The sequence below is a fragment of the Vallitalea maricola genome (genome assembly GCF_036985595.1).
GTDB lineage: Bacteria > Bacillota > Clostridia > Lachnospirales > Vallitaleaceae > Vallitalea > Vallitalea maricola.
Genome location: NZ_BTPU01000030.1, coordinates 1 through 41276, shown reverse-complemented (window position 1 = coordinate 41276; position 41276 = coordinate 1). Strand labels below are relative to the sequence as shown.

Genomic DNA, 41276 nt, shown 5'->3' with positions numbered 1-41276 from the left:
CAGCGTAAACTATAGTGTTAAAGGCAGTTGTAATGTTTTGAGATGTAGTTAATAGAACTATGTATAGTGTGTTTTTATGCATGAAAATGTTATTATATGAACTGTAAAGCCACAAAATAGATGAATTGCTATAAGGTGGCTATCTTATCAAAGATTGAAAAAGATATTTTACCGACAGTAATTTTAATAGTAATTGATCTAATATTTTTTATAGATTATTATCATTTTTATATTACACCAAGCAACTTCAACAATTTAATACAATCTTTGTAACTAGCTAAGTATAAGCATATAAGAATAAAAAATTTCATCCCAGTTCCGTTCTGTACAAACAAACCCCAAAATATTTCCGAAAATTTATAGAATCTCATAAAATAATATGCTAAACTCAAATTAAATCAATTGATAATAATTAATTGAGTAATACTTAATAAAAAGAATAGTAGGTGATTGCTGTGCAAGATTTGTTAAAAGCTGAATCTGAACTAATCTGTGAGGCAAAATTAAATTGTAAGCTTGCAGAAGGCTGTATATGGGATGAAAAGAATAAAATTGTTTATTTCGTAGATATCGAGTTCCATTTTATGTACATATTTGACCCTGTACATAAAACAATATCAAAAATACCTACAGAAAGCTATATTAGTGATGTTGTACTTGATGCAGATAATAATCCAATCTGCGCTGTCAAGGACACAATCTATAACCTAGACCTAAAAAATACTAAATTCACACAACTAATAAAAATAGACTCTATGGAAGGGCTAAGATTCAATGATGGTAAATGTGATAAATACGGTAATCTATGGATTGGCACAATGAAAATAGAGCAAGATGGAGATGCTCTCTGTGCAGGTGCTTTGTACTGTATAAATGAAAACATAGTTGTTGCCAAATACGATGATTTCACTATTCCTAACGGATTGGCATGGAATAAAGACGGCTCAATATTTTATCATATTGACACAGTTACTAAAAAAATCGACGCCTATGATGTAGTAGATAAAATAAATCTAGAGAACAAAAGAACTGTATTCACCTTTAAAGCTGAAAAAGGAGCACCTGACGGCATGTGCATTGATGCCAAAGGTAGACTTTGGGTAGCCATGTGGGGGGGATACTCCGTAAACTGTGTTGATCCTAAGACTAGCAAAATAATATTTACTATCCAAATCCCAGATAAAAATGTAACATGTTGTGCATTTGGTGGAGAGGAGCTTGACACGCTATATATTACTACAGCAAGAAGCGAAGAAGGCGATGGTGGAAATCTATATTCAATAAAGCTTAATACAAAAGGAGTTGAATCATACAGATATGGTAAATAAACAGTAGCTTTGATACTGGACCAACAAGAGGAATAGGAAAAGCAGATAGATTTAAGTTATGGGAATGAGTCTGCATTTACAAAGAATATAAAAATGTATTATAGGTTCATACAGTCCTACAATACATTTTTTATATTTTATGCCCCAGCTATCCTAGGCATCCACATAGGTTCTTTTCCCAGTTCAGCCCATATATACTTCATCATCAGATTTATTTTTAACTCTGTATAATCAGGATTATCCCATAGATTATTAATTTCTTCAGGGTCTTTTTCAAGGTCAAATAATTCACCGTAAGTCTGATTATAATAAACTGTCAATTTGTAACGTTCATTCACATAGGTCTTGAGATGGATAGTAGTTGGTTCGTGATGATGTTCGCATATGATATGATCTCTTGCAGAATCTTTTTTGCCAAGCCATACATCTTTTTGGTCTTTACCAGTCATTATTCTAGGTATCTCTATATCAGTAAAACTTAATAAGGTTGGTGCGATATCAACTAAGCTCTGCAAAGCATCATTAGACTTGTTAGCAGGGATTTTATGAGGATACCTGACAATATAAGGAACTTTTATCATATCTTCATACAGAAAAGGTCCTTTAGCACTTAACCCATGATGTCCAATAAAATGTCCGTGATCAGTGGTAAATAGAACAATAGTATTATCAGCTATGCCTAATTCATCTAACTTATCTAGGATTTTACCAATATACTTATCCATCATTGTTACCATACCATAATAAACAGAGAGATATTTCCTCAATATCTTTTCATCTTTCTCATGTGTACGCATTCCGTGAATGCTATAACCAGTTTCTTTATAGATGGAAAAATCAGCGTCATCATCCTGTGTCATAGAGAAGTGAGGAGGATTATTATCATGCTCACCCATTGTTATAGTTGGTAAGGTCAATTTCTCAGGGTCATACATAGAATAATATGGCTCAGGAACGATATAATCAGGATGTGGGTCAAAAAAGCTTGTCCATAGCAAAAATGGTTCGTCAGTATTACTATACTCTTCCATTAGTGTATTGGTTCTCTCTGAAATCCATGCATCATAATGATATTTTTCAGGTATATCCCATTTTCCTTCTGCTCTCCGGTCTAGTACACCTGTAGGTTTCCTAAAATAGTCTCTCCAATTATTAAGTCCTTTTTCTTCTAACCATAGAGCATAATGCTGTCCAATATGTCCTTCATCAGTATGGTTTCTTGCAAGTTCACAATGACTAAAACCATACCAAGTATCATAATTGGTGTTAAAGTCTCTCCAAAAATCTAAATCCTGTAATATAGGATAAGCTTCTATAGAAGGAAATTCTTCAGTAGAAGCTAAGGGTTGAAAATGCGCTTTTCCCACTAGGGCAGTTTTATATCCATCTGAATTAAAATCTTCCAAGAATGTATGTACATCGTCAGGCAACTTGGTTCCCAATGTCCATGCTCCATGCTGGCTGGGATACATACCTGTTATTATGGAAGCGCGAGTAGGGGTACATGTAGGATTAGGACAATATGCCCTTTTGAAAGTTGTACCTTCTTTGACCAGACGATCAAGATTAGGTGTTTTAATCTCAGGATTGAAGGCACCGATAGTATTAAAATGCTGTTGGTCACTTGTTATCAATAAAATATTAGTCTTTTTCATAAAAAACCTCCAATAAAAATTCCTTTGTCTATATTATAATTAATTGGTTATAAACATGAATGGAATAATCAGAAGTAGATTTGTAAAAATCAGACATTGATGATATAGTTATATACAAATATATAAGTTATTCAAGGATTTTTAAGGCAGGGGAATATGATGAAAACAGATAATATAATGATTGATGAGTTAAACCCTTATGTTAGGAAAGTAGGAAAACAAGGGTTTGGAGAATGGAAGAACAATTATAGAAAAATATACGATTATGAATGGATGTACTGTATTAAAGGTGAAGCCTATTACGAAACAAAAGAGAAAACACACAAATTAAAAAGAGGAACCCTACTATTGATAAAACCTAATGTTCCTCATAAGTTCTGGGTTGATAGAGAAACTAAAGGAGAAAACATATGGATACATTTTGATTTTAAATATAGAAAAGATGTTTATGAGCTGGATACATATGTGAAGAATAACCAATCCTCATATTTTCAAGAGGAGTTGCCACAGAAAAATTATCTTAGACAAGAGTATACTATAAATAACACTTTTATATTACCAGAGATTATTCAAATAAAGAATAAGGATTATATTGAAGCCAGGTACATGGACATATTAGATGCATTTGTCAAACATAATGCCACGTGGCAGTTAATATCAAAAGCCAATCTTTTATTAATAATCAAAGATGTACTTAATCAAATTGAAGATGATAATTACTTTAAATCATTTAATACAGTTGATCTGCCAAAACGTATAAAGAATTATATAGATGAGTATTATTTCAGGAAAATAACTAGAAAGGAAATATCAAAATACCTAGGTTATAATGAAGATTACTTAGGGAAAACATTCAAAAATAAATATGGATATTCAATATCAAGCTATAGTAATTTCATTAAGATAGAAAAAGCAAAAGAAATGCTTGATAAGACAGATTTACTTATAACTAATATATCTGAGTTGTTAGGCTTCAACGATGTATATTATTTTTGTAAAACAATGAAAAAGATAACAGGGTATTCACCTGCTGGTTGGAGAAAAAGAAATAAATAAAATATTATACTGATAATGCTTAATTATGGCATTAAATTAATTTTTATGCTATAATTCACACAAGAATTAAAAGGAACTTGAAAGGAATGGAATTAATGGGGAAGAAACTAGTACTCGCAGAAAAACCATCAGTAGCAAGAGATATAGCTAAGGTATTGAAATGCACATCTCGAAAAGATGGATATATAGAAGGCGCCGAATATGTAATAACTTGGGCTGTTGGTCATTTGATAACTTTAGCAGAACCTGATGATTACGATGAAAAATATAAGAAGTGGAGATATAATCTGCTGCCAATAATTCCAGAAGAAATACAATTAAAACCTTACCCTAATACAGAAAAACAACTGAAAATTATTGAAAGATTATTGAATAGAAATGATGTAGATTCTATAATATGTGCAACAGATAGTGGACGAGAAGGAGAACTTATATTCAGGTATATATACAATTATGTTGGATGCAATAAGCCTTTTTCAAGACTATGGATATCCAGTATGACAGATGTAGCTATCAACGAAGGCTTTAATAAGTTAAAAGATGGAAGTGAATACGATAACTTGTATTACAGTGCAAAATGCCGTTCAGAAGCAGATTGGCTTGTAGGGATAAATGCAACAAGAGCCTATACTACAAGCAATGACGTATTATTAAGCATTGGACGTGTTCAGACTCCGACCCTAGCATTGATTGTTAATAGAAAAGATGAGATAGATAATTTTGTACCAAAAGACTATATAGAAGTATATGCAGTGTTTGTTGATGATTTTAGAGCTATTTGGTTCAATGAAAAACCATCAGATACTAAAATATTCGATAAGAAGAAAGCAGAAGAAATAGCAGAAAAAATTGTTGATAAAGATGGTGTAGTAGAAAAAGTAACCAAAAAGCTTAAGAAAATGCCCCCACCATTACTATATGACCTGACAGAATTGCAAAGAGATGGTAATAAGAAATACGGATACACTGCAAAAAAAGTACTCAGTCTAGCGCAGAATCTATATGAAAAGAGAAAGCTGATTACATATCCAAGAACAGACAGCAGATATCTAAGTGATGATATGAAGAAAAAAGTAAAGAGCACCATGAGAAAAATCAATGTACCTCCTTATAACAAAGCTATTGAACCATTACTAAAAAAAAGTGAATTAAAATTCAACAAAAGAATAATTAATAATAGTAAGGTAACTGACCACCATGCTATTATACCGACTGATGTTGTACCTAGAATTAATAATCTTACCAAGGACGAGCTTAATATCTATAATTTAGTTGTCAAAAGGTTTATATCTGTTTTTTATGATTACTATAAGTATGAAACAACGGAAATAATATTTGATATTGAAGGAGAGAAATTCGTATCATCTGGTAAAGTCATAGTTGATAAAGGCTGGAAAGCACTATATACAGCTACCAAAGATGATAAAGAACAGATTATGCCTAAGCTTAAAAAGGGTGATACCAAAAAAGTTGTGGATGTGGAGAAGTTAAACAAACAAACTGCACCACCAAAACCATATACTGAAAGTTCTCTGCTAAGTGCTATGGAAAATGCAGGGAGATTTACTGAAGATGAGGCTCTAAAAGAACAATTAAAAGAATCCGGGTTCGGAACACCTGCAACGAGAGCGGGGATAATCGAGAGATTGATTCAAGTTGAATACATAAAGAGAAAAGGAAAAACATTGATTCCTACTAAAAAAGGATGTCAGCTTATCAAGATTATTCCAGAAGAATTAAAATCTCCAGAAACAACAGGAAAATGGGAAAAAGGATTAACCAGTATCAACAAAGGTAAAATGGAATCCTACCGTTTTATGGAAAGTATCAAAAGGTTTGTAGTATATCTTGTTAATTCAGCAAGTAAGAGCAAAGGAAAAGTAGCTTTTGAGCGAAAGCCTATTCCAGAGGATAAGAAAAAGAAAGTGAAAGGTTTAGGAACCTGTCCTTCATGTCAAAAGGGTAAAGTCCTTGAAAATAGTAAAGCTTTTTATTGTAGTGATTGGAGAAATAATTGTAAATATAAGATATGGAAAAATACTTTGGAGAGATACGGTACAAAAACTATTGAAAAAGAAATTGTTGAACAATTATTAGAAAAAGGTAAGATAGAAGACTACAAAGTCACTCTCCCTCAAACAGGTGAGAAATGTATAGCTACTCTAGTAGCTAATAATAATACAGGAATAGAACTTAAAAATATTAAGAGAATCGAAAAAGAAAGTAAAGAATAGGATGATGATATGCAGTTAAGAGACTATTTAAAGAACAGTATTCTAGTTACCGATGGTGCAATGGGTACTTATTATTCCAAGAAAACATTAAAAGATACTACAGTTTCAGAATTAGCTAATATCAATGATAAGAAGATTATTGAGACTATTCATAAGGAATATATTGAAGCAGGAGCAAAACTCATTAGAACTAATACTTTTTCAGCTAATACAGTTAGTCTGAAATGCAGCAGGATAGAGCTTAAAAAAATTCTTACAGAAGGTTATAATATAGCTGTAGATTGTGCAGAAGGCAAAGATGTTTTCGTAGGAGCATCAATTGGTCCTATCCCAGAAAAAATAGATTCAGAAAAAGATAATATCCTAGATGAGTATTATTATATAATTAATACATTGTTAGATCTTGGAGCTGACATTTTTGTATTTGAAACTTTTGCTAGTACCAATTATATAAAAATACTAGCTGACTACATTTTATCTAAAAATGATAAAGCAGAAATTATAGCCCAGTTCAAAGTAAATGCTTTTGGATACTCAAAAGAAGGCATAAGTTCTAGAAGACTCATTGAAGAAGCTAGAAGAATAAAAGGACTGGTTGCTTATGGGTTCAATTGTGGAATTGGTGTAGGTCACTTATATAAAATCATAAGGAACTTGGACATAGAAGATGATAATATTGTAGCCATACCTAACGCAGGATATCCAGATAAGATATATGAGAGAACAGTGTACAGAGATAATGCAAGGTATTTTGGTGAAACAATGGTTGATATCAAAAAGCTTGGTGTTAAGGTAATTGGTGGTTGTTGTGGAACTACTCCTAGTCATATAGAAGAAATAATAGAAAATTTAGACGGTAACTATGAACCTTCATCCATATATCATAGAAATAAAACGCAGAAGAAGAAAGGTATTACTTATACTCCTAATAAATTTTTTAATAAGCTTATGAATAATGAATTTGTTTTTGCTGTAGAATTGGATCCTCCGTATAATGGTAATGTTCAGAAGATAATGGAAGGTGCCAATATATTAAAAGCAGAAGGTGTGGATATTATCACTATAGCAGATTCACCTTTATCAAGACCTAGAGCAGATTCCATAATAATAGCTAATAAGATAGCGAAAGAAGTGGGAATTGATGTTATGCCCCATATTTGTTGCAGAGATAAGAATGTCATAGCACTAAAATCTATTATCTTGGGAGCTCATATAGAGAAAATAAGAAATATATTATTAGTCACTGGCGACCCTATTCCAAGTGAGGAAAGAATTGAAACAGCTAGTGTTTTTAATGTTAACTCTATTAAATTAATGGAATTGGTTAAAGAGTTGAATGTTGATTTTGATTCTGAAGATGCTATGATATACGGTGGAGCTCTTAATCCTAATCTAACTTATGTAGATAAGATTATTAAGAGAATCAAAAGAAAACAAGAAGCAGGAGCGAAATATCTATTGACTCAGCCTATTTATAATGATCAGGCTATCAATAATCTAAAAATAATTAAAGAAAACACAGATATCAAGATACTAGGGGGGATAATGCCCTTAGTAAGCTATAAAAATGCAAGGTTCCTCAATAATGAAATAGCAGGTATAGATATTCCTGAGAATATCTGTAGTATGTTTACAAAAGATATGACTAGAGAAGAAGCTGAAAATGTAGGTATAGAAGTTGCAGTGGAAATTGCTACGAAAATTAAAGATATTGTGGATGGTATATACATGATGACGCCGTTCAATAGAGTGGAAATGGTTAGTAAGATAATAAAATCCATAAGACAAATTAATTAATCAACGTGAATATACTAGCTAGGTTAGACTATATAAAATTGACTTATATATAAGTTTTGAAAGGTTTGATTTCTTTATGACGAAAAATGAATTTAAAGAGTATCTGCAAAAAAACATATTAATTCTTGACGGTGCTACAGGAACAGAGTTACAGAAAAGAGGTATGCCTAGAGGGGTATGCCCAGAAAAATGGGTTATTGATAACAAAGATGTTATCATGGATATTCAAAGAGGATATAAAGAGGTTGGTTCAAAAGCAGTTTATGCTTGTACTTTTGGTTGTAATTCTATAAAACTAGCTGAATTTGGGCTAGAAGATCAGCTGGTCGAGATGAATAAAGAATTAGTTAGGATTTCAAGAGAAGCTGTTGGAGATGATGTGTGGGTTATAGGAGATTTATCACCAACAGGAGCACAGATATATCCTCTTAGCAATTATCATTTTGAAGACATTGTTAATGCTTATAAACCTCAAGTAAAGGCTTTGGTGGAAGCTGGTGTTGATTTATTTGTCATTGAGACCATGATGAACATTAATGAGGCAAGAGCTGCACTAATAGCTGTAAAAGAGACTTGTGACCTACCTGTTATGGTCAGCATGACTTATGAAAAAAGTGGTTATACACTTAATGGTACTGACCCGGTAACAGCATTAATAACTCTTCAGAATCTTGGTGCTGATGCAGTAGGTTGTAATTGTTCAACAGGACCTAATGATATGATAGATATCGTAAAAGCTATGAAACCATATGCCAAAGTACCGTTGATAGTTAAACCTAACGCTGGATTGCCAAAATACGAAAACGGTGAAACCATATTTGATATGGATGAAGATGAATTCTCCCACTATGGAGCATTGTTAGTAGAAGCAGGAGCTAATATTATTGGTGGATGCTGTGGTACAACAAAGAAATTTATCAGTAAGTTAAAGGATAAAGTTAAAGATATTGATATCAGGATGTGGACGGATAGACAAGGAAGCATTCTAACATCTGAGCGTAAATCTGTAACTATAGGTGGAAATAATCCGACCATTATTGTTGGGGAAAGAATTAATCCAACAGGGAAGAAGAAACTACAAGAACACCTAAGAAATAAAAATATGGATTATGTGGTTTCCCTTGCTCATGAGCAGATTGAAAAAGGAGCTCAGGTACTTGATGTAAATGTAGGTATGAACGGCATAGATGAAGTTGATATCATGAAAAAAGCAATAGAACAATTATCAACATTTGTAAAAGTGCCCCTATGTATTGATTCTTCCAATATTGATGCAATAGAAGCAGGGCTTAGGATTTACCCAGGTAGAGCTTTGGTGAATTCCATATCATTAGAACAGCATAAGATTGATAAACTATTGCCTATAGCCAAAAAATATGGTGCTATGTTTATCTTATTACCACTTAGTGATAAAGGATTATCTAAAAGTATTAATGAAAAACACGAAATAATTAATACAGTATATTCACATGCAAAAGAATTAGGATATCAAAAAGAAGATATTATCGTTGATGGATTAGTGACAACAATAGCTTCCAATAGTAAAGCGGCTGCGTTAACTTTAGAGACAATTGAATGGTGTTCCAGGGAATTTGGTACAGGAACAATTGTGGGATTGTCAAACATTTCTTTTGGTTTACCTGAAAGAAAGCTCATTAATACAGCTTTTCTAGCTATGGGTATAGGAAAAGGACTTACAATGGCTATAGCGAATCCTTCAGATGAATTATTAATGAATATTATGAGGGCATCTGATGTTTTAGCAATAAGAGATAAGGACAGCCTAACATATATTGAATCATTCAGTAAACAAGAGAAAAAAGCTATGAGTAAAGAAATAGTCAGTGTAGATACTAATGAGAAAGTAGATGTTAAACAAGCCATATTCGACATGGTTGTTAATGGAGAAAAAGAGACGATACTAGATAATATAAAAAAATCTATAGATAATGGTGATTTACCAAAAGTAATTATTAAAGAATATCTTATTCCAGCTATTACAAAAGTGGGAGAATTATTTGAAGAAAAGACTTATTTCTTGCCTCAATTAATCATGAGTGCAGAAACAATGAAAGTTGCTATGGACTATTTGGATCCTTTGCTTGAAAAAGATAGAAATAAGGAAGTTAAACAAAAGAAAAAAGTTGTAATCGCTACAGTTAAAGGTGATATTCATGATATTGGAAAGAATTTGGTAGCCTTAATGTTGAAAAATCACGGATTTGAAGTTATTGATCTAGGTAAAGATGTGGCAAAAGAAGTAATCGTAGAAAAAGCAAAAGAAGTTGATGCTGATATTATAGCTTTATCAGCTCTAATGACAACAACTATGTTAGAAATGGAAAATGTTATTAGACTAGTAAAAGAAGAAGGACTAAGATCAAAAGTGATAATTGGTGGAGCAGTAATAACTAATGACTATGCCAAGGAAATAGGAGCAGACGGTTATAGCGAAGATGCTAATATGGCTGTAAAACTGGCACATCAATTGACTGATAAATAATAAAATAATAACTTTAATAAAAATCATCTTTTCCAAGTGTTTTATAAACAGGGAGAAGATGATTTTATTTATATAAAAATTTATTGGACAGGTATTAGTTAATTAATTGCTAGTCAAATTATCTTATACTAAAATATAATTTGTACAATATTAAAAATATTATAAATTGATTTTATTGTAATTAATTATAATATTATAATAAACAAATAAAAAGGTTTAATTAATATAGGTGAAAAGTCATTAAATAGAAAATAAAGTAAAAAAATATCAATAAAATTATAACTATATTATATTAAATTGGTATTTGCAATGCTGTTGTCTAAAAAGTTGACATATTATTAATAATATGCTAAATTATAAGAAAATATTATTGAATATAATGTATATTATTATATATATCTTAATAGAATCAAATTCATTAGTACAAGCTCTTTTTTTAATTTTCTTAACAAAAGCAAAAGTTATGTGATTGCTTAAATAACAATATTCTTTATGTTTTAAATATTAATTTTCCAAATATCATATACCAATATATCTACATCATGACTAAATCACTATTATTAAAGTAAAAGAAGGATACAATTATCATATTATAATATATATAATATGGCTTTGACGAGAAACCATATGTATATGAGAAAGGTGGAATATATGTGAATAGAGAAAAAATTCAAAAGGAAATCAAAGAAATGTTAGTTGAGAGATTAATGCTTAGAATGAAACCCCAAGACATTGATAATGATGTACCTCTTTTTACTAACCCCAATAGGGAAAGTGAGTTGGAGGATATAGGACTAGACTCGGTTGATGCTTTAGAAATTATGGTAGGTATCCAGCAATTATACGAGATCAAATTAAGTCCTGAGAATAGTTCTACTGCATTTTACTCAGTTAATACATTAGTTGATTATATTATACAAAATAAAACTGAAAACTGGAGTGAATAGTATAATGATAAAAGTTGTTGTAACAGGGGTTGGAGCTGTATCATCAAATGCATGGAACGCCAATGAATTATACATAAACAGTATAGAGGGAAAGACAGGTATTAAAAATACAAATGTATTAAAAGATATAGGTATACCTTCATTATATGCTGGGGAGATTACTTGTAATTGTAAAGGGATAGATAAATATATATATATGTGTGATTTAGCTATTAAAGAAATTTTTAATGATTCAGGGTTATCAAAAGAATATATAAATTCTCTAGATTCACGTTCAGTTTTTTCATTGGGGACTTCTATATTGATTTCCTTGCCTATAGAAAAACAAATGAGAAAACAATTACAAAATACAAAAGATAACCTTGATAAAAGTAGTATAGATTATAATTATAGTAAATACATATACTATTTGAACGAGCAAATAGGGAATTGTGGAGATGTTTATGTCATTAATACTGCTTGTGCATCAGGGACTATGGCTGTAGGTAATGCTTTTGAATTAATAAAATCAGGTAATGTAGATGTCGCCATTGCAGGTGGTGTAGATGTTTTTAGTGATACAAGCATAAGTGGTTTTAATTCAATGCAGAATATGTCAAGCAATCCTACCAAGCCTTTTGATGAAAACAGAGAAGGATTGAATATAGGGGAAGCAGCAGCTTTTTTCGTGCTGGAAAGTGAAGAACATGCATTAGCTAGAGGTGCTAAGATATATGCCGAAGTATTTGGTTATGATTCAAAAAACGATGCTTATCATATTACTGCACCAGATCCAAAAGGAGCAGGAGCATATGAATGTATGAAAAATGTAATATCAGAGTATACATTTGAAGATGGAGATATATTATATATAAATGCTCATGGTACGGGAACATCAGCTAATGATCCTATGGAAATAAGTGCTATAGAAAGGGTAGTAGAAGGGGAATCGGGAATAGAAAAAGTCTGGATGTCCTCCTCTAAGTCAATGTTAGGACATTGCTTAGGTGCAGCTGGAGCCATAGAGCTTGCAATCTGCGTATTATGTCAGAAATATGGACAAATGCCATTATCTATTTCTGTAGATAAACCTTTGCCAATGAATCATATAGAATTGGTAACAACTAAAGAACAATCAATATCATTTGACCTGTGTATTTCCAATTCATTCGCATTTGCTGGCAATTGTGCTTCAATAGGTATTTGTAAGTACATATAAGGAGGTAACGTATGGATATCTTATCAAATATAAAACACCGTTATCCTTTTATTATGGTAGATGGTATTATTGAATCTAAATATATGGAATATGTAGTAGGTTTTAAAAATGTTTCATATAACGAACCTTGGACACAAGGGCATTATCCTGAAAAAATAGTTTTCCCTGGTGTTTTGATTATTGAAGCGATGGGACAAGTAAGTTCATTTATGTTTATGAAAGATGAAAGTGATGAAAAACCAACAAATGAGAATGGTTTAGGGTACCTTGTAACAGTAAAACAAATGAAGTTCATAAGAAGTGTCTTTCCAGGTGACAAGTTAATGATTAGAGTAGAATTATTAAGTAAAGTGAATAATTATATTACTGTACAAGGATATTGTTTTGTTGAAGATGAAAAAGTGGCTGAAGGCAAATTGTCATATATTGTCAAGGAGGATAATAATGAATAGTTCTATCTATATAACGGGTGTAGATGTTATAACACCAATGACAAATAATTTTGATGAATTTCGAGATCAATTATACGATACATGCAGTGAAAATCTATATAAGCAACAAATTGATTTATACGAGTTAGAAACCCCTTTTTATAGAAAAACCCGTAGGATGAATAGAACATCAGTAGCAGCATTTATTTCTTCTACTCAAGCATATTATAACAGGGGACTAGATCATATTAAGTACAATCCTTATGATATAGGAACAATATATTCAACGTTTTATGCCAGTGTAGATAGTACAATAAATGTTTTAGATACAGTATACACGAAAGGAATCAATAATGTTAGCCCTATTATTTTTGCTGCAACCGTCGGGAACTCGTGTATAGCAGGAGTCACAATGGAGTATAAGCTAAAAGGAACAAGCATGCATCTACAGTCTTCAAATGCACTAAGATATTCTTATAATTCTTTAATAAATGGTAATGTAGAATTAATATTTTGTGGAGGATATGATTGTTATATTAACAACATATTAAAGTATTATAATAATTTACCTTATGTTAATAATAGTGGATTGGGAGATTGTTCTCCTTATTCTACAAAGCCCAAGGGAATTTACTTAAAAGAATCTTTGGTTACATTGATTCTAGAAAAGTCAGATTCAAAATATATGACAGATGAATCCATCCAATGTGAATTATGTGGTATAGGTGCTCACAGAAAAACAACAAAAAATAATGATGGATTATATACTTTTGAAAATAAAGAATTTGAAGAGGCAATGATTTTAGCTCTTAAGAATGCTGATGTATCTGCTGAGGAAATTGATTGTATTGTCGGTGCAGCAGGAGAACATCCAACAATAGATTATGCTGAAGCCATAGCTATTAAGAACTGCTTCGAAAAGAAACCGCCAGTAGTTTCCATAAAAGGTATTTTTGGGGATACTCTAGGATGTAATCTCAACTTAAATATTGTTGCTGCCATATGTATTCTACAGAAACAAGAAATACCAAAGGTTTTTAATTGTGGAGAAGCTATTGATTTAATCAATATAAATAGGCAAAACACTAAAGGTACATATAAGTACGTTTTAGTTAATGGATACTCGGAATATGGAAGTGTCATGAGTACTGTATTAAAATATTATGAAAAACATTGAGAGTGAAGGGGTTAATCATGAGTGGTAAATTTAATAATCAAGTTATAGTGGTTACAGGAGGTAATAGAGGTATTGGAAAAGCTATCGTAAGAGCTTTTGCAAAAGAAGGCGGAAAAGTCTTTTTCATATTCTCCAAAAATATGGATGCAGCAGAAACCTTAGTGGAACAGGTACGAGATGAAGGCTTTTTTTGTGAGATGTTAAAATGTAATATAGGCAACGAAAAAGAATGTGAACATGCTGTCTCAAGTATAATTAAACAAACAGGGAAAATAGATGTTCTTATAAATAATGCAGGAATCACTAAAGATGGAATCATGTTGATGCAAAGTTCTGATGATTGGAAGAGCGTTATTGATATCAATTTTTTTGGAACATATAATATTACTCGTCAAGTAATTCTTAACATGATTAAGAATAGATATGGAAATATAATTAATATAAGCTCTGTTGCTGGATTGTACGGTGTAGCTGGACAAACTAATTATTGTTCTTCTAAGGCTGCTATTATTGGATTCACTAAAGCTTTATCTAGAGAAATTGGTGGTAAAAAAATTAGAGTTAATGCTATAGCTCCTGGATACATTGAGACTGATATGACTGATTCTATACCTAATAAAGATATAATTATCAGTAATATACCACAGAAACGTTATGGAAAACCTGAAGAAGTGGCATCAGTAGTACTGTTTTTAGCATCTGAAGAAGCCTCTTATATTAATGGTACAACCATTGTGGTGGATGGTGCTTATACTGCTTAAAACTATATCTTAAGAAAGATGGTGGACATATGAAATTAATTAGTAATGCAGATATATTACCACAAAAAACATCAAAATTAATGTTGCATTGTAAAATAGTAACTATATACCATTATTTATTGTTAAATAATATTGAAATTGATTATTGGCTGCTTTATCTACTAGGTGTTAGAGATTTACTTCAATTTGGAGTACAAAAATATAATGAAACCTATCTATGGTTTCTATATCCTTATAATATTTATAGCGAAAAAGAATTAATGAATGTATTTAATATAGAATTAGTTAAATCAAATATGGATGAAATAAATAGAATTAAAGAATGTATTGACAATGATGAAATATTAGCAATTTATTATGATGGTAACATTTATGTGAACCATAGTGAAAATGTGACTGGAAAAAAACTTGATAAAGATTATTATAATAAAAGCGTCGCTAATTCTTTTATTAATAATTCTTCTTTTGGTTTGATTATTGGGTATGATGATAGAAAACAATGTTTTATTCTTAATATAATTGATATAGATGGAACAAATATTTGTATTGGTTATAACAAGTTTTTTGAAAATAATTTATTTCTAGAAATGTATTTTATGAAATTAGATCAATCGTATGAGGCTACGGATTTTGATTATCTAGGTCTTCAAAGATTACATAATGAGAGTGAGAAGTATCTAATAAAGCATGACAGCTATCTTATAGATGAAGAAAAACAAGTATGTGAGATAAAAGGATGCAGTTCATTATTAGCCCTTAAGCAGGAATTGTTACAATCTATAGAGTTATTTAAGAAATATGAAAATAACCAGATTATAACAAAGCGATTTAGTAAAAGATTAGATATAATGAGGCTTTTTTTGTTAAAAGGATCTAATACTGGATTTAGAAAAGAGTTGTCATTTTCACTAGATTACTTAGGAAAAGTATATGATAAGAATAGTCTGAAACAAGACGCTGCTAAAATTGCTGGCGTAGGAAAGTACTGGAGAGAATTCACTAGGTACTTATACAATGTAAATAGTAAGAATTATAACCAAAATCCTGTTAAATACATTAAGGGTTTAATCAAAATAATTGATGAATTATATATTAATGAAGGACAGGTGTTTTTATCAATAAAAAGTAATACTGAAAGTATCTTAAATTAATTTGTTTGAATGGAGTAAGTTTAACATAAAAAAGGAGGATAAACATGAAAAAATTTGATATTACTAAAACAGAGGATTTTAAAGAAAATTTTGAAGTAGTTGAGTTTAATGACTTAAATGACCTTGAAGAGGTAATTTGTGCAGGTATTGGTGGCACAATATGTGGTTGTGACGAGGCAGCAGCGCCTAGATAATTAATGACTGACTAAAGTATTTATTATAACTCGTTCTTAATTGGTTAATTAATTATTAATAGCTAGATATGTACATAAAAATATTACAATACTAATGATATGAAATATGAATTATTATAGTTAAACTTATTCCTTCAAAATATATTAGAAAGGGGCGAGCATTATTAATAACGTTAAATTAGTTGAGGTTAATGAAGAAAAGAGTGTATTATATCTTCCATCCTATAATAGTATTATAGAAGTTGGAAGACAAATGATATCTAATATAGATTCGCTAAATGAAGAAGATATTGTAAATGATTTGGGGCTTAATTTAGAAAAAATTGAAATGTGCAATAATAGTGTTAAAGGTAAAAGACTTGGAGGATTAATATTTAATGTAATAGAAAGGTGTAATCTGGCATGTAGTTACTGTATGGTTTCCAAAGGAACCTATGATAGTAATAATGCTAAAGAACAGATGACAGAAGATGATTGTATCAAAACATTTTTAACTATGTTGGATAATTATGAAGATGGTGTATCTCTAATATGTTTCTTTGGCGGAGAACCAATGTTGAATTATAAAACTATAGAAGCCACTATAAAAAGAGTGGATGAAATATGTGAAGATAGAAAAATAATTCCTCCCAAATATTCTATTATTACAAATGGAACGATTATGAATGAACAAATTATTGATTTTTTAAATGAACATAATATTTCAATTTCTATTAGCATTGATGGATTAAAAGAACTTCATGATACTGCCAGGGTCTTTATTAATGGAAAAGGTAGTTTTGACAAGATTAAAGAAAACCTTGTTTTACTAAAAGAATATGGAAGACAATTCCCTCTATATGCAGAATGTACTATACATAAAAAACATCTCCAAAATAAAGGACATTTGAGAGAATGGGGATATCATTATACAGAAGAATTATACAACCTTGGCTTTGATACTGTGTATATTTTTCCAGTGGATAGTAAGGATCCGGAATATTCAGTAGAAGATGAAAAAGATTTGGAAGATTTGGCTGAGTTTTATAAAGGTATTTATGATTACTATATAGAATTGTTACTTGATGATGAAATGAGTGCTATGCCACCTGCGCATTTCTTGGGTGTATTTATTAATTTGATAACTAAAAGATATAATAAATTCTGTCGTGCAGGTTATGGAACAGTATTCACCAATCCTGAAGGTGAATTTTATCCATGTCATCTTTTCTATCAAAGAAGACATCATCAAATAGGTAATATCAATAATGGATTAGACCTTAGTAAGGATAAGATGGAATACTTGATTAGAGAAAATAATCGTAATCATATTACAGAATGTAAAAAATGTGTTAATAATAAACTATGTTTCTTATGGTGTGCTGGGTCAAGTCTTATAAGTAATGGCTCAATCAACAGTGTTATCAAATCAAGATGTTTTATTGTAGACTTTACAATTGATTATGTTATAAAAAAATTAATGGAGTTAAGACGAAATAAATCAGAAATGGAAGTATTCAAAAAAAATATAAGGATTTGTTCGGCTTATTTCAAACGTGGAAAACAAGATATTTCATGCAAGTAAATACATTATTATACTAGTGTGAAGAGAGGTGATTATATGAGTGAAGGTACATTTAAATATACTAGTGATATATTTTTTTTAGAAGATAAATTACCTTTCAATAAAACTAGATATCTTATAGGTAGCCAACAGAAAAAAAGTTATATATCAGTTAATAAAAACCAATATTATATTCTAGAAAAAATATATGAGCTGACAAATGCAAAAAATTATACCTTTTCGGAGATTGATGACTATCTTATGAATAGTTTACATAAAAAAATTAATGTCCTTAGTTTACATGAGAATCTTAGTAAAAAAGGTTTGATGGAGAATAGTGTTAACTTATCTGCTAACAATGAGATAGATATGATAAGTACTTCTATTTTCGACTTTGTAATAGATGAAATTCCACCTAGAATAGTCAAGATAGTTAAAGCTTTGTCGAAATTATCTATAATCTTTAAGTTGTTAAGTGTAGCGTCTTTGGTGGTTATATTATTTAATATCGATACATTATTGCAGATGAAAGGTAATATATTTCTATATGATAACTCCTCTATAAAAGGTTTTTTAATTAGTATGTTGGTCAGCATAATAATTATCACAATACATGAATTAGCTCATGTTTTTGCTGCAATAAATGTAGGATTGAGAGACTTGCAATTTTACATGGTTCTATATGCTAAGTTTATTCCAATGTATTATACAACTTACTCTAAGCTTATGCAGCTTAAATATAAAAATAAAATTAGGGTTTTATCAGCTGGATTAAAAACAAATATATTTCTTTTGCTTTTTTCGCTGGCGTCTATATGTTTGATAGATATGAGTCAAATATGCTTTGATATTATGGTAAAATTCAGTGTAGTTAATGCATATTTCATATTTCTTAATTGTAGCCCGTTTATATCAAATGATGGATATTTTATATTAATAAATACATTTGGAATAGACTCACTTAGACTTAATTTGTGGAGAACAATAATTAGTGTTTTTAAGAGACAGAAGGTTACAAAGATAAAAAATAAATTTGTATTGACTTATATGGTAATCAGTACTGCGTTTTTGATTGGAAGTTTCTTTTCTATGTTCTTATGGATTAAAGAAGTAGTAATCGAGATTATAAAGTGGGTTCAAACATTTATCTGAATTATTGGTTGGTTAGTCAGGAAAAATTTTAATTATTTTATTCTGACTTGTTTTTTGGAAAAATATAATAATGATAATGTTTTATTTATAAATATACATTAAAAAGTATAAAATTACCATGACTCTTTTAAAAATAAATACAAAAAAACATCATTAAACGCTTGACACGGATACTTTATCTTGGTATAATACTATCAATCGAAAATGAATTGTCTGATAAATGCAGTGATAGAGACGTATGATTTGCATATGTAGTTGTAGAGAGCTGATGGTTGGTGAGAATCAGTACTACTGCAAGAATATACATCACTCTTGAGCAGGACCATTGAAATTAGAGTAGGTGGTTACCGGGGAGCCCCGTTATAGGCTAGGGTTTGTTAGAACCTGTTTTGAGTGGTCTTTTAGTATAGAGACAATTAGGGTGGTATCGCGTGGTTTCCTCGTCCCTACAGTTTATTCTGTAGGGGCGTTTTTATATATAAAATTAATTATGTTACTAATGAGAATGAAATGTACAAGAGTAAAACTTTCATTAGAAATGTGGTAGTTTAATTTAATTATTTAGTACATTGATTTATTAAAATGGTAAAATTCATAAATCTGGAAGGAGGAATAATTATGAATAGACATGTATTATCAGTTTTAGTTACAAACCATTCTGGGGTGTTGAGTCGAGTCGCAGGGCTATTTAGTAGAAGAGGGTATAATATTGACAGTCTATCTGTTGGAGTAACTGAAAATCCAGAATTTTCTAGAATGACTATTGTAGCTAGAGGTAATGATTTAATTATTGACCAGATAACAAAACAACTAAATAAATTAGTTGATGTTATACATATAATAGAACTCAAACCAGAAGAATCTGTGTACAGAGAGTTAGCTCTTATTAAAATATCCGCAAAAGACGGAAACAGAGCAGCTATCATTGAAATAGCTGGTATCTTTAGAGCTAACATAATAGATGTTTCAAGTGAAACCCTGACGGTTGAGATTACAGGAGACCAAAACAAGGTAAATGCTTTTCTTGACTTAGTTGAACCTTATGGAGTTAAAGAAATTGTTAGAACAGGACTTACAGCACTTGAAAGAGGCAGCAAAGAAATAAAACAATATATTGATTAGCTAAGGTAAAGGCTAAAATATCATTTATCATAGTGAAAAATGTCCGATACGTACATTGTATTATATATAGATGAATTTATTTTAACCCATCCCTAACTTAAATAAAGAAAAAATAGGAGGAAATAAAAATGGCAAAAATGTTTTATGAAAAGGATTGTAACTTATCATTATTAGAAGGAAAAACTGTAGCAGTCATCGGATACGGAAGTCAAGGTCACGCTCATGCACTGAATCTTCATGAATCAGGTGTAGACGTAGTTGTTGGTTTATATGAAGGAAGTAAATCATGGAAATTAGCTGAAGATGCTGGTTTAAAAGTAGCTGTAGCTGCTGAAGCTGCAAAACAAGCTGATGTAATCATGATTTTAATAAACGATGAAAAGCAAGCTGATTTATATAAAGAAAGTATTGAACCTAACCTAGAAGCTGGAAACTCTTTAGTATTCGCTCATGGTTTCAACATTCACTACGGACAAATCGTTCCTCCAGAAGATGTAAATGTTTTCATGGTAGCTCCAAAAGGACCAGGACATACAGTTAGAAGTCAATATGTTGAAGGAAAAGGAGTTCCTTGTCTTATCGCAGTATACCAAGATGCTAACGGAGCTAAAGATTTAGCACTTGCTTATGCAGCTGGTATTGGTGGAGCAAGAGCCGGTATTCTTGAAACAACTTTCAAAGAAGAGACTGAAACAGACTTATTCGGAGAGCAAGCAGTACTCTGTGGTGGGGTATCAGAACTTATAAAAGCTGGTTTTGAAACACTTGTTGAAGCTGGATACCAACCAGAAAGTGCATATTTTGAATGTTGCCATGAAATGAAACTTATCGTTGACCTTATCAATGAAGGTGGATTATCATACATGAGATATTCTATTAGTGATACTGCTGAATACGGAGATTACTCAGTTGGTAAGAGAATCATTAATAAAGACAGCAAGAAAGAAATGAAGAAAGTACTTGCAGAAATCCAAGATGGTACTTTTGCAAGAAACTGGATCCTAGAGAACAAAGCTAATCGCCCAGCATTTAGATCTAGAAGAAGAATTGAAGCTGATCATCAAATTGAAAAAGTTGGAAAAGAACTTAGAAAAATGATGAGCTGGATGAAGTAATTAATAAACACTAATATTTGGTCGGTTTATTAACCGACCTTTTTACTAAAAAAATTGAGGGTAAAATTATACAAAACTTACAAAATATAGTGTAGTTTGCCCACTGAAATTATTGAAGATGCACTAAGATGATTGATAGGGAAATTGTATTAAGTTGTCTATTATATAGGAGGGAATATCAGTTGGAAAAAAACATAAAAATCTACGATTCCACCCTTAGGGATGGTGCTCAAGCTGAAGGGATTTCCTTTTCAGTTGAAGATAAAATTAAGATAGTAAAAGCTCTTGATGAACTAGGTGTTTCCTACATTGAAGCAGGCAACCCAGGTTCAAACCCTAAGGATTTGGAATTTTTTGAACGCATTAAAAGTATTGAATTAAATAACACTAAATTAACTGCCTTTGGAAGTACAAGGCGTAGAAATATAAAAGTTCAAGATGATGCTAATGTCAAGTCACTACTTTTAGCTAATTCTCCTGTAGTAGCAATATTTGGTAAGAGTTGGGATTTCCATGTTACAGATATTATAAATACTACTTTAGAAGAAAATCTGAATATGATAAAGGATACTCTAGCATTTTTCAAAGAAAAAGGTAAAGAAGTTGTCTATGACGCTGAACATTTCTTTGATGGATATAAGGCAAATCCTGAGTATGCTATGAAGACCTTAAAAACTGCAATTGACGGTGGAGCTGATAGTTTAGTTCTTTGTGATACCAATGGTGGCTGTATGCCTAATGAAATCTATGAGATTACCAAATTGGTTGTAAACAAATATAAGACAGAAGTAGGTATCCATTGTCATAATGACTGTGGTATGGCCGTTGCAAATAGTGTTATGGCAGTTTTTGCTGGAGCTAAGCAAGTTCAAGGAACATATATAGGTTTTGGAGAAAGATGTGGTAATGCTAATTTATCAACAGTTATCGGTAATCTACAGGTTAAAAATGATTATGAATGCATTAATCAAGAAAACCTGGAACTAATTACTGATATAGCTAGAAAAGTGGCTGAAATAGCTAATGTTTCCTTAGATGATAAAGAACCTTATGTTGGTAGAGCAGCTTTCACACACAAAGGCGGAATGCATATTGATGGTGTAAACAAGGCCTCTAAATCATTTGAACATATTAATCCTGAGATTGTTGGAAACGAAAGAAGATTCTTGATGTCAGAAGTAGCGGGTAGAAGTACTATCCTTAAGAAAATACAGAAAGTTGCTCCAAACGTTAAGAAAGATTCCCCAGAAACAATACAGATAATGGATAGGTTAAAAGAATTAGAGCATGAAGGCTATCAATTTGAAGGTGCAGAAAGTACATTTGAATTAATTATAAGAAAGAACTTAGGTAAATATAAACCATTCTTCAAGTTAGAAAATTTTAAAACAATAGGTGAAAAACCTAACGAATCTGGAGAACTAACTGCTTTTGCTATGGTCAAAGTAAATGTTGATGATAAAATTAAAATGGCAGCTGCGGAAGGTGATGGACCTGTAAATGCATTGGATAAAGCACTTAGACAGGCTCTAGAAGTATTCTATCCAGAACTTAAAAAAGTACATTTAACTGATTACAAGGTAAGGGTTCTAGATACAAAAGAAGCTACTGCTGCTAAAGTTAGAGTACTTATATCATCCACAGACGGAAAGCATGAATGGTCAACAGTAGGTGTTTCAACAGACATCATTAATGCAAGTTTAATAGCTTTAATAGATTCAATCGAGGTCAAGTTACTTAGAGAGCTGACAAAAAAGATTAAAGCTTATATATAAAAATAATTAATAAAGAGTTATAAGATTATAAATACTAGTGGTAAAAATTGAATTGATAAAATAGTAAAAAAAAGTGAAATAGATATATCAAAAGGAGGACATATAAATGGGAATGACAATGACTCAAAAGATTTTAGCTGCTCATGCTGGTCTAGAAGAAGTAAAGGCTGGGCAATTAATAGAAGCTAATCTTGATTTGGTGCTTGGTAATGATATTACAACACCTGTTGCAATAAAAGAATTCAAGAAAATAGGTGTAGATAAGGTTTTTGATAAAACTAAGGTAGCAATAGTACCTGACCACTTTACACCAAACAAAGACATAAAAGCTGCTGAACAATGTAAGTGTGTAAGAGAATTTGCTCTTGATAAAGAAGTTGAGAATTATTTTGAAGTTGGAGAAATGGGAATTGAACATGCATTGATTCCAGAAAAAGGATTGGTTGTACCAGGTCATGTTGTAATAGGTGCTGATTCACATACTTGTACTTATGGTGCTCTTGGTGCATTCTCTACAGGTATCGGAAGTACTGATATGGCTGCTGGAATGGCTACAGGAAAATGTTGGTTCAAAGTTCCTTCAGCATTAAAGTTCGTATTGACTGGTAAGCCAGCTAAATGGGTAAGTGGTAAAGATGTTATTTTACACATTATCGGTCTTATCGGTGTAGACGGTGCTCTATATAAATCAATGGAATTCGTTGGTGATGGACTTGAATATCTTTCAATGGATGACAGATTCAGTATGGCTAACATGGCTATAGAAGCTGGTGGAAAGAATGGAATCTTCCCTGTTGATGAAAAGACATTAGAATATGTCAAAGATCACTCTAGCAAAGAATATAAAGTATATGAAGCTGATGAAGATGCTGAGTATGATGCTGTATACGAAATAAAATTAGATGAACTTAGACCTACAGTAGCTTTCCCACATCTTCCTGATAACACTCGTACTATTGATGAAGTAGGAGAGGTTAAGATTGATCAGGTTGTTATTGGTTCATGTACTAATGGTAGAATAGAAGATTTACGAGCAGCAGCTGACTTATTAAAAGGTAGAAAAGTAGCAAAAGGAATAAGAACTATAGTTTTCCCTGCTACTCAAAAAATATATCTTCAAGCTATGGAAGAAGGTTTAATCAGAACATTCATAGAAGCTGGAGCTGTAGTAAGCACTCCTACTTGTGGACCATGTCTTGGTGGACATATGGGTATCCTTGCAAAAGGTGAAAGAGCAGTAGCTACTACTAATAGAAACTTTGTTGGTAGAATGGGTCATGTAGAATCAGAAGTATATCTTGCAAGTCCAGTTGTAGCGGCAGCATCTGCTATACTTGGAAGAATTGCTGGACCAGAAGAATTATAAAATAAATAATATAGATTAAAATAGCAGATAAGAAGAAATGATTTAATTAGAATATTAAGAATAAAAAAATAATAATATGCGTAGAGGTGATTAGATGAAGGCTAGAGGTAAAGTTTTTAAATACGGCGATAATGTGGATACAGATGTAATAATTCCAGCAAGATATCTAAACACAACTGAGCCAAAAGAGTTAGCGGCTCATTGTATGGAAGATATAGATGGAGATTTTGTGAAGAATGTTAAAGAAGGCGACATCATGGTTGCCAACAAGAATTTTGGATGTGGTTCTTCAAGAGAGCATGCTCCAATATCAATCAAAGCGGCTGGAATATCTTGTGTTATAGCTAGTACTTTTGCAAGAATATTCTATAGAAATGCTATCAATATTGGGCTTCCAATTCTTGAATGTGATGAGGCTGTAAAAGGTATTGAGGCTGGAGATGAAGTTGAAGTTGATTTTGATACTGGTATGATAACTAATGTAACTAAGAATAAATCATATCAGGGGGAAGCTTTTCCGGAATTTATGCAGCAGATTATTAAGGCTGATGGGTTGATTAATCATATTAAGAATAATAGATAGGAAGAAATATAGTATTGTGAGGTAGAGGGGGTCAGGGTAAAGTGACATAAATCACTTGCCTTACCCTGAGAAGCGGTCGGTCTGCGTGATTTATGTCACTTTACCCTTCTGCCGTCAAATTTTATTAATATTATTGGATTAAATGATTGTTAAAAGTGATTATTTGGAGTTATTAGGTTTATAAATTAAGGAAAATATATTGAATATATTAAAGTGTGTAGATGTTTATGTTCAATATATAGTAATGGTATATATTTAGTGTGATAAATGTGAGATGAAAGGAATGGACGTAGGATGAATTATAATATAGCAGTTATTCCTGGTGACGGGATTGGACCAGATATCGTAGAGCAAGGTAAATTAGTTCTTGATAAGGTAGGAGAAAAGTTCGGACATAGTTTTGAGTACACAGAGGTTTTGGCAGGTGGAATAGCGATAGATACAGTAGGAGAGCCTCTTCCACAGGAAACAATAGATGTTTGTAAGAAGAGTGATTCAGTTCTTCTTGGTGCAGTTGGAGGTCCTAAGTGGGATAATTTGGCTGATAGACCAGAGAAAGCTTTATTAGGACTTAGAAGTGAGTTAGAGTTATTTGCTAATATTAGACCAGCAACAATGTTTGATCAATTGAGGGATGCGTGTCCATTGAAAGATGAGATAATTGGAGATGGTGGACTTGACCTTGTAGTTGTAAGAGAATTGACTGGTGGTATCTACTTTGGTGAAAGAGGTAGACAAGGTGAGAAAGCTTTTGACACTATGGAGTATAGTATTGATGAGATAAAGAGAATAGCAAAGGTTGGATTTGACATTGCTATGAAGCGTAACAAGAAAGTTACTAGTATAGACAAAGCTAACATATTGGAGAATTCAAGATTGTGGAGATCAGTAGTAGAAGAGATGGCTAAAGATTATCCAGAGGTTGAAGTTAATCATCTATATGTAGATAATGGTGCTATGCAGTTGGTAATCAATCCAAAACAATTTGATGTTATCCTTACAGGAAATATGTTCGGAGATATATTATCAGATGAAGCTAGTATGATAACAGGATCAATCGGTATGCTTCCTTCAGCTAGTTTAGGTAGTTCTAAGCTTGGTATGTATGAGCCTATTCATGGTTCAGCACCAGATATAGCAGGAATGGACAAAGCTAATCCAATAGCTACTATATTATCTGTAGCTATGATGTTAAGATATTCATTTGATTTGGAAGATGAAGCTAAGGCCATAGAAAAAGCTGTAGAAGAAGTGTTGGAAGATGGATATCGTACTGGCGATATTATGAGTAAAGGTATGAAATTAATCGGAACAAAAGAAATGGGTAGTTTGATAGCAAGTAAATTATAAGAAGATAGGGTGATATTTTATGAGAAGTGATAGTGTAAAAACTGGTATAGAAAGAGCCCCTCATCGATCTTTGTTTAAAGCAATGGGATACACGGATGAAGAGATAAGGAGACCCTTAATAGGTATAGTTAATTCACAAAATGATATAGTTCCAGGTCATGTGCACCTTGATACTATAGTTGATGCAGTTAAAACTGGAGTACTAATGTCTGGTGGTACACCAATAGTATTCCCAGCTATAGGAGTATGTGATGGTATTGCAATGGGACATGTAGGAATGCATTATTCATTGGTAACAAGAGAATTGATTGCTGATTCTATAGAAGCAATGGCTATGGCACATGGTTTTGATGCTCTTGTTATGGTTCCTAACTGTGATAAAATCGTTCCAGGTATGTTGATGGCTGCTGCAAGACTTAACTTACCTACAGTTGTAGTAAGTGGTGGTCCTATGATATCTATAAATAAAAAAGGTAAAGACCTTGACCTTAATAGTGTTTTTGAAGCTGTAGGTGCGTTTAAAGCTGGTTCAATGAGTGAAGATGAAGTATATGAATGTGAGAATAACGCTTGTCCAAGCTGTGGTTCATGTTCAGGAATGTTCACTGCAAACAGTATGAATTGCTTAACAGAAGTATTAGGGTTAGGACTTCCTGGCAATGGTACAATCCCTGCTATATATTCTGAGAGAATAAGACTTGCAAAAATGGCAGGTATGGCAGTAATGAAGGTACTTGAAAAAGACATTAGACCAAGAGATATAATGAATGAAAAAACATTTCAAAATGCTTTGACAGTGGATATGGCTCTAGGATGTAGTACTAATAGTATGTTGCATCTACCTGCCATAGCTCATGAAGCCGAAGTAGAACTTAATCTTGATATTGCTAATGAAATAAGCAGTAAAACGCCTAATCTATGCAAGTTAAGTCCAGCAGGACCTTATCATATACAAGATTTGTATAAGGCTGGTGGTGTTCAAGCTGTTATGAAAGAATTATCTACTAAAGACCTATTGAATACTGATTTGATGACAGTTACTGGTAAAACAGTAGGTGAGAATATAGAAAAAGCAGTGAATAGAGACGAAAATGTTATTAGACCAATAGATGATCCACACAGTAAAACTGGAGGAATCGCAGTATTAAAAGGTAATATTGCTCCAGATGGTTGCGTAGTCAAGAAATCAGCAGTAGCCAAACAGATGTTACAACATACTGGACCTGCTAGAGTCTATGATTCAGAAGATGAAGCTATAAAAGCTATCTATGATGGAATGATCAAAAAAGGTGATGTAGTAGTAATACGTTATGAAGGACCAAAAGGCGGTCCAGGTATGAGAGAAATGCTTTCACCGACCTCAGCTTTAGCTGGTATGGGACTTGATAAAGAAGTAGCCCTTATCACAGACGGTAGATTTAGTGGAGCTACAAGAGGAGCGGCAATTGGACATGTATCTCCTGAAGCAGCTGACGGTGGAAATATAGGACTTGTAAAAGAGAATGATACTATTGAAATTGATATAGAAAAAGGCTCAATAAATCTTAAGGTAACTGAGGAAGAATTAGAAGTAAGAAGAAAAGTTTTTGTTCCTAAAGAACCTAAGATTAAAAAAGGTTACTTGGCAAGATATGCTAAATTAGTAAAATCTGCAAGTACAGGAGCAATTTTAGAATAGAAATAAAAAATAGATTTACATGAAGATGTAAGAAGGAGATGATAGAGTGAAATTAACAGGAGCACAGATTGTAATTGAATGTTTGAAAGAGCAAAGTGTTGATACAGTATTTGGATATCCAGGTGGTGCTGTTCTGAACATATATGATGAAATATATAAAAATATGGATAGTATTAAGCATATTCTTACATCTCATGAACAAGGAGCATCTCACGCAGCTGATGGTTATGCTAGGTCAACTGGAAAAGTCGGCGTTGTTATAGCTACTTCTGGTCCAGGTGCAACTAACTTGGTTACAGGTATAGCTACTGCTTATATGGACTCTGTACCAATGGTTGCTATTACAGGTAATGTTCCTGTATCATTACTTGGTAGAGATAGTTTTCAGGAAGTTGATATAACTGGTGTTACTATGCCTATTACTAAACACAATTATATTGTAAAGGATGTTAATGATTTAGCTGATATTATTAGAGAAGCTTTCTATACAGCTAAAGAGGGACGACCTGGTCCTGTTCTTATTGATATACCAAAGGATGTAACAGCTAACCAAACAGAATATGAGCCTATGGTACCTAAGAAGGTCAGCAGATGCTCTAAGAATATTACAACAGAATCTATTGAAGAAGCTATAGAATTAATTAAGAATTCTAAAAAGCCTTATATTTATGCAGGCGGAGGAGTAATAATCTCAGAAGCAGCTAAGGAATTAAAGGGTTTTGCTGACAAAGTTCAAGCACCAGTTACATGTAGTTTGATGGGTATTGGTGGATTTCCAACAAATGACGACCTATATACAGGTATGATAGGAATGCATGGTTCAAAAGCCAGTAACTTGGGTGTAACTGAATGTGATTTGCTTATTGTAGTTGGAGCTAGATTCAGTGATAGAGTTATTGGAAAACCAGATAAATTCGCTAATAAAGCAAGAGTACTTCAAATAGATGTTGACCCGGCAGAAGTTAATAAGAATATATTGACTTATCATTCTGTGATAGGCGACATCAAAAAAGTACTACAACAGTTGAATGATAGGTTAGAGGAACAAAATCATACAGAGTGGTTAAGTGAAATAAAATACTTAAAAGAAAAATATCCTCTAAAATATCCTACAGATTGTGTAAGTGCTCAATATGCTATTGAAAAATTGGATGAAATAACAGAAGGTGAAGCCATAATTACTACTGAAGTAGGTCAGCATCAAATGTGGGCTGGACAGTATTACAAGTTCAAAGAACCTAGAAAATTCTTGACATCAGGTGGTCTTGGAACTATGGGTTATGGATTTGGGGCATGTCTTGGTGCTAAGGTAGGTAATCCAGATAAAATAGTTGTCAATATAGCTGGTGATGGAAGTTTTAGAATGAACTTCAATGAATTATTAACAGCAGTAAGACATAACATTAAGATCATAGTACTAGTTATTAATAATGGAGTTCTAGGTATGGTTAGACAATGGCAGACTCTATTCTATGACGAAAGATACTCCTTCACAACTCTTAATCAAGATCTTGACTATGTAAAATTAGCTGAGTCAATGGGAGCTGTTGGTTTCAATATAACTAATAAAGACCAAGTGGAAGATGTTTTCAAAAAAGCTATCGAAGAAACTAAACCAGTAATTATAAATTGTGTTATTGACAAAGATGATAAAGTATTCCCAATGGTAGCTCCAGGAAAACCAATTGAAGATGTAATTGTCGAATAATAATTCAAATAGGGAGCATTTTATGAAAGTATATAATAAGAATATTTTAAAAGATGGTCATAAACTTGTTATACGTAATGCAGACGAAGATGACGCACAAGGCTTAATTGATTTATTACAGACAGTTGATAGTGAAACAAGATTCTTGGCACGTGAGCCTGGTGAATTTAATTTCACATTGGAACAAGAAAGAGATTTTATTAAAAGTACCATGAATGCTGTTAGTAGCCAATTGTTAGTTGGTGAGATAGACGGTACAATCGTAGCCAATTGCTCAGTTGGAATAGTTTCAAATAATAAAAGATATCTTCATAGAGCTGCTATGGGTATATCTGTTAGAAAAAAATATTGGAACAAGGGTATTGGAAAAATACTGATGAACGAATGTATTAAGTGGTGTAAAGAAAAAGGTGTTGAACAACTGGAACTAGAAGTTGTTACACAAAATACCAGAGCTATTTCAATGTACGAAAATCTAGGTTTTGAGAAATATGGAACTAAGAAAAATGCATTGAAATATAGTGATGGAACTTATGCCGATGAATACTCTATGATTTTATTTATAGAGTAGTATTTTGCAGGACAAAAAAGATTAAACTTTTCTAATATGGACAGTATGTTGCTGTTTGGTTTAGGAAAGTTTTTCGTTTTTTGTTATAAGCTGATAAATATTTAACAAATAGAGAAAAATGTGGTATATTTATAAGGTGTAAAAAGTAAATATACATTTTTGTATCACATAAGGAACTAACTTTTGTTCTTGACTAGTTAGGCTTTTTATAATATATTATATTTAGTGCATTAACATATTAAACTATATAAGATGTTAGGCTCATGCAAGTTTATCATTTTTTTAACAAACAATAATATAATTATTAAATATAATTACTTAATTATACGTTAAATAGTTTGAATATTTTGTTTGAAGACAGACAATGATGTTTGTCTTGCAAAGACAAAGTGCAAATGGTTAAATATGTTACATATAAAATTTCGATTTGGAGTGATTAAAATGAACAGAGTTTACAATTTTTCAGCAGGACCATCTATGTTACCTATAGAAGTACTTGAAAAAGCTTCTAAAGAAATGACTAATTACAATAATACTGGTATGTCTGTTATGGAAATGAGCCATAGATCAGCTGCTTACCAAGATATTATAGACACAGCAGAAAAGACACTTAGAGAAATAATGAATATTCCAGATAGTTATAAGGTATTATTCTTACAAGGTGGAGCTTCCACTCAATTTGCTATGATTCCTCTTAACTTATTAACTGGTTCCAAGAAAGCAGATTATGTTAATACAGGAGCATGGTCAAAAAAAGCTATAGCAGAAGCTAAAAAATATGGTGAAGTTAACGTAGTGGCTTCATCAGAAGACAAAACTTTTACACATATCCCAGAATTAGATAAAGAAACTTTTACAAAAGATGCAGATTATTTCCACATAACATCAAATAATACTATCTACGGAACTAAGTTCAATGAATTACCAGATGTAGGGGACGTGCCTATCGTAGCTGATATGTCATCCAATATATTATCTGAGGAAGTAGATGTTAGTAAATATGGTGTTATCTATGCTGGCGCACAAAAAAATATGGGACCAGCTGGTGTAACAGTTGTTATCATTAGAGAAGATTTAATAGGTAACCCTCTGGATATAACGCCTACAATGCTTAAGTATAAAACACATTCTGATAAAGGTTCAATGTTCAATACACCTCCTACTTACAGTATTTATGTAGCTGGTATGGTTTTTGAATGGATAAAAGAATTAGGTGGAATAGGTGCTATTCAAAAAAGAAATGAAGAAAAAGCAAAATTACTTTATGATTATCTTGATAATAGCAAATTATTCAAAGGAACAGTAGTTAAAAAAGACCGTTCATTAATGAATATTCCTTTTGTACTGCCTACAGATGAACTTAATGCTAAATTTATCAAAGAAGCTGCAGACAGAGGTATGGTTAACCTAAAAGGACATAGAACTGTTGGTGGTATGAGAGCTAGTATCTACAATGCAATGCCTTTAGAAGGTGTTAAGAAATTAGTTGATTTCATGAAAGAGTTTGAAGAAAACAATAAGTAGACATGTTTTTATAGAAATAATACATAGGAAGGACGGATAATAATGTATAAGATTAAGACACTTAATAATATTGCTGAGGAAGGTCTTAACTTATTTAATGATAAGTTTGAAATAGTTGATGATGCAGATGCAAATGGTATATTACTAAGAAGTTATAAAATGCATGATATGGAATTACCTGATAATCTAGAAGCTATAGGTCGTGCAGGTGCAGGGGTTAACAATATTCCTATTGATAGATGTTCAGAAAAAGGTATTGTTGTTTTTAACACACCTGGTGCCAATGCCAATGCAGTTAAAGAATTAGTTATGGCTGGTCTTTTATTAGCTTCAAGAGATATTACAGGAGCAATAGACTGGGCTAAGACTCTAAAAGGTAAAGGTGAAGAAGTAGCTAAATTAGTAGAAGCCGGTAAATCCAATTTTGTAGGACCAGAAATTAAAGGGAAAACATTAGGAGTTATTGGACTAGGTGCTATAGGAGTTTTGGTTGCTAATGCTGCTAAAGGACTAGGAATGCAAGTATTAGGATATGACCCATTCATATCAGTTGAATCTGCATGGGAATTAAATCATAATATCCAAAAATCTGATAGTCTTGATGAATTATTCATGAAATCAGATTACATCACTATACATGTTCCATTAATGGATGCTACAAAAGGTATGATTAATGAGGAAAAGATAAATCTTATGAAAGATGGAGTTAGGTTATTGAATTTCTCCAGAGCAGGCTTATGCAATGATGCTGATCTAGAAAAAGCTCTAGAATCTGGTAAGGTTGCAAGATATATAACTGATTTCCCATATGATAAGGTCCTTAATATGAAGAATGTGGTATGTATCCCCCATCTAGGAGCATCAACACCAGAATCAGAAGTGAATTGTGCTGTTATGGCAGTAAGTGAAGTAAAAGATTATATTGAAAATGGTAATATAACTAATTCAGTGAACTATCCAGAATGTAATATGGGTGTATGTAATAATGCTGGCAGAATTGCAGTTAATCACAAAAACATCCCATATATGGTTAGCAATATAACAACTGCTCTTGCTTCAAAAAATATCAATATCATTGATATGATTAATAAGAGCAAAAAAGACTGGGCTTATACTTTAATTGATGTAGAAAGCAAGATTACTGATGAAATAGTTGATGGACTAAAGGAAATTGAAGGTATAGTTAAAGTAAGAGTATTAAAATAATTAAGATGAGTAGGAACTAGTCTTAATCGTTCCTAATTAGGAGTGAAATCAATGGCGATAATTAGACCTTTTTCTGGTGTAAGACCAGCTGTTAAGTACGCTGAGGATATAGCTGCTTTGCCTTATGATGTTTATAATAGAGAAGAAGCGGTCAAAGAGGTTGAAGAAAAACCTTATTCCTTTTTGAGAATTGATAGAGCTGAAGTTGATATGGACTCAAATATTGATATATATGATAAAAAGGTTTATCAACATGCAAGAGACAAGTTTGATGAATTTGTTCAAAAAGGTTATTTTATTCAAGATGATAAACCTTGTTTATATTTATATGAACTTGAAATGAACGGCAGAAAACAATTAGGTATTGTTGCGTGTACTTCAGTAGATGATTATTTGAATAATAATATCAAAAAGCATGAATTGACTAGGGAAGCTAAGGAACAAGATCGAATTAATCATGTTGACTATCTAGATGCTAATACAGGGCCTATTTTCTTGACCTATAGAGCTGAAGAAGAGATTAACACTCTAATGGATAAGTATGTCAATGATAATACACCTATATATGATTTTATAACTGATGATAAAATCGGTCACAGAGTATGGGTGGTAGAAGATGATAGACTTATAGAGCAATTAGTCTTGCATTTTAAGAACATTGATAGTCTCTATATAGCTGATGGTCACCATAGAGCTGCATCAGCGGTTAAAGTAGCTATGAAGAGGCGAAAAGCTAATCCGGATTATGATGGAACAGAAGAATTCAACTTCTTTTTATCAGTTATTTTTCCTGATGACCAGTTACATATAATGGATTATAATAGAGTAGTGAAAGACCTCAATAATTATGGTGTAAAAGAGTTAATTAATGAAATAGAGAGTAATTTTCTTGTAGAGGAGATTGGAAGTAAACCTTACAAACCTACTGATAAATTAGAATTTGGTATGTTTGTAGAAGGTAAGTGGTACAAACTTACGGCAAAAAACCAATTAAAATCAATTGATGACCCTGTACAAAGCCTTGATGTTTCAATATTATATAATTATCTGCTACAGCCTATCCTTGATATAGGTGATCCTAGAATTGATAAGAGAATAGACTTTGTTGGAGGTATTAGAGGATTAAAAGAGCTGGAACGCAGAGCAAAGTCTGATATGAAGATTGCATTTTCAATGTATCCAACAAAGATTGAAGAACTTATGAATATAGCGGATGCTAGTAAATTGATGCCGCCAAAATCAACATGGTTTGAACCTAAGTTACGTAGTGGTTTATTTATACATAAATTAAGTTGATTTGAAATTTTTATTATTATAATAGCCAGTATACAAAATGTATGCTGGTTTATTTTAACTATTTTATAGATTATTTATATAATCCAGAATTTTCTATACCTTAGAGAGACCATGTTTTAATAGTTATTTATGGTTTATTTATAAATTTAACAATTTGTTCATAAATATATAGGGAATATTATGTTATAATAATATACAATTTCTATGAAGGAGGGAGCAACATATGAGTGATAACTTTAATAGTAACAAAGATGATGTTATCGATGTAAAGTTTAACAAATTAAAAAAGAACGCAAAAAGAACAGTTACATTAGTTGTAATCGTTTTAATATTGGTTTTTGTTGGCTTTAACAGTGTTTATATGTTAGATAATAGAGAATCAGCAGTAGTTCTTAGATTTGGCCAAGTGCAACAGGTAGTTAGCAAAGCAGGTCTACATTTGAAAGTCCCTATTGCTGATACAGTAAGAAAAGTTCCAACAGGTAAGGTATTCAAGATGGAATACGGTTTCAAAACAGCTCAATCAGGAACAAAAAATACTAATCCTGAATATATTACAGCCAATGATGAAGCTAGGGTAATAGTTGATGGATCCAATAATAACGCATCATTAATTATGCTTAATCTTATTATCCAATATAAGATTGATGATCCAAGAAACTATCTTTTCAAGGTAGATGATGTAGAAGGTACACTTCGATTAGCTCTTGAAGATGTAGTTAGGAATAGTTATCAAACATTTACATTAGATGATGCTAGAACTAACAAAGAAATTATTGATGATGTGATTTTACCTGAAATACAGCAAAAAGTAAGAAATTATGAAGCTGGAATTGAGATTATGACAGTAGAAACTCAAAATGTTGAATTATTACCAGCTGTTGAAGAAGCTTATAGACAAAAGGAAAATGCCAATCAGTATATGAAAGGTAAATTAGAAGAGGCTGAAAAATATAATAATACAATTATCCCTCAAGCTCAAGCAGAAGCACAGCAACTAGAAGAGGAAGCTTTTGGTTATAAGGCTGAAGTTATTGCTAATGCAAAGGCTGGAGTGGCACAATACGAAGCCCTGTATGAAGAATATAAAATCAATCCTCTAATTGTAAAAGAAAAATATTATATAGAGTCTATGCGAGATTTCATAACTAATAATAATATAATTCTAGATATCACTAATGACTCAGATATATATAAATTCTACAATTTAGAAAATGACAACTTTATTAAACAACAAGTAAGTTCTAAGGATAATTAGGGGGTGCCATGATATGAAGAAAAGACATATTGTCATTATAATACTGTTAGTTGTGGGTGTAATCTTATTATCATCAAGTACTTACATTATTAATGAAGACCAAGTTGCAGTAATTAAGCAGTTTGGACTAATTAAAACTACAATTATCAATACAAAAGATTATGATCTAGTAAAACAGAATCTCATAGATAATAATAAAGAAGATGTTAAAATCATAAGAGAGAAAGGGTTACATTTCAAGATTCCTTTCATACAGAATGTAGAAAAATATGACGCTAAGTATCTTACTTATAAATCACGTACAGAAAAAATCAATACCAAGGATAGCAGATTCTTAGATATTCAGATTTATGCACAATATAGAATCATTGATCCTGTAAAATTCAATGAATCTGTTATTAGTGAAAGCGGTGCTAATTACGTCATGGATCAGAGACTTTATCCTGTTGTAATTCAATCTGGTAATAGATTAGTATTCAATGAATTTTTCCAAAGCGAAGTATTAGAATCTAACATTACAGAAAAATTAGATCAGTTGAATAAAAAATTAATGGAAGACTTTGGATTATATGTAACAGATGTGGGAGTTAATAGAAGAACTTTCCCAACAGACAATATTGCTAGTATCGAAAGTAAGATGTCTAAGCAAATTGAAAAAGAAAGTGAAAAATTAATAGCTGAAGGTGATTCTGCTTACCAAAAAGCCAAAGCTAGTACAGACCGTCAAAGAAAAGAATTAATAGCTTCAGCGATTGAAAAAGCAGCAGTAACAAAAGCTGAGGCTGATGCAGAAGCAATCAAGATTTATCAAGAATCTCTTAATAAAGATTTGGAATTCTATAAATTCATTCAGAGAATGGATATATACAAGAACTTAAAAGATACAACCATATTCTTAGATAAAAACAATGATCTATTAGAGTATGTAAATGGTTATCAATAAGAATTAATATGAAAAGCCAGCAGTAAAATGTTACTGTTGGCTTTTTTATCGCCTTCTACAGCTATCATCTAATATAATTCTAGAATCATTATCATATTCTTTGTCAATACTATAAAAAGTAGTTTGTTATATATATATTGAACTTAAACATCTATACACCTATTTCAATAAGTTCAATATATTTTCCTTGATTTTATAAGTTGAATATAAATAAATAATTTCTGGTTGTATAGCAATTATTTAATTCAACTTATATAGAATGAAATCTTAATTATAAGCATATAATTGATTTTGATTAGTATAATTATTAATGGGGTTGTACTAATATATAAATGATATAAAATGTAGAAAGCGATAGGGTGGTATATATGAAAGACTATATTAATCAAGATGAACTAAACGTATTAATAAATTCTAATCACAGAGATCCACATCATATTCTAGGAATTCATGAATATAAAAATAAATATTATATAAATGTATTTTTACCATATACAAAAGAAGTATATTTAGTAGATAAGAGTAGTTCTAAGAAAGTGAAAATGGAAAAAGTACATGAAGCAGGTTTCTATACTATACTCATTAATAAGATAATTGACTATAAATTTTATGTAATAAATGATGAAGGCTATAAGTGGGAGATAGAAGATCCCTATAGATTCAAAAGTCAGATTAGTGATGTAGATCTTTATCTTTTTGGCAAGGGAACTCATTATGAAATATATAATAAGCTGGGGGCGCATGTTCTAGAAATAGATGGAGTATCAGGTGTTATGTTTGCTGTATGGGCGCCTAATGCTATGAGAGTCAGTATTATAGGTGACTTCAATCATTGGGATGGAAGAATGCATCAAATGAGAGAACTTGGTAATTCGGGGATATATGAGTTATTTATTCCATTATTGGTAGCTGGTGAAAAATATAAGTATGAGATAAAAACTAAGCAAGGATATCTATTAGAGAAAAGTGATCCATATGGTAATTACTCAGAATTGCGTCCAAGCACAGCCTCTATAGTGGCTAATGTAAATTCCTATGAATGGAAAGATTCCAAATGGTTAGAAAGTAGAATGAACAAAAATCCTATTGATGAACCAGTATCAATATACGAAGTACATCTAGGTTCATGGAAACGAGGAGACAATGACGAATTTTTAAGTTATAGAGAGCTAGCCGACCAATTAATTAAATATGTGAAAGATATGGGGTATACACACATAGAATTGTTACCCATAGCTGAACATCCTTATGATGCTTCATGGGGATATCAAGTCATAGGATATTATGCAGTTACAAGCAGGTTCGGAACACCTGAAGATTTTATGTATCTGGTTGATTCCTGCCATAATAACAATATTGGTGTAATACTTGATTGGGTACCTGCTCATTTCCCAAAAGATGAGCATGGTCTTATTAGATTTGATGGTACAGCTCTATATGAACATGATGACCCTAAAAGAGGAGAACATCCACATTGGGGTACAATGATATTTAATTACGGAAGGAATGAAGTCAGCAACTTTCTCATTGCTAATGCAGTTTATTGGTTTGATAAATTTCATATTGATGGACTTAGAGTGGATGCAGTAGCCTCAATGTTATATCTTGATTATGGGAAAGATTATGGAGAGTGGATTCCTAATAGGGATGGTGGAAGAGAAAATCATGAAGCTGTGGAATTTCTCAAACATCTTAATTCAATAGTCTATGAAAAGTATCCAGGTATTATGATGATTGCTGAAGAATCAACATCATGGACTGGTGTTTCTAGACCTACTAATCTAGGTGGCTTAGGTTTCGGTATGAAATGGAACATGGGTTGGATGAATGATTTTCTTCGATATATGCAGAAAGAACCTGTTCACAGAAAATATCATCATAATGATTTGACTTTCAGTATGGTATACGCATACACTGAGAATTTTATTCTAGTTTTATCGCATGATGAAGTAGTACATGGAAAAGGTTCAATGATAGGTAAAATGCCTGGAGATTACTGGCAGAAGTTTGCTAATCTGAGAGTCGCTTATGGATTCATGTATGGGCATCCAGGGAAAAAACTGCAATTCATGGGTAATGAATTCGCTCAATTTGAAGAATGGACAGAAAGCAAAAGTCTTGATTGGCACCTTCTATTGTATGACAGCCATAGACAGATGCAGGAATATGTTAGAGATATGAATAAATTGTATCGTGAAGAAATTGCTTTTTGGTATGATGATTTTTCACAGAATGGATTTGAATGGATTAATTGCGGTGATTATGAGGAAAGTATTATCACTTTCATAAGAAAAGGAATAGAGCTGAAAGACACACTGGTTTTTATTTGTAATTTTACTCCTATACCACGGACTATGCATAGGATTGGAGTACCGTATAAAGGAGAGTACAGAGAGATTTTAAGCAGTGATGATGTAAAATATGGTGGAAGTGGTATAATGAATAAAAAAGTAATTAGATCAATGGATTTGGAGTGGGATGGAAGAAATCAGGCAATTGATATAAAGGTTCCACCTTTGGGAATATCAATATTGAAGTATGATAGTGTTAAAAGATAAGTTTAGATATAAGGGTATAGTCTTATGGCTATACCTTATTAAAATTTAGAGTTATTTTGGAATTTGAATACCTTTTACTTCACAATGTAACTACTTAAAGGTATAATAAATAAAATAGATTATGCTTGTAATTACCTTAAAATATCAAGGGTAAATTTATAAATGATTTTATACAAATATAGTACTTAAGATAAGGGAGAGATTACATATGAATAATAGCAAGATTGAATTATCAAAAGAGAAACAGGAAATAATAAAAGGACTTATTAAAGAGTATTTTTATGAAGAAAGAGATGAAGAATTAGGAGATTTAGCAGCTATGCTTTTTATGGACTTTATCATAGAAAAGATTGGTCCTGAAATATATAATGAAGCAATAAATGATTGTGTAAAAGCTATGGGGGATAAGGTAGAAGAATTGTATGGGTTGGAAAAGTAATTTGATACTCTAGTTTTCCAGGTAGGAATATTCTGAAAAAAGCTGTATTCAGCTAATTATCTAAGTTTAGGTTGCTTTTAGACATGAAAATATTATCTTAGGAATCAGGTTGGAAAAAATAAAGAAGAAGTTGATATTTTAGGTGTTTTGTGCTTTAATATTAAATAGAGAATGTTGGATTTATATTGGTTGAACCTTAACAAGAGTTGTATTGAAATCTCTGTTTGATATACAATTTAAGGTCTAAGGGGTGGGTTGAACCTTAACAAGAGTTGTATTGAAATAGCTATATTTACATTGGATGGAAGAGTAGTAGCTAGTTGAACCTTAACAAGAGTTGTATTGAAATATACTTCAATCTACTATGCGTGGCGGAGATAAATTTGTTGAACCTTAACAAGAGTTGTATTGAAATTTAATTCCCTCTTTATAATAAGGGCATTTTGTAGTTGGTTGAACCTTAACAAGAGTTGTATTGAAATAGGTAAAATAAGTGAATCTACTGGTAATTGGTCTGTGTTGAACCTTAACAAGAGTTGTATTGAAATTGTTTATACCTCCTTTTATTTTTCGTATATTGTATTGTTGAACCTTAACAAGAGTTGTATTGAAATTTTTTTAATCCCCATATTCTTGCTTGTGGAACTTCTGTTGAACCTTAACAAGAGTTGTATTGAAATAGCAGTTGCTTATGTAAGCAATAGAGCAATTCAAAAGTTGAACCTTAACAAGAGTTGTATTGAAATGGTAAATTTTGATATTCTATTCTTGTGGGCAAATTTGTTGAACCTTAACAAGAGTTGTATTGAAATAAAAGTGGAGTACAAGTAAATTACATAGGTGGATTTGTTGAACCTTAACAAGAGTTGTATTGAAATTGAAGGAAAGCTTATTAGAAGTGCCAACCAATTAGTGTTGAACCTTAACAAGAGTTGTATTGAAATTGATAAATATCAAAGGTAACAAAGTCTAATCTACTCGTTGAACCTTAACAAGAGTTGTATTGAAATACACAGGTTTTTTTTTGATAGGGAAACCATACCTATGTTGAACCTTAACAAGAGTTGTATTGAAATTAAATAACCGCCAATGGAATGTCTTGGGCTGATGCAAGTTGAACCTTAACAAGAGTTGTATTGAAATGAAAATTAAATGGAAGGACGTGAGCCTATGGAATGGTTGAACCTTAACAAGAGTTGTATTGAAATTCATTCTCGACAACTCCTGTTAGATCAAATGCAAAGTTGAACCTTAACAAGAGTTGTATTGAAATTATAAAACTGCTAGCGGAATATCTTGGGCTGATGATAGTTGAACCTTAACAAGAGTTGTATTGAAATTTACAAAATATTAACTTTTTATACATTTTATATAAGTTGAACCTTAACAAGAGTTGTATTGAAATCATTAAGTTGGTAATGCATATTGGTGTCTAAAAAACGTTGAACCTTAACAAGAGTTGTATTGAAATAATTCATAGAGCCTAGCACCGTTGCCATCACCTCTGTTGAACCTTAACAAGAGTTGTATTGAAATTTACATCTTCTGTGGTTAATCCAAAATCAGGACTAGGTTGAACCTTAACAAGAGTTGTATTGAAATAATACGGTCTAGTATATGAAGCCAAGAGACACGCTAGTTGAACCTTAACAAGAGT

Annotated in this window: 31 protein-coding genes, 1 CRISPR repeat array and 1 other annotated feature; of the genes, 30 read left to right on the top strand and 1 reads right to left on the bottom strand. The window is 31.7% G+C overall.

Annotated features, from left to right (window positions below; genetic code table 11):
• Nucleotides 1-455: 455 nt before the first annotated feature.
• Nucleotides 456-1328 carry an SMP-30/gluconolactonase/LRE family protein gene (locus tag AACQ14_RS10335; protein WP_339363507.1) on the top strand — a complete coding sequence of 291 codons (873 nt, stop codon included), beginning with the start codon at nucleotides 456-458 and terminating at the stop codon, nucleotides 1326-1328.
• Nucleotides 1329-1465: 137 nt separating this feature from the next.
• Here AACQ14_RS10335 and AACQ14_RS10330 read toward each other — a convergent pair whose 3' ends face one another.
• Entirely contained in the window at nucleotides 1466-2983 is a 1518-nt protein-coding gene (locus AACQ14_RS10330; protein ID WP_339363506.1) for a sulfatase family protein, read from the bottom strand.
• A gap of 159 nt (nucleotides 2984-3142) precedes the next feature.
• Between AACQ14_RS10330 and AACQ14_RS10325 the strand changes: the two genes are divergently transcribed.
• From AACQ14_RS10325 to AACQ14_RS10185, 29 genes are all read left to right on the top strand, one after another.
• On the top strand, nucleotides 3143-4039 hold the full coding sequence (locus AACQ14_RS10325; protein ID WP_339363505.1) for an AraC family transcriptional regulator: 897 nt from the start codon (nucleotides 3143-3145) through the stop codon (nucleotides 4037-4039).
• A gap of 95 nt (nucleotides 4040-4134) precedes the next feature.
• Nucleotides 4135-6273 (top strand): DNA topoisomerase III, encoded by a 2139-nt coding sequence (locus AACQ14_RS10320; RefSeq protein WP_339363504.1) that lies wholly within the window; start codon nucleotides 4135-4137, stop codon nucleotides 6271-6273.
• A gap of 9 nt (nucleotides 6274-6282) precedes the next feature.
• A complete protein-coding gene (locus AACQ14_RS10315; RefSeq protein ID WP_339363503.1) occupies nucleotides 6283-8070 on the top strand; it encodes a bifunctional homocysteine S-methyltransferase/methylenetetrahydrofolate reductase in 1788 nt (595 codons plus the stop codon).
• A gap of 76 nt (nucleotides 8071-8146) precedes the next feature.
• Nucleotides 8147-10573, top strand: a complete 2427-nt coding sequence (locus tag AACQ14_RS10310) for a homocysteine S-methyltransferase family protein (protein WP_339363502.1) — start codon at nucleotides 8147-8149, stop codon at nucleotides 10571-10573.
• A gap of 653 nt (nucleotides 10574-11226) precedes the next feature.
• Nucleotides 11227-11520: an acyl carrier protein gene (locus AACQ14_RS10305; RefSeq protein WP_339363501.1), complete on the top strand. Its 294-nt coding sequence runs from the start codon at nucleotides 11227-11229 to the stop codon at nucleotides 11518-11520.
• Nucleotides 11521-11524: 4 nt separating this feature from the next.
• Nucleotides 11525-12718: a beta-ketoacyl-[acyl-carrier-protein] synthase family protein gene (locus AACQ14_RS10300; RefSeq protein ID WP_339363500.1), complete on the top strand. Its 1194-nt coding sequence runs from the start codon at nucleotides 11525-11527 to the stop codon at nucleotides 12716-12718.
• An 11-nt stretch (nucleotides 12719-12729) separates the two neighbouring features.
• Entirely contained in the window at nucleotides 12730-13170 is a 441-nt protein-coding gene (fabZ, locus tag AACQ14_RS10295) for a 3-hydroxyacyl-ACP dehydratase FabZ (RefSeq protein ID WP_339363499.1), read from the top strand.
• A complete protein-coding gene (locus AACQ14_RS10290; protein WP_339363498.1) occupies nucleotides 13163-14326 on the top strand; it encodes a beta-ketoacyl synthase N-terminal-like domain-containing protein in 1164 nt (387 codons plus the stop codon). The genes fabZ and AACQ14_RS10290 overlap by 8 nt, the downstream gene beginning before the upstream one ends.
• A 17-nt stretch (nucleotides 14327-14343) precedes the next feature.
• Nucleotides 14344-15087 carry a 3-oxoacyl-ACP reductase FabG gene (gene fabG, locus AACQ14_RS10285; RefSeq protein ID WP_339363497.1) on the top strand — a complete coding sequence of 248 codons (744 nt, stop codon included), beginning with the start codon at nucleotides 14344-14346 and terminating at the stop codon, nucleotides 15085-15087.
• A 29-nt stretch (nucleotides 15088-15116) separates the two neighbouring features.
• Complete coding sequence (locus tag AACQ14_RS10280; RefSeq protein ID WP_339363496.1) at nucleotides 15117-16238, top strand: hypothetical protein; 1122 nt, start codon at nucleotides 15117-15119, stop codon at nucleotides 16236-16238.
• A gap of 44 nt (nucleotides 16239-16282) precedes the next feature.
• The gene (locus tag AACQ14_RS10275; protein ID WP_339363495.1) at nucleotides 16283-16432 is read left to right on the top strand and encodes a hypothetical protein; all 150 of its coding nucleotides are present in this window, start codon (nucleotides 16283-16285) and stop codon (nucleotides 16430-16432) included.
• A gap of 253 nt (nucleotides 16433-16685) precedes the next feature.
• Nucleotides 16686-17996 (top strand): radical SAM/SPASM domain-containing protein, encoded by a 1311-nt coding sequence (locus AACQ14_RS10270; RefSeq protein ID WP_339363493.1) that lies wholly within the window; start codon nucleotides 16686-16688, stop codon nucleotides 17994-17996.
• 36 nt (nucleotides 17997-18032) lie between these two features.
• A complete protein-coding gene (locus tag AACQ14_RS10265) occupies nucleotides 18033-19127 on the top strand; it encodes a hypothetical protein (RefSeq protein ID WP_339363492.1) in 1095 nt (364 codons plus the stop codon).
• Between the two features lie 216 nt (nucleotides 19128-19343).
• Nucleotides 19344-19578: a binding site (T-box leader), on the top strand.
• Between the two features lie 167 nt (nucleotides 19579-19745).
• Nucleotides 19746-20249, top strand: a complete 504-nt coding sequence (ilvN, locus tag AACQ14_RS10260; protein WP_113671336.1) for an acetolactate synthase small subunit — start codon at nucleotides 19746-19748, stop codon at nucleotides 20247-20249.
• Between the two features lie 128 nt (nucleotides 20250-20377).
• Nucleotides 20378-21364, top strand: coding sequence for a ketol-acid reductoisomerase (ilvC, locus tag AACQ14_RS10255; protein WP_339363491.1), 987 nt, complete (start codon nucleotides 20378-20380; stop codon nucleotides 21362-21364).
• A gap of 182 nt (nucleotides 21365-21546) precedes the next feature.
• On the top strand, nucleotides 21547-23139 hold the full coding sequence (cimA, locus tag AACQ14_RS10250; protein ID WP_339363490.1) for a citramalate synthase: 1593 nt from the start codon (nucleotides 21547-21549) through the stop codon (nucleotides 23137-23139).
• A 106-nt stretch (nucleotides 23140-23245) separates the two neighbouring features.
• The gene (leuC, locus tag AACQ14_RS10245) at nucleotides 23246-24505 is read left to right on the top strand and encodes a 3-isopropylmalate dehydratase large subunit (RefSeq protein ID WP_339363489.1); all 1260 of its coding nucleotides are present in this window, start codon (nucleotides 23246-23248) and stop codon (nucleotides 24503-24505) included.
• Nucleotides 24506-24599: 94 nt separating this feature from the next.
• Complete coding sequence (gene leuD, locus AACQ14_RS10240; RefSeq protein WP_339363488.1) at nucleotides 24600-25088, top strand: 3-isopropylmalate dehydratase small subunit; 489 nt, start codon at nucleotides 24600-24602, stop codon at nucleotides 25086-25088.
• 294 nt (nucleotides 25089-25382) lie between these two features.
• On the top strand, nucleotides 25383-26438 hold the full coding sequence (gene leuB / locus AACQ14_RS10235; RefSeq protein WP_339363487.1) for a 3-isopropylmalate dehydrogenase: 1056 nt from the start codon (nucleotides 25383-25385) through the stop codon (nucleotides 26436-26438).
• 19 nt (nucleotides 26439-26457) lie between these two features.
• Nucleotides 26458-28116, top strand: coding sequence for a dihydroxy-acid dehydratase (ilvD, locus tag AACQ14_RS10230; RefSeq protein WP_339363486.1), 1659 nt, complete (start codon nucleotides 26458-26460; stop codon nucleotides 28114-28116).
• Between the two features lie 46 nt (nucleotides 28117-28162).
• Nucleotides 28163-29824, top strand: coding sequence for a biosynthetic-type acetolactate synthase large subunit (gene ilvB / locus AACQ14_RS10225; RefSeq protein ID WP_339363485.1), 1662 nt, complete (start codon nucleotides 28163-28165; stop codon nucleotides 29822-29824).
• 22 nt (nucleotides 29825-29846) lie between these two features.
• Nucleotides 29847-30395 (top strand): GNAT family N-acetyltransferase, encoded by a 549-nt coding sequence (locus AACQ14_RS10220; RefSeq protein ID WP_339363483.1) that lies wholly within the window; start codon nucleotides 29847-29849, stop codon nucleotides 30393-30395.
• A 441-nt stretch (nucleotides 30396-30836) separates the two neighbouring features.
• Nucleotides 30837-31919, top strand: coding sequence for a 3-phosphoserine/phosphohydroxythreonine transaminase (gene serC, locus AACQ14_RS10215; RefSeq protein ID WP_339363482.1), 1083 nt, complete (start codon nucleotides 30837-30839; stop codon nucleotides 31917-31919).
• A 42-nt stretch (nucleotides 31920-31961) separates the two neighbouring features.
• A complete protein-coding gene (locus tag AACQ14_RS10210) occupies nucleotides 31962-33125 on the top strand; it encodes a phosphoglycerate dehydrogenase (RefSeq protein WP_339363481.1) in 1164 nt (387 codons plus the stop codon).
• Between the two features lie 51 nt (nucleotides 33126-33176).
• Nucleotides 33177-34421 carry a DUF1015 domain-containing protein gene (locus AACQ14_RS10205; RefSeq protein WP_339363480.1) on the top strand — a complete coding sequence of 415 codons (1245 nt, stop codon included), beginning with the start codon at nucleotides 33177-33179 and terminating at the stop codon, nucleotides 34419-34421.
• Between the two features lie 223 nt (nucleotides 34422-34644).
• Entirely contained in the window at nucleotides 34645-35679 is a 1035-nt protein-coding gene (hflK, locus tag AACQ14_RS10200; protein ID WP_339363479.1) for a protease modulator HflK, read from the top strand.
• Nucleotides 35680-35692: 13 nt separating this feature from the next.
• On the top strand, nucleotides 35693-36622 hold the full coding sequence (locus AACQ14_RS10195; RefSeq protein WP_339363478.1) for an SPFH domain-containing protein: 930 nt from the start codon (nucleotides 35693-35695) through the stop codon (nucleotides 36620-36622).
• 368 nt (nucleotides 36623-36990) lie between these two features.
• On the top strand, nucleotides 36991-39180 hold the full coding sequence (gene glgB / locus AACQ14_RS10190) for a 1,4-alpha-glucan branching protein GlgB (protein ID WP_339363477.1): 2190 nt from the start codon (nucleotides 36991-36993) through the stop codon (nucleotides 39178-39180).
• A gap of 208 nt (nucleotides 39181-39388) precedes the next feature.
• Nucleotides 39389-39619 (top strand): DUF2164 domain-containing protein, encoded by a 231-nt coding sequence (locus AACQ14_RS10185; RefSeq protein ID WP_273319562.1) that lies wholly within the window; start codon nucleotides 39389-39391, stop codon nucleotides 39617-39619.
• 188 nt (nucleotides 39620-39807) lie between these two features.
• Nucleotides 39808-41221: direct repeats of the CRISPR family, unit length 30 nt; unit sequence GTTGAACCTTAACAAGAGTTGTATTGAAAT.
• Nucleotides 41222-41276: the final 55 nt, after the last annotated feature.

Coding starts and splice junctions, on each gene's coding strand:
- AACQ14_RS10320 (WP_339363504.1), top strand. CDS start 4,135: ATGGGGAAGAAACTAGTACTCGCAGAAAAACCATCAGTAGCAAGAGAT.
- AACQ14_RS10310 (WP_339363502.1), top strand. CDS start 8,147: ATGACGAAAAATGAATTTAAAGAGTATCTGCAAAAAAACATATTAATT.
- leuD (WP_339363488.1), top strand. CDS start 24,600: ATGAAGGCTAGAGGTAAAGTTTTTAAATACGGCGATAATGTGGATACA.
- AACQ14_RS10280 (WP_339363496.1), top strand. CDS start 15,117: ATGAAATTAATTAGTAATGCAGATATATTACCACAAAAAACATCAAAA.
- ilvN (WP_113671336.1), top strand. CDS start 19,746: ATGAATAGACATGTATTATCAGTTTTAGTTACAAACCATTCTGGGGTG.
- fabZ (WP_339363499.1), top strand. CDS start 12,730: ATGGATATCTTATCAAATATAAAACACCGTTATCCTTTTATTATGGTA.
- ilvC (WP_339363491.1), top strand. CDS start 20,378: ATGGCAAAAATGTTTTATGAAAAGGATTGTAACTTATCATTATTAGAA.
- AACQ14_RS10315 (WP_339363503.1), top strand. CDS start 6,283: ATGCAGTTAAGAGACTATTTAAAGAACAGTATTCTAGTTACCGATGGT.
- AACQ14_RS10325 (WP_339363505.1), top strand. CDS start 3,143: ATGAAAACAGATAATATAATGATTGATGAGTTAAACCCTTATGTTAGG.
- AACQ14_RS10275 (WP_339363495.1), top strand. CDS start 16,283: ATGAAAAAATTTGATATTACTAAAACAGAGGATTTTAAAGAAAATTTT.
- AACQ14_RS10185 (WP_273319562.1), top strand. CDS start 39,389: ATGAATAATAGCAAGATTGAATTATCAAAAGAGAAACAGGAAATAATA.
- AACQ14_RS10195 (WP_339363478.1), top strand. CDS start 35,693: ATGAAGAAAAGACATATTGTCATTATAATACTGTTAGTTGTGGGTGTA.
- leuB (WP_339363487.1), top strand. CDS start 25,383: ATGAATTATAATATAGCAGTTATTCCTGGTGACGGGATTGGACCAGAT.
- AACQ14_RS10270 (WP_339363493.1), top strand. CDS start 16,686: ATGATATCTAATATAGATTCGCTAAATGAAGAAGATATTGTAAATGAT.
- leuC (WP_339363489.1), top strand. CDS start 23,246: ATGGGAATGACAATGACTCAAAAGATTTTAGCTGCTCATGCTGGTCTA.
- AACQ14_RS10210 (WP_339363481.1), top strand. CDS start 31,962: ATGTATAAGATTAAGACACTTAATAATATTGCTGAGGAAGGTCTTAAC.
- ilvD (WP_339363486.1), top strand. CDS start 26,458: ATGAGAAGTGATAGTGTAAAAACTGGTATAGAAAGAGCCCCTCATCGA.
- AACQ14_RS10300 (WP_339363500.1), top strand. CDS start 11,525: ATGATAAAAGTTGTTGTAACAGGGGTTGGAGCTGTATCATCAAATGCA.
- AACQ14_RS10265 (WP_339363492.1), top strand. CDS start 18,033: ATGAGTGAAGGTACATTTAAATATACTAGTGATATATTTTTTTTAGAA.
- serC (WP_339363482.1), top strand. CDS start 30,837: ATGAACAGAGTTTACAATTTTTCAGCAGGACCATCTATGTTACCTATA.
- glgB (WP_339363477.1), top strand. CDS start 36,991: ATGAAAGACTATATTAATCAAGATGAACTAAACGTATTAATAAATTCT.
- AACQ14_RS10330 (WP_339363506.1), bottom strand. CDS start 2,983: ATGAAAAAGACTAATATTTTATTGATAACAAGTGACCAACAGCATTTT.
- AACQ14_RS10290 (WP_339363498.1), top strand. CDS start 13,163: ATGAATAGTTCTATCTATATAACGGGTGTAGATGTTATAACACCAATG.
- fabG (WP_339363497.1), top strand. CDS start 14,344: ATGAGTGGTAAATTTAATAATCAAGTTATAGTGGTTACAGGAGGTAAT.
- AACQ14_RS10220 (WP_339363483.1), top strand. CDS start 29,847: ATGAAAGTATATAATAAGAATATTTTAAAAGATGGTCATAAACTTGTT.
- hflK (WP_339363479.1), top strand. CDS start 34,645: ATGAGTGATAACTTTAATAGTAACAAAGATGATGTTATCGATGTAAAG.
- AACQ14_RS10205 (WP_339363480.1), top strand. CDS start 33,177: ATGGCGATAATTAGACCTTTTTCTGGTGTAAGACCAGCTGTTAAGTAC.